A 57671-nucleotide genomic window follows, 5' to 3' on the forward strand; every position below is an offset into this window, starting at 1 on the left:
ACCTTGTATTTTTTGAGCTGACCGGAGAAGTTCTCCATCTGCGGAAACCATTTTTTCAGCAGGGAGAGGGCTTCCTCTTTTTTCTTTCCGGCGTTGAACGGGGTAATATCGCCCAGCGTGGCTTCAATGGCTCTTGCCTGTTTGGAGAGATTGACCGCCTGCTTGAACAGACGGGTGGGGATATGCTTCCTGCCTGTCTTGCTGGCACTTTCCCCACGCTCCAAGTCGGGATATTTCTCCACCATATAAGCGTGAAAATCGTCCTGCCATTTTGTCAGGTTTGCCCGGTTGCCGATAATCTCCTTTGCACACAAGCGGTTGTCCTCTGTCAGAGGGACAAAGACCAAATGCAGGTGGGGTGTTTTCTCGTCCATGTGTACCACGGCCGACACGATATTTTCCCTGCCTACCCGCCCGATGAGGAAGTCTGCCGCCCTCTGGAAAAACGCTTGTATCTCCTTTGGCGACTTCTTCTTGAAAAACTCTGGGCTGGCGGTAATGAGCGTATCGACAAACCGGGTGCTGTCTTTCCTTGTACGGCAACCGGCCTGTTCGATACGGTTTTGAATAAAATGATAGTACCTGCCCTCCGGCTTGACGATATGGAAGTTGTATTTGCTCCGGCTGGTGTCAATGTCGGGGTTGCTGGCGTATTGCTCTTTCTGCCGTTCGTGATGGGCTTCCAGCGGCCTTGCCGGGTTGCCCTTGTGTTTCTCAAACCGCAAAATTGCGTGTTGTGCCATTCTGCTCCTTTCCCCATTCCGTTCCTTTCCGGGACTTTTCCACAGGAAAATCCCGCAGAAAATATCTCAGATAGGATAGGAATGGATAAGATATAAATAAAATCGTTTTAATCTCTGTATTTCTATATACCGTCCGGTTTTCGTACTCCAAGAGGGTTGATTTTCGTACTTGTCAAGTGCGGTTTTCAGTCCTCCGGCGTTCCATAACCGGATTTCTTGAAGTCGGTGTTTGGAACCGCTTCGTAGGATTTTGGGTAAATGCAGTTGGGTTTTCCACAGCCCTGCTTCTGGATCTCCACCAGTCCAGCATATTGCAGTTCCCGCAGAGTGTTGACTGCTTTCTGCCGCCCGCAGTGGAGCAGCTCCACCACCTCATTGATGGGATAGTAGAGGTAAATGCGCCCATATTCGTCCGCCCAGCCGTTTTTCCGGGACAGGTCTGTCCGGCGCAGGATAAAGGCATACAGTACCTTTGCTTCGTTGGACAGTGGCGTGAATGTGGGGGCTTCAAAAAGGAAATTGGGAAGCCGGGTAAAGCTGACCGCCTTTTCCGGCTGATGGATATAAATAGTGTTTGTCATATCGTGTTTTGTGGACGGTTAGAAGCCCGTTTCCGGGGGCAGACGGTAGTTTCTATTGCCTGCCCCTGTTCTGTGCTTGCGAAGCCTTGTAAATCAAGGACTTTTCAGCCCCTAACTGTCCACACAAGACCTCCTTTTCCGTTCACTTTCTGTTTTCTGCCGCCTGTGAACTCTGGCGGCACAGCCGGGGCAGTATTTTGCCCGGTTGGATTTAGGGACGAACACACCGCCGCAGACCGCACAGCGTTTCAAGTCCTTATCCCGGAAAATCTCCGCTTCCAGCGTCCCGTCCAGCGGCAAGACCGCCCAGCGGAACCACTTACAGCAGACCGAGAAAGAAACCGTCTGCGGACAGGTGCAGGTGTCCCCATCGTCAAGGAACATACAGTTCCCGTCCTCATAACAGCAGCACTCCCGGCGTATCAGGCTGTTTGCCTGTTTCCGCTGCGCCGGCGTCATACGGTAGAGGGAGCCGTCCGGTTTGCGCTCTATGGGCGGCAGTCGTTTATATGGGTTCTCTCTCATGTGTTCCCTCCATTTTTCTGTTGCCGTTCTCCCCAAAAAGGCTTCCTGCCCCATTCCTGCGGCGTGTTCCCAACAGGGGCCCCCACAAAGTCGTTGGACTTTGTGGGGAGAGGAGCCACAGCGGAGCGAGTGAGCTTTCGCCATTTGGCGGAAGCGAATGATACGCAGCTTGTGGCGACGAGGCACGCTCCCCGGACTTCGGGACATTTTGTCCCGAAGTGGCTCGTAGCGGTGCTTCCCCTGCCGGGGTATTCCTTTTCGGACGGTCATTCATTTTTCAAGGTGCGGCTCATCGATGAACTAAGATAAGTCTACACCTAAATGACCGCCCGCCCCGTATATCCATAAAGTCGGAAATCAGCCCGGAAAACTTTCTATTTCCACGCTCTCGGAATTGTGGTAGAATAGAAATAATGAGTGATAAATAGGAGATAGGAAAGCCTTTATAAATGGATATTTGAAAAGATATATTCATTTTCACGATGGAAAAATGGAGGAGGCACAATGAACTTTAACGAAGCAATGCAAATACTTGGAAACAAGTTGCAAGGAAAGTACGGACATTTAGGCTTTAAGTATAAAAAATCTGACAAAACACTTACGAGGCACAGTAAAAATTTCACCTATATGATTGCGTTTTCCTCATTCGGCGGGAACACAAAGGATAGCATAAGTATAGAGGTTTGCTATATAATCAACACTCGTCCATACGACCCTTATGGTTATGCCAAACCAGACCTCAACACACAACCGCTGTTTTACAGTTTAAGAGACAATGAAATATATCTTGACATAGGAAATGAAGAAAAAATTGATAATACCTTTGAGATTGTTTGTCAGTGGATGGATAAATTACTGATTCCAAAAATGAATGAGCTTTGTGCTACCGAGTAAAATGAGCAGTTGACAATATCAGTGAATTATCTGCGAGAAAATTAGAAATATTTTTGACTATCAAGCAGACAAGGAGGGGGAGCATGGAACTATCCATACAAGAACGATTGAAAGACCTGCGTGTGGAGCGTGGGCTGACGCTGGAGCAGCTTGAGGAACAGGTAAATCTCTCCAAGTCTGCACTGGGCAGTTATGAAGCAAAGGACTTCAAGGACATCAGCCACTATGCCATTATCAAGCTGGCGAAGTTTTACGGCGTGACTGCCGATTATCTGCTGGGGCTGTCCCAAACAAGAAATCACCCAAACGCCGATCTTGCAGACCTGCGCTTGAGTGATGATATGATTGAACTATTGAAAAGTGGGCGGGTGGATACTTCCCTCTTGTGTGAGCTGGCGGTACACCCGGATTTCCCCCGGCTAATGGCTGACCTTGAAATCTATGTGAACGGAACGGCAGTCAAGCAGGTACAGAGCGCAAATGCCATTGTGGATATTATGAGCGCAACCATTATGAAGCAGCACAATCCCGGCTTGTCCGACCCGCAGTTAAGGCAGCTTGTCGCCGCCCATATTGACGATGACAGCTTTTGCCGCTATGTGATACAGCAAGACATAAACAAGATAGCCCTTGACCTGCGGGAAGCCCATAAGGACGATTTTTTCAGCGTTCCGGAGGACAATCCGCTGGAGGATTTCTTGCAGACCGCCGAGGAAACTGCCAGTCCAGACAGCGACCCGGAGCAAGCGGCTTTGGCGTTTATCTGTAAGCGGCTCAAGCTGAATTTGAAAAAGCTGTCCGAGGAAGAAAAGAAGTGGCTGAAAAAGATTGCACAGAAGTCGGACTTGCTGAAAAATCCGAACCCACAGCGGGGGAGAAAATAGAGAACGAGAAATTGGAGGGAGTAAAGGTGCAGGAGGCAATTATAAAATTGAAACTTCTCGGTCAAATGCCAGACGCAGTGAAAGATGACCCTACAGTAGAAACCATCAACATGTATGACGAATTGCTCTCCAATGTAAAAACGCCATTGACAAGAGAAGAAGTAGGCGTATTGATTGACATTTTCCCCGAAGGTGGAATGTATGGAGTAGAGTGGGATTTGCTAAAATTGGTAGAGTCTTATTTGATAGAAGCGCCATCAAGTGAAGAGTATCGAAAATTGATTACTGCTTGTCCAAGTGAAGAATGGCGAGAAACTATGCAAGCCCGTTTAGATAATTGGAAAAACAACAAACAATAACTTGTTGGGGAGATAGCAAAGCCAGTCGAGCCAGTCAACGGTCAAGATGAACGGCGCATTTCATGCGCCGCCGTTGACAGCCCCGCCCGTCTTTGCTAATGGGCAATCAAGGCGGGAAAGCCCTAAAATGGCTTCCCGCCCATTTCTAAGAACTGATAAGTCAGATTTGCTGAAAAATCCAAATCCACAGCGGGGACGGAAGTAGAGAACAATAAATAAGAATTTACAGGAGGAAAATCAATGGAGAACTTGATTAAGTTTTTAGAAGATAAGATAACGGATAAAATGTCTGTGGAAGAAATAGTTGATGTTTTTGAGCAGATGTGCAGCACACCGCTTGAAGAAGATATGGTTTTATTTGAAACCGGAACATTTACTGCTTTTTCAAAAGAACCATTTTTTCAAATTTCATTAGTTCGACAGTTTTCAAATGATGATGAAGAGTTTTATCAAATCCATGTAGTCATCTTGTATAAGCCAACCGCTGAAAATAAAATTTTCAGCGAAACAACATGGGACGAAGATTTAGACGAAAATATATTTGACTATATCAGAAAATCAGCGTCGTTTGCTTATGCAAGAAATCATGAATACATCGAGATAAAAATATATATGGACGAAACTTAACTTCTCATTTATCAGGGAGATAGCAAAGCCCTAAAATGGCTTCCCCGCCCATTCCAATTTTGAGAGAAAAATCTGTTTGCTTTTTGTGAGTGTGTCCACAAGTTCGGGACATTTTGTCCCGAAGTCCGGCGTGGGACGAGGAACGGGGGCTTTCATATACGCCCTGTCTGCTGACGAAACCAGCCCTGCGCTTGCGGCTCCACGACACGCAATCACAGCCCTGTTTTCCTGCTGCTTCAAATGCCCTTGCCCGACCCGGCGGCAACCTCATTTTCGCAGCAACGCCGACAGAGCGTATAACACACTACACTTTGCAAGCAAAGTCGTGTGCCAAGGGGTAAGCCCCTTTGGAAACCCCAGACAACAAAACAGGCTGAATGTCTCGCACTTCCCCGGTGCTTGATATTCAGCCTTTATTTGTTGTCAGCAGCCCCCGTTTCGTGGTCTGCGTGTAGTTCCTTGTAAACTGACCTAACAGATTTTGTAAATAACTTCCATATGTTTTTCTGCTAAATTGTCGCAAATTTCGTCACAATTGCGACCTTTCTGCCATCTAAAACCGCAGCAGATTCTTATTCATCCCGGCAGGATCGTCCGCGGCTTCCACCGCCGTCTCCGGCATAATGATCCCCTTCCCCGCAAGCTCCATCAGCGAGTGGTCCATGGTCACGGATCCATCCTTCGCTCCCGAGAGCAGGAACGATGACATCTGCGGGGTCTTGCCGTCACGGATCAGGTTTTTGATCGGCGGAGTGATCATCATCAGTTCGCAGGCCGCTACCCGCCCATGCCCGTTCGCACAGGGAACAAGCTGCTGGGACAGCACCGCCTTTAATGTCATGGATAACTGCATCCTGATCTGGGGCTGTTTGTTCTCCGGAAAGACACCAACGATGCGGTCAATGCTGTCCACCGCGGAATTTGTATGGATCGTGGAAAAAACGAGATGACCTGTCTCTGCAGCCGCCAACGCCGTCTCGATCGTCTCCGGGGTACGCATCTCACCGATCAGGATCACATCCGGATCTTCCCGGAGCGCCGCGTAGAGTCCCTTCTCATAATCCTCCACATCGGTGCCGACCTCCCGCTGGTTGATGATCGCGCGCTTCGGCGTGTAGACATATTCGATGGGATCCTCCAGCGTAATAATATGAAGCGGCCGCTTCCGGTTGATCTCCTCCAGGATCGCTGCCAGCGTCGTGGATTTTCCGCTTCCGGTCTCCCCGGTCACAAGAACGATCCCTTTATTCCACCTTGAAAACTGCCGCACCGCCGGCGGAAGTCCCAGATCATCGAGCTGTGGGATGCTGCTGCTCAAAAGCCGGAGTGCCGCCGACAATGAGCCCTGCTGGCGGAACAGGTTGATACGGATCCGGCGTCCCGCGATGGCAGCACTGAGATCCAGCTGCCCTCTATGAAGGATCTCCGATACATCTTCCCCCGCCAGCTGGCGCCCGTATTCCTCACAGTCCTCATGGGTCAGAGTCTCCTCCGTCAGATTCGTGATAAGACCGTCGATCCTGCATTTCGGCGGAAGTCCCGCGATCAGGTGGACATCCGAAGCACCCTTCTCCGAGGCGATGGTGATCAGTTCCTCTATTCTGTACATATCGTTTCCTTTCATAATGCCTTTACAGCGTCATCAGCGTCCGGATCACCTCATCCACGGTGGTGATACCCTTATCCACCAGCTTCCTGGCATGTTCTGCCATAGTCACATAACCACTCGCCTCTCTCGCGGCTTCCATAAACCGTTTCCGGTCCGCCCCGTCAAGAATGCATCTGCGGAGTTCTTCCTGAACCATCATAACCTCGAATACACCGATCCTTCCACGGTATCCGGAACGGAAGCACTGGTCACAGCCGGCGCCGTGCCAGTAGATCTTTCCCGGGACATCCGGAACTCCGGCAAGCTCCAGGGACTTCTCCGACGGCACGGTCTCCTGCTTGCAGCTCGGGCAGATTCTTCTGAGAAGCCGCTGGGAGATCACACCGCGGAGTCCTGCCGCGATCAGATACGGAGGAACTCCCATATCTCTCAGGCGGTCAATGGCGGAGATCGCGTCCTCCGTGTGGACCGTGGTAATCACAAGATGTCCTGTCATCGCCGCGCGCATGGCGATCTCCGCAGTCTCACCGTCACGGATCTCACCGACGCAGATGATATCCGGGTCCTGACGCAGGATCGAGCGGAGTCCCGACGCAAAAGTCAGACCTACCTTCTCATTGATCTGCACCTGGGTCGCCCCGTCAATGTGATACTCCACCGGATCTTCCAGTGTGATCAGGTTCGTGCGGTCGGAAAGGAGTTCCCGGATCAGAGTGTACATTGTGGAAGATTTACCGGATCCGGTCGGTCCCACGATCATGATCACTCCGGAGGTCAGACCGAGAAGCTTATCGATCTTCGCGTCCTCCGATGCCGGAATCCCAATTCCACGCCGGTTTAATGTCTCCTCATTTCTTCTCAGGATTCGGATCACGACCTTTTCGCCGTGGATCGTCGGAAGCGTGGAGGTACGCATGTCCAACTCTGTCCCCTTCATCGGAAGGACCGCCCGGCCATCCTGTGGGATCCTTTTCTCCACAATATCCAGCTTCGCCATGATCTTCAGGCGGGAAACCACGGAATCCTTTAATTCCTGCGGGATCGTCATGATCCGGTGCAGCTGCCCGTCGATACGCATGCGGATCACCATATTGTCCTCCGTCGGCTCGAAATGGATATCTGAGGCATTCTCCGAAACCGCGCGCTCAATAATGGAATTTACGAGCCGGATCATCGGCGTTTTATTTTCCTGGATCTCCTGCTGCCTCTGAGGCTCAGTCTCCCGGGTCGCCGCCGTCTCCGCCCGGATATCCTCCATGGCGCGGGCAGCGCCCTCATTTCCGTATAAAACATTGATGGCACGTCTCACCGCCGGTTCCGACGCGATCATCGGCACGATCCTCTTTTTTGAGGTGCGCTTTGCCTCCTCGATCGCCATGAAGTTCAATGGATCCGCCATCGCCAGAAAGAGCTGATCCCTGGAAACACGGACCGGAACCACATTCATCTTTTTCGCCAGGTTCTTTGGTACATATCTGGACATTTCCGGCGTGATATCCACCTTCGAGAGATCGATATATTCGATGCCAAGCTGGATCCGCAGTGTATCGATCAGCTGTTTTTCCGTTATATAGTTATGTTTGACCAGAGTCGTTCCCAGTCGTTCTTTTTCCTGTGCCTGATATTTTAATGCCTCGCCGAGCTGCTCCTCCGTGATCAGCCCAGCCTCAAGAAGCATATCCCCTAAACGTTTTGTATGCATAATTTGTCACCTCTGCAAGGATTCGGTCATATCTGACTGCCAATTTTCTGAACAGACATGTTCTTTTGTATTGTACCATAGGGAAACGTTCTTTTGTAATTTTTCTGGCGAACGTCTGATTTTTATCTTCCAGCCTTTTTGTTTAAGCGAAAAAAGCAGTCATCCGGTGCAGGTTCATGCCTGCATCAGATGACCGTTTTTTCAAACATTTGATCAATATTCCATTGATCCTACCGGATATCAGCTCCAAGACGGAACTTCAGGTTTCCGAGGATCTTCTTTACGAATCTCTCGATATCCTTCGGATCAAGTGCCTTGTCCTCCGGGACAAAGGTGATCTTAAATGCCATACTCTTCTTACCCTTTCCGAGCTGCTCGCCGCGGTAGATATCGAAGAGCTCTGCGTCACCGACCTGCTTGCATGCCTTCTTGATCTCATTGATCAGGCTGCCGCAGCTTACATCCTCGTCAACGACCATAGCCAGGTCACGGGTAACCGTGTCATACTCGGAGATCGGTTTGTAGCGCAGACCTTCCGGCATATGGGAAGCAAGTGCCGCGAAGTCGATCTCACCGAGATAGATCTGGTTGTTTGCCTTGCTGTCTTTCGGGAGCTTTAACTCACCCGCAACGCTGTTTGCAAGCTTACCGAAGGAACCGACACGCTCGCCATCACAGAGAATGTATGCGGAGATTCCCGGATGAAGATACGGAACATCCTCTGCCCTCTCGTAGTCGAAGCTTACGCCGAAGGAAGCTGCAAGCTCTTCCATGGTTCCTTTGACGGTAAAGAAGTCTTCTTCCTCACCGAATGCCGCGAATCCCACATGCGGAATCTCATTCGGAAGTTCTGTAAGCGGAAGTGCCTTCGGATAGTACACGTTCGCGTACTCAAAGAAACGTCCTGCCGTGTTGCCCTTCTTCACATTCTCAACAACGGTATTCAGCATGGACGGAGCCAGGGTTGTTCTCATGATGGAAAGGTTTGTGGTGATCGGGTTTAACAGGCGGATCACGTTGCGCTCCTTCGCGTCCTCAGCGATATGAAGCGCGTCAAGGTCAGCGTCAGAGTAGAATGCCAGAGTGGATACCTCGAAATAGCCCTGGGATACCATCACCTGTTTTAATTTTGTTCTTCTCTTCTGTGCCGGGTTTAATCCACCGTTTGTAACTGCGGAATCCTTTAAGAAGGTCGGAACGATGTGCTCGTAACCGTATTCACGGATCACTTCCTCCGCGAGATCCGGCTCACCAACCTCGATATCCTCACGGTAGCGCGGTGCTGTCACAGTAAGAACATCACCGTCGCGCTCTACCTCGAAGCAGAGTCTGCGGAGAATGTCAAGAACATTCTCTGCCGGAACCTCGATGCCGAGGATCTTGTTGATGCCACTCAATGTCGCGGTAAATTTCTTACCTTCTCTCGGTGCGCCTGCGCTCACATCGAATGCGCTGGCTGTGATCTCGCCGCAACCGAGTTCTTCGATCAGGTGAAGGGCACGTGCCATACCGATCTCTACGGTATACTCAGCGATACCTTTCTCGTAGTGGCTGGACGCATCGGTGTTCTGTCCGAGGCTTCTCGCTGTCTTACGGATGTTGTCACGCATGAATTTTGCCGACTCAAAGAGAAGCTGCGTGGTGTTCTCTGTGATCTCACTGTTCATGCCGCCCATGATACCCGCAAGGGCTACCGGTTTGCTGCCGTCGCAGATCACGAGATTGTTCTCGTTTAACTTGAACTCTTTTCCGTCCAGAGTCTGGATCATCTCGCCGTTCTCCGCGCGGCGGACGATGATCTGGCTGCTCTCTAAGGTGCTCATATCGAAAGCATGCATCGGCTGTCCGATCTCAAGCATCACGTAGTTTGTGATATCGACCACATTGCTGATGCTCCTTAAGCCGCAGAGTGCTAACTGGCGGCGCATCCATCTCGGGGACTGGCCCGGAGTGATGTTTCTGACACCATGACCTAAGTAGCGCGGGCAGAGATCCTGTGCCTCTACTTTGATGTCAAGGTTTTCATATTTATAATCGCTCTCTTTGTAGTCGAGAGCCGGCATTTTAAGCGGTTTGTCTAAGACTGCGGCAACCTCTCTCGCGATTCCTAAAACAGACTGGCAGTCCGCACGGTTCGCTGTTACAGAGATGTCGAAGATATAGTCGTCTAAGCCAACGACTTTCGCGATATCTGTTCCCGGGACGGTGTCCTTCGGAAGGTCTAAGAGACCGTAGACCTCAGAACCTGGATACAGGTCCTCGTTTAAGCCCAGCTCTTCACCGGAGCAGAGCATACCGTTGGACTCGATGCCACGCATCGGTTTTGCCTTGATCCTGATGCCGCCCGGAAGTGTGGAATTGTCGAGGGCTGCCGGTGTGTGCATTCCTGCATACACATTCGGGGCGCCTGTGACGATCTGGATATCGTTTCCATACTCGCCGCAGTCTACTTTACATGTGCAAAGATGCGTTCCCTCCACCGGGGTACATTCTTTTACAACACCGACAACGACACGGTCGATCTCAGCGGAGAGATCGATCAGTTCCTCTACCTCGAATCCGCAGCCGAAAAGCTTATCCTCTAACTCCTGGGCTGTCACGTCAATGTCAACATATTCTTTCAGCCAACTAAATGGTACTTTCATGATCTTCTCCCTCCCCTATTAGCCTTTGAACTGCTTCAGGAAACGAAGATCATTCTCATAAAGCAGGTTGATGTTGTTGATACCGTATTTTAACATGGCGATACGCTCGATACCGATACCGAAGGCGAGACCGGAATACTCATTCGGGTCGATGCCGCAGTTTTCAAGCACCTTGTGGTGTACGATACCGCCGCCGAGGACCTCGATCCAGCCGGTGTGTTTGCAGAGCGGGCAGCCTTTTCCTCCGCACTCGAAGCAGCTTACATCGACCTCAACGCTCGGCTCCGTGAACGGGAAATAGCTCGGACGGAGACGTGTCTTAACTTCGCTTCCGAAGATCGCCTGTACGAACTTGTCCAGCATACCCTGAAGGTCGCAGAGTGTGATCTTCTTATCCACAACAAGACCTTCCATCTGATGGAACATCGGGGAGTGGGTCGCGTCGCTGTCGGAACGGAATACACGTCCCGGTGCCAGCATCTTGATCGGCGGCTTCTTCGCGTCCATGACACGGATCTGTCCCGGGCTTGTGTGGGTACGGAGCAAGATATCTTCCGCTACATAGAAGGTATCCTGCATATCTCTTGCCGGATGGTTCTTTGCAACGTTTAATCTTGTAAAGTTATGGTCGTCATCCTCGATCTCCGGGCCGTCGTAGATCTCGAAGCCCATTCCGGCGAAGACATCGATCATCTCGTTCTCTGTGACGGTGAGAGGATGAAGTCCTCCTGCCGGGCGCATCTTTGCCGGCATGGTGATGTCGACCTGCTCGCTCTTGTTGCGGGCTGCAAGCTCCAGCTCATCCATCTTATTTTTCATTTCCTGGTAGCGTGCTTCTACCTGATTCTTAAATTCGTTGATCGTCTTACCAACGTTCGGGCGCTCCTCCTTCGGAACGCTTCCAAGACCTTTCATCAGGTCCGCAATGCTGCCTTTCTTTCCAAGGAAGTTCTGCCAGAACTCACCAAGCTGTTCCTTGGACTCTACACTGCCGAGAGCGGCTTCCATCTGCTCTTTCAGTGCCTTGATCTTCTCTTCCATAGTCCACCTCATTCTTTCGGTATGGTTTGGTTATCTATCAGTGCGGCGGTCAGGCTTTTCTGCATGGCCATATCTTCTTGTTTTCGCTTTCACGAAAACAAGAAGCACGGGGCGTTCCCCGTATGATGATTTTTCCTGAAAAAGGCTTATGCAAGCGAGCTTGCAACACCTTTCTCAGGAAAAATCATCGCATGGCTGAGTTGTTAACATGAAAAAAGCCCCGTCCCGCGCTATGGGACGAAGCTGACTCTCCGTGGTACCACCCAGATTCCGCATGATTTATATGCGGCACTCTAACGTCTGTAACGGGACTTCCCGTCCTGCACTACTGGAATTTCTTTCGCACAGGCTGCTCAAGAGTGAATTTACAAAAGTTTCCTTCGGAAGGTCTTTCAGCCGGTGAACCTTCTCTCTGTCATACCGGAATTTCCTTGTACTGTCTCTGTCATTGCGTTTTACACATTGACGATGGTAGCACAATCCGTAATATTTGTCAAGTGGCGGGCAGTCTGTCGGGATGGATCCATGTTTTAACCGTTACTGTTTACGCCTTGCGCAAACAGTAACTGATTTTGCCGATGCTTCGCATTCCAAATCGGCAAAATCCACTACCACCACTGTACTGTACGGAATTTTCAGTTCAGAAAATTCCTACCCGTGTACAGTAACTTTTAACCTTCCTTATTAATTTTCCGTTTATATCTGTGAATTTATTTCGAAACATTGCCCGCATTTCTTGACACAATTCCCGTTTTATGGCATTATCACCTTGTGGCAGCAAATTATCTGCATATTATCTTTTATTTCATCCATTCGCATTCGCAATATGCAGGTCTTTTCGAGACAACACCTGTCAAAAAGGAGGAATTTCTATGGATTTTCTGACACTGACCATCGGTAAACAGAAAAACATCGCTCTGATCGCCCATGACAGTAAGAAGCATGAGATGATCGAATGGTGCGAGGCAAATAAAGAGATCTTAAAGGGACATTTCCTGTGCGGCACAGGAACTACCGCGAGAATGATCACCGAAGCCACCGGTCTCCCGGTAAAGGGCTATAACAGCGGTCCTCTCGGCGGTGACCAGCAGATCGGCGCGAAGATCGTGGAGGGGCGCATCGACTTCGTTGTTTTCTTCTCCGATCCCCTGACTGCCCAGCCCCACGATCCGGACGTGAAGGCGCTTCTTCGTATCGCCCAGGTCTACGACATCCCGATCGCAAACAATAAGGCAACGGCAGATTTCATGATCTCCTCCCCGCTTGTGAACGAGACATATGACCACCGGGTCATTAATTTCCATGAGGCGATCGCGGACAGGGCGAAGACGCTGTAAGATTATTGATTTCAACCAGGCGGCACAGATATCAGAAAAAGCAGAAAAACATTCAATGTGGATGTTCTTCTGCTTTTCTTGCTTGCCAGTATTTAAATATACACAGATCTAAGAAATAATTCTATATTTGTAACTGTTCAGTACCTTCACAGTTACATGCAAAAATCCATTCCAAATCGGCTACGCCGATGGGATTTTTGCCTTTTAGCCTAGGTTTTCTTACGGTCAGCGCAGCAAGTGCGCAGACCTACTGAACAGTTACCTATATTTTTCTTATTTTTAAACCTCTAAACCATCAAGTGAGCTCTCCGCTGTTGATCACTGCTTCCAGTTCTTTCAGCCGGCTCTCCCCGTACACTTTCAGTCCATACCCGGCAAGCAGGGCCGCAGTCTTTCCCATTCCCTCGCGGAGTTTATGGGAAAAGGTTCCGTCATAGATGCCGTTTGAGCCGCATGACGGGCTTCTTTCTTTTAAAATCGCGATGGTGCAGTCATATTTTTTCGCCTCCCGGAGCGCGAAGTCGGCGCCGAGGAGGAATTCTGCCGTGACGTCCTCGCCTTCCGTGTTCATGACCGCCTCGTCCGGCATATGGATCTCGGAGGCTGCCCGCGGGGTCGGAAGTCCGCCCGCCTGTTCCGGGCAGACCAGATGGAACTTTGCCTTTCCTTCCATTTTTTTCATAAAATCGAGCACATCCTGATTGCGGTTGTTCGAGCCGTCCCACTTGCAGTTTTCGCCGATGAGACAGGCACTGATCAATATCTGAAGCATAATTCTCCCTCTTTCAATGCACGCCGGACAGAGTTCCAGGCTCCTGCATCAACACATTCTGTTGCTCAAATGGCAGGAATCATCACACAGGTTTCTTATTTCTCTCAATCCGGCTGTATGATAAAAGCAGGATCGTCCCACACTTTTTCATGCGGAAGCGGTCCTGCTTTCTTTCTATCTTTTCATAAGATCACGCTGCGTCTTCGTGATCCTATCTTCGTAGGTTTCCGCGCAGATGGTGATCAATGATTACATCTGGCTCTTCTTGCTGATCATTGCTCTCTTTCTGAGGGTCGGATCAAGGATCTTCTTTCTGATACGAAGGCTTGTCGGTGTGATCTCAAGAAGCTCGTCCGTATCGATGAAATCCAGACACTGCTCCAGGCTCATAATCTTCGGCGGAACAAGCTTTAATGCCTCGTCGGCGCTGGAGGAACGTGTATTTGTTAACTTCTTTGTCTTGCAGACGTTGATCTCGATATCCTCCGCCTTCGGGCTCTGTCCGACGATCATACCGGAGTAAACCTTTACGCCCGGTCCGATGAACAGGGTACCTCTCTCCTGGGCGTTGAACAGACCATAGGTGATGGACTCACCGGCCTCGAACGCGATCAGGGAGCCTGTCTTTCTGTAGCTTAACTCACCCTTGAACGGAGCGTATCCGTCAAAGCTTGTGTTCAGGATACCGTTACCCTTTGTATCTGTCATGAACTCACCGCGGTAACCGATGAGACCTCTGGACGGGATGGAGAACTCAAGTCTTGTGTAACCGCCGTTTGTCGGACTCATCCCCTGAAGTTCACCCTTTCTGCTTGTAAGCTTCTGGATGACAGCTCCGGTAAACTCATCCGGAACATCAACGTAAGCGAGCTCCATCGGCTCTAACTTTCTGTTTCTCTCGTCGTATTTGTAGATAACCTCTGCCTTGCTGACAGCGAACTCAAAGCCCTCACGGCGCATGTTCTCGATCAGGACGGACAGATGAAGCTCACCACGGCCGGATACCTTGAAGCAGTCTGCGGACTCTGTCTCTTCTACACGAAGGCTGACATCCGTGTTTAACTCACGGAACAGACGGTCGCGGAGGTGACGGGAAGTAATGAACTTACCTTCCTGACCTGCCAGCGGACTGTCATTTACCATGAAGTTCATGGAGATCGTCGGCTCGGAGATCTTCTGGAACGGAATCGCCTCCGGCTTCTCCGGGGAGCAGAGGGTATCACCGATATGGATATCCGGGATACCGGAGATCGCTACGATCTCACCGATGGTCGCGTTCTGTACTTCGACTCTCTTTAAGCCATCGAATACATAGAGCTTACCGATCTTAACCTTCTTCATCTTATCCGGATCATGATGGTTTACGATCACGCAGTCCTGATTTAACTTTAAGGAACCGCTGTCGATCTTACCGATACCGATACGGCCTACGAACTCGTTGTAGTCGATGGTGCTGATAAGGACCTGGGTCTCAGCCTCCGGATCACCTTCCGGCTCCGGGATATAGTTGATAATGGTCTCGAATAACGGGCTCATATCCACTTCAGGATCATCTAATTCTTTCTTTGCGAAGCCTGCACGGGCAGACGCGTAAACGAACGGGCAGTCAAGCTGCTCATCAGATGCGTCGAGATCCATGAATAATTCAAGAGTCTCGTCGATCACTGCTTCCGGTCTTGCCTCCGGGCGGTCGATCTTATTGATGCAGACGATAACTCTTAAGTCAAGGTCAAGTGCTTTCTGGAGAACGAACTTCGTCTGCGGCATCGGTCCCTCGAATGCGTCGACAACAAGGACAACACCGTCTACCATCTTAAGGACACGCTCAACCTCGCCGCCAAAGTCCGCATGACCTGGGGTGTCGATGATGTTGATCTTCACACCCTTGTAGAATACGGCTGTATTCTTGGAGAGGATGGTGATTCCTCTTTCTCTCTCGATGTCATTGGAGTCCATGACACGCTCTTCTACTTCCTGGTTTGCACGGAATACGCCGCTCTGCTTTAATAACTGGTCTACCAGGGTCGTTTTACCATGGTCAACGTGGGCGATGATCGCAATATTTCTGATATCTTCGCGTTTGATCTTCATAATCAATCCTCTTTCTTCATCTATAACTGTCCTCTCACCGATCATTTCCCGACCCGTTTTGCACAGTCATCTTACATTGTATACACTACATTTCCTAATTTTTGCATTACCGACTCAAAATTATAGCATTCATGAAATCAAAATGCAATATATAATCTTTCAAAATTCGGGGCAGATCTGCCTTTTCTGTGTGTTTTTTTCTGTCCAATCGGCAGTTAGTTTTCTCTCACCCATTCGAAATGTCAGAACCCCCGTTTATACTGGCTTGCTGCGGCATTCAAGGATCAGCCTGATATCCCCTTCAAGACATAACTTCTGTATGTGCAGACTGATGCCCCGGCCGGCAGTTAAAACAGAATCACTTCCTTATTAAGTGTGCCGTACCACACCTCATCGCCCTTCCCGATCTTCGCGCCGCCGCTGGTCCCCTCGGTGATCTTCTTTTCCAGGCCATCGTACTCTGCCACCGGGACGAGAACGGAAAACTCCACCTTATCCGTGTACACGCTGTCTAACACCGTCATGTTTTCCTGTCCCAAAATGTACTGGATCTTTCCGACACCTGTGTAGTCCGTCACGATCTTCATCTCAAAGGCGCGCTTCTTCTCGACGATCTCGGAAGCCGCAAGTCCCTCCTTCACAGCGCCGGAATAAGCCCGCACAAGACCGCCTGTTCCAAGCAGGGTCCCGCCGAAATATCTCGTCACGACGACACAGACGTTGTGGACATCCTCGCCTAAAAGCACGTCAAGCATCGGCCGTCCCGCCGTCTGGGCCGGTTCCCCGTCATCGCTGCATCTTGTGAGCTCGTGGTTCATGCCGATGGTAAAGGCCTGGCAGTTGTGGCGGGCGTCCCAGTATTTCTTTTTGATCTCGGCGATAAACGCCGCTGCCTCCTCCTCGGACTCCACCGATTTCAGGTTCGCGATAAAGCGGGATTTCTTCACTTCGATCTCCGCTGTGCCGCCTTTGTATAAAATTTTCACGCTGTCAAGAGCCATATCTTCTCTCCTTCATATCCCGTCCAAACCTGCTGTCCGTCCCGTATATTTTTCCGTTATTTCCGGTTTCCGGGCAGAACCGGACAGGCAACCCTCATAATTCCGCATTGCGGAAAGATATCCCTGTCATTCATATTTTTGTCATGTCTTTGACGATTCCGACCACAAAATGTAATTTTTCCTTCATATTTTCCCACTTTGCGGTCAAAAATATCATAATACAAACCAAACTTTTCCACAATAACTATTTATAAATGAATGAAACTTTGCTATAATTAGGGAATGATAAAGGAGGCATCCTGAATGAATTATGGAAAAAACGAGGTGGAAAAGACACTCCGCAAGACAAATTCCAGATCACAGAAGATCACCTCACATCTGGTGCTTCTTCTCACAAAGATCATCCTGATCCTGGTTCTGTTTGCAGCGGTGCTTGGAATCAGCTTCGGCTACGGAATCTTCAAGGGCGTTATCGACGCGGCCCCGGAGATCGATGTAGCGAGCATCGAGCCAAGCGGTTATGCCACCATGGTCTATGACAGTAAGGGAAACCTCACGGAAACGCTCGTAAAATCAGGAGCAAACCGTCTTGAGGCATCCTACGAGGAACTTCCCCAGTGCCTGATCGACGCCTTCGTCGCGATCGAGGATTCCAGGTTCTGGTCCCACAAAGGCGTTGATGTCCGTTCCATGGTCCGTGCGGCCGTCGGAATCATTACCGGTGACTCCAGTGCCGGCGGCGGAAGTACCCTGACCCAGCAGCTCATTAAAAACAATATCTTTGAAGGCGGCAATGAGGATACCTTCGGGGAGAAGCTTGAGCGAAAGATCCAGGAGCAGTATCTGGCGATCCAGTTAGAGAAGATCATGGATAAAAAAATCATCCTCAAAAACTACTTAAACACCATCAACCTCGGAAACAACACTCTGGGCGTAAAGGCGGCGGCTCTCCGTTACTTTGATAAGGATGTTTCGGACCTTACACTCTCCGAAGTGACCGTCATCGCCGGAATCACCCAGAACCCGTCGAGATTCAACCCGCTCTCCGAGAACGGAAGAAAACGCAACGAAGAAAAGCGCCGCGTGATCCTCCAGTACATGTACGAGCAGGGAAAGATCACGAAGGAAGAGCAGGAGGAGGCTCTTGCCGATGACGTTTACTCCCGGATCAAAAATGTGGATATCGTCACAAAAGAGACCCAGACGCCGTACTCCTACTTTACCGACGAGCTGATCGATCAGGTATTAAAAGCCCTGCAGGACAAGAAAGGCTACACGGAGACGCAGGCCTACAATCTCCTCTTCTCCGGCGGTCTTGAGATCCACACCACCCAGGATCCGGATATCCAGTCCGTGGTGGATGAAGAGATCAGCAGACCGGAAAACTACGACGTTGTCTACTACTCGATCGACTACCGTCTGTCGATCCAGCATGCCGACCAGACAACGACGAACTATTCCGATGAAACATTAAAAACATATTTCCGCAAGGAACTCGGTGAGACAAACTTCGACGGTCTCTTCTCCTCAAAGGAGAAGGCGGATGAGGCCATCGCGAAATACAAGGCTGCAGTGACAAAAGACGGGGATACGGTTCTCGGCGAATCTGTCCACTATGTACTTCAGCCTCAGGCGTCCTTCGTCCTCATCGACCAGTCCAGCGGCTATGTGAAGGCGCTCAGCGGCGGCCGCGGCCAGAAAGAGGTCAGCCGTTCCTTAAACCGTGCCACAAACACCCTGCGCCAGCCTGGTTCCACCTTCAAGGTCATCACATCCTTCGCCCCGGCGATCGATACCTGCGGCGCTACCCTGGGAAGTGTCTACTACGACGGCCCGTACACCATGGGCACAAAGACGTTCCGGAACTGGTACAGCAGCAAGGGCTACATGGGCTACAGCACGATCCGTGACGGTATCGTCTACTCCATGAACATTGTTGCCGTCCGCTGCATGATCGAGACTGTGACACCGCAGCTCGGCGTGGAATACGCGAGAAACTTAGGGATCACTTCCTTAACAGATACGGACTACAACGCTTCCACCGCTCTCGGCGGTATCACAAAGGGCGTTTCAAACCTGGAGCTCACCAATGCCTTTGCGGCCATCGCAAACGGCGGTATCTACACGAAACCGGTGTTCTTCACCCAGATCCTGGACCACAACGGAAAAGTGCTTCTGGAAAATGCGCCGGAGACAAAGCGTGTACTTAAGGACTCCACCGCATTCCTTCTCACGGACGCGATGTCCCAGTCCATGGAAAGCAGCCGCATGTTCGCGTCCTCCGGAGTCAGCTTGAACTCCACAAGTGCCGTGGCAAATATTCCGGGAATGTCCAACGCCGGTAAGTCCGGTACCACAACAAACAATAACGATATCTGGTTTGTCGGATTTACCCCGTACTACACGGCGGGAATCTGGTCCGGATGTGACGATAACCAGAAGATCTCAGCCATCGGAAGCAGTACTTCCTACCACAAGAAGATCTGGAAAGCGATCATGACAAAGATCCATGAGGGGCTTGCGGACACCGGTTTCCCGGTTCCGTCCTCCGTCACAACTGCCCAGATCTGCCGGAAATCCGGAAAGCTTGCGATCCCCGGTGTCTGCGAGAATGATCCAAGAGGAAACGCCGTTTACACCGAGTACTTCGCAAAGGGAACTGTTCCAACAGAGGTCTGCGACCATCATGTACAGCTGACCGTGTGCAGCGAGTCCGGCGGACTTGCAACGGAATACTGCCCGGAGAAGAATACAAGGACCTTCATGGTGATTCCGGACGGCGAATCCGGCGGAACAGATGATTCTAAGTACCGTTCTCCGGGAACCTGCACGATCCACAGCTCGACCTCCGTTGTTCTTCCGAGCGAAGAAGACACTGAGAACTTGGGTTCCACAAAGGACGAGACTGTTCCGGAAACCGTTCCGGAGACCACAAAAGCAGCGCCGAAATCGCCGCTTGACCAGGTATATATTCCTGTGGGACCTGGATATAACTAATCCTAAGTAAAGCAATACGCCGGATAGATTGAGTTCTATCTGGCGTATTGTTATAGAATTTTAGTAACTGTTCAGTAGGTCTGCGCACTTGCTGCGCTGACCGTAAGAAAACCTAGGCTAAAAGGCAAAAATCCCATCGGCGTAGCCGATTTGGAATGGATTTTTGCATGTAACTGTGAAGGTACTGAACAGTTACGAATTTTATAAGATTCCGGACACTGCCTGCGGCGAATTTATAGTCGATAAAATTCTCTGTTGATTCGCAAATAGTAATAAGCTGCAAAGCACCGCTCAGAAAGTTATACTGCTGAAAAATCCCCCAGCTTTAATACCGGGGGACTCTCTCTATTTACATCATGGCTTTTGTAAATACGACCTTTATTCCGCTTTTCTTTTCTTCATCTCTTCGATCATCACCGGAAGGATCTTTGTGACATCCCCGACGATTCCCGCATCTGCCACATCAAAGATGGACGCATCCTCATCCTTGTTGATGGCTACGATATAACCGGAACCGATCATGCCGGATACATGCTGGGTGGCACCGGAGATTCCGCATGCGATGTAGAGCTTCGGAGCGACGATCTTGCCGGACTGCCCGACCTGGTGGGCTCTGGATACCCAGCCTTCCTCGATTGCGGGTCTGGTGGCTCCCACAACGCCTCCCATGACCTCCGCGAGCTCTTCCACAAGGGCAAAGTTCTCCTTGCTGCCCATTCCTCTTCCGCCGGATACGATGATCTGTGCTTCCTCGAGGTTTACGGTCTCTGCGATCTCTTTTACTGTCTCAACGACCTTTGTGCGGACTGTGTCTGCGGAGGCGTCCTCAGCGATGACTTCGCCGGTTCTGCTCTCGTCTAAATTTTTTGCGAAGGAACCGGAACGTACGGTCGCAACATGCGGAAGGTTCTCTCCCATCTTCATGTCATTCAGTACATTTCCGTTGTAAGAAAGGGATGTGTAAACGCCGTCTGCAGTGATCCCTGTCACATCTGTCACACAGCCGGACTCAAAGACTGCGGAGACTGCCGGGGCGATCATCTTTCCCTCCGGGGTTCCTGCCATATAGACTGCCTTCGGCTGATATTTCTCCGCAAGTTTTACGAGGATCTGTGCCTTCTCCTCAGCCGGAAGTCCTTCCTCACCTGCCACGAGGACCTTGGAAGCTCCTGCTGTGATCACGGTCTTTGTATCAGTGTCCTTTCCAAATACAACAGCGATCACTTCCTCGCCGTTTGCCTTTGCAAGCTCTGCGGCCTTGCTGACTGTCTCAAGTGCTGCACCGACCGGTGCACCGTCTGCGCTCTGGGCGTAGACCATGATATTCTTTCCATCTGTATATTTCATCGTCTCAATTTCCTTCCATGCTTAATTCCGGCTGACATTCACGTTTTGTGCGGGCCAAAGCCGGTTCTGCCGATCCAGCATTCATCAGATTGCTTTTGCTTCGCTCATCATGGCGAGCGCCTGGCTTACCGCCTCCGCCGGATCTTCTGCCTTGATCTTCACACCTGCGGCTCTCTTTGCCGGTGCGTAGACCCTGAGGACCTCGACCTGTGCAGCTCCTGCCTCTTCTGCGGCGAGCTCCTCGATCGGTTTCTTTCTCGCTGCCATCTTGCTCTTGATCGTCGGATAGCGCGGGTCATACTCCGGCTTATTGACAGCCACAACGCACGGAAGCCCTGACTCGATCATGCAGTAACCTTCCTCCGTCTCCTGCTTTACTGTCACTTTTCCCTCTCCTGCTGTGATATCAACGACATCTGCTGTTACCGGAGCGGAAAGCTCCTTCGCCAGGATCGTTCCCACCTGTCCGGAAGCGAAATCTGTGGTCTCTTTGCCGCAGAACACGATGTCAAATTTCTTTCCTGTCCTCTCCTCGATGGCTTCCTTCGCAGCCTTCAGTTCCTTTGCGATGATCTCCGGATCAGCGCTCTGGTAAGCGTCATTTGCCGCAAGGTACGCGTAGTCAGCGCCCACTGCCAGGCAGTTCTTTAAGGAGTTCTTAACGCTCTCATCGCCGATGGAAAGAACGGTCACCTCTCCTCCTGCCGCCTCTTTTAAGCGGACTGCCATCTCCAGCGCATATGTATCAAATGCGTTTACTACCGGTGTCACACCGTCAAGAGCCGGTGCCCCTGTCTTCGGATCCAGGGAGATCTCAACGGAATCGTCCGGAACCTGTTTTACACATACTAAAATTTCCATGTCTTCCTCCAAAATTCGTCCGGTTCCGGCAGAACCAGTTCTTCACGGATACTGCCGGACCGGTGTAATATCTCGAAATTTTGCGGCTTTCACAGCCGTTTCTCCGCCATTCATTTGCCTTTACGCGCAAATTGCTTTTACTTTCCTATCACGTTGTTTGCCACAACAATTCTCTGTACCTCATTGGTTCCCTCAAAGATCTGGAAGATCTTCGCATCTCTAAGAAGCTTCTCGACCGGGTACTCTCTGCTGTAGCCGTAACCGCCGAACATCTGGATCGCCTCAGAAGCAACCTCCATTGCGATATCGGACGCATAGCATTTCGCGATAGCGGATTCCTTCGTGTACGGAAGTCCCATATCCATCTTTGTTAAAGCATGGGCAACCATCTGACGGGCCGTCTCTGTCTTGATCTCCATGTCGGCTACCTTGAACTGTAATGCCTGGTTCTTGATGATCGGTTTGCCGAACTGGATCCTCTCCTTGCCGTATGCGACTGCCTCGTTGATGCCTCTCTGGGCGATACCTGTGGCAACGCAGCCCATCCATGCGCGGGCCTGGTCGAGAGTCTTCATGGCGATTCCGAAGCCCTTTCCTTCCTCTCCGATGAGGTTCGCTGCCGGAATTCTGCAGTCCTCGAATACAACGTCACAGGTATTGGAGGTACGGATACCCATCTTGTTCTCCTCATGTCCTGTGGAGAGACCCGGAGTTCCGGCATCTACCAGGAACATGGAGATTCCCTTTACCCCTTTGGATTTATCGGTCATGGCTGTCACGCAGTAGAAGGAAGCAACACCGCCGTTCGTGATGAAGCATTTTCTGCCGTTTAATACATACTCATCTCCGTCTTTCACCGCTGTGGTCTTGCCTGCGCTGGCATCGGAGCCTGCGCCCGGCTCTGTCAGACAGAATGCACCGAAGCCTCCGTCGAGGATCAGATCGCAGACATGCTGCTTCTGCTCGTCGCTGCCCGCGATGAGAACCGGCTTCATGCCGAGACCGCTGGCGGAGATCGTTGTGGCGAAGCCTGCGTCCGCGATTGCCATCTGCTCGATAAGGGCAGCTACATCCACACGGGAAAGGCCCGGGCCGCCGAACTCTTCCGGAACCTCGAGAGCCTGATAGCCCTGCTCGACCGCTTTATCATAAATTGCCTTCGGCCATTCGCCGGAAACATCGTATTCCTTGCACTGCTCTGCAACTTCTTTGTCACAGAAATTTTTAACGTCCTGCAGGAGATCCTGCGCCTCTTCAGAAATTAAGTATGCCATAATGAAATTCCTTTGCTGCTATGTCTTCTGCGGCCGCCCTGGAAAATATGCGGGCTTGCCGGACAGCAGCTTTCCTTTCTTTTTTATTTGCGCCGGCCGGTTCACGGGGGAGATTGCCGGCCGGCAGACAGTGTCAATAAATATATTGGTGTACGGCAGCCGTCTCACGGGGAGGAAAAGGACTGCTGCCGGGGCTAAACAGAATACTTTACGCCTCTTCCTTCGGATCATAGCAGATCTTGCCCGGGTTTAAGATCATCTTCGGGTCGAAGGTCTCCTTGATGCCGCGCATCAGGCGCATGTTCACCGGACCTGCGAACTCTGCAAGATAGCCTTTCTTTCCAAAGCCGATTCCGTGCTCACCGGAGATCAGACCGCCCAGCTCTGCTGCCTTCCTGTAGATGTCTGCCATGAACTCGGAAACCTGTTTCTTGAATGTCTCCTCATCCATGTCGTTCGCGCATGTATAGATATGTAAGTTTCCATCGCCTGCATGTCCGAAGCTCTTGACCTCGAAGTCATATTTCTCGGACGCTCCCTTGACGTATGTCAGATATTTCGCGATCTGGTTGACCGGAACGACGACGTCGCACTCATCGAGAAGCTTTGTCTCCGCCTCGATGGCCTCAAGGAAGGAGCTTCTCGCTGCCCATGCGTCTTTCTTCTTCGCCGGGGTATCAGCAACGAGAACATCCACAGCGCCCGCGTCGAGAACAACCTCAGCCGCCTGCTCTGTGAGTTCCTCCAGCTGTTCCATGTTGTCGCCGTCGAATGTCACAAGAAGGTAAGCGCCGATGTCAACACCCTCGACCTGCTTCGGGAATACGCTCTTTCCAAGGTAGCGCTCGGAAGCGAGAACGATCTCTTTCTCCATGAATTCCAGTGCCTGCGGCTGGAAGTGGTTCATGAAGAATTTCGGAACCGTCGCAATACAGTCTTCCAGGTTCTCATACGGGATGATCAGGCTGATGGTCTCTTTCGGTGCCGGGATGAGCTTTAAGGTGAGCTCTGTGATGATACCTAAGGTTCCCTCGGAACCGATCATTAAGTTTAACAGGCTGTAGCCGGTGCTTGTTTTTGAGACGGTAGCGCCCAGCTTTACGATCTCACCGGTCGGAAGGACAACGGTCATGGCGCGCACATAATCTCTTGTGCATCCATATTTGACGGCGCGCATGCCGCCTGCGTTCGTGGAAACATTTCCGCCGAGAGTCGCAAACTTTTCACCCGGATCCGGCGGATATAAGAGACCCTGCTTCTGTGCATCCTCAGCGAGGTCATTTAACAGAACGCCCGGCTCCACGCGGACTACGAAGTTCTCGAGATCATAGCCAAGGATCTTATTCATCTTGCTCATGTCGATCATGACCCCGCCATCTACAGCTACTGCCGCGCCGGTAAGACCGGTTCCTGCTCCTCTCGGGATCACCGGGAGGGAGTTCTCATAACAGACCTTCACGATAGCCGCGATGTCCTCTGTGGTTGTCGCCTCGATCACGACCTCCGGCGCGCCCTTTCCGTAGATCGGCATCTCGTCGTGGAAATAGTCACTGTTGATCTCTTCGCCTGCGTATACTTTTCCCGGAACGATCGCTTTGAACTGTTCCAGGATCTCAGGCGTTACCTCATTATACTTCTTTGCCATGTTTGCTTTCTCCTCTTCTCATATATTGCCGCCACCCATATGACACATGTGCGGTTTTGTGTAATGCAATTGATTCTCTTTTATATTGGTAGTACCAATTATGATATATTTTAAACACCATGCACATTTGTTTGTTTATTGCGCACAATGTTGATTGTTTTCTCTTTATTGGTAGAACCAATTCGTTCTAAAAAATAACTGCTATCAATAAGCAGTGTATTTTTTCCAATACAAGGATATCGCTGTCCCGGATTTTTGTCAAGACTTTTTGTTTTTCTTTGCGCAAATTTCGCACAGATTGTCTGATTTTTGTCAGGATTGTTAGAATTATATCATAGTCATGGTTCCCGCTCTTTTCCCTGACTCTCAAAGCACTGGCTTATCGGAATAATCAGTCGGAACTCTGCCATAATTTTTATAAGTACTGGTAAATATAGTGGAAATGCAGCTTCAGTCCCTCTCTCGCCTTCTCGATATTTCCCTCCGCGAAACCTTCTGCCAGTGTCCTGTGGGCGCGGCTTAAGAACTGCTCGCTGTGCATGCCCTCGATGATCTTTCCACGCATCTTCGGGATATACTCGTCCATGATCTTGTTGAGGGCCTTATAGTTTGCCAGCATACAGAAGTTTCCGGATGCCTCGATGAGAAGGTAGTGGATCGCCTTATCCCAGCGGACACGCTCCTCCTCCGTCTCCGCCCGCTCTAAATTGTCGAGATAGGACATCATCTTCTGGCGCTGCTCCTCCGTCGCCTGTTTCACCCCTGTCTCAATGGCCCCCCACTCCAGGGTAGAACGGAATTCCGTGATCTTATCCACGTCGATCTTCTTTAAAATATACATGAACGACAACATCTCCGCCAGAATCTCGTCAAAATTTCCGGAGACATAGTTTCCCGCACCTTGCTGGCTCTCCAGAACTCCCATGTTTTCCAGGATCCGGAGTCCCTCTCTCGCGGAATTCCGGCTGATCTCCAGCTTCTGGGCAAGTTCCCGCTCCGGGAGAAGCTTCTCACCCGCCTGGATCTCCCCGCTTCCGATTCCATGTTTTACATATTCAATGACTTTCTCGTAGGATTTCTCCATTTTTGATTCAGCAGTCCTTTCTTTTAACCAGAACTCCTGTACTTTCTACCCTGTTAGACTAATACACCGTTCAAACAGATCCAGCATCTCTCAGCAGACCGTACATTCATTCAAATAGAAAAGCACAGCCGCTGCCCCTTGAAACAGAGCTGACGTTCCATCTCCGCATCCATAACAAACTGCAGTCCGGCTGTGTTCTTAAATGTCTTTTTTGTGCGGAATCTTTTCCATAAGATTCCTGCTATTCTTCCATCGCCTTTTTGATCGCCTCAAAGAGCTCATCATACGTCTCGAACGCTGTGATTTCCGGATGATCTTTCTTGATCTGCTCCGTGCTGCGGAACAGGAATCCCGCCTTGCTCGCCTCTATCATTCCGAGATCATTGTAGCTGTCCCCGCTGGCGATCGTCTCAAAGCCGATGGACTGAAGTGCCTTCACCGTCGTATACTTGGACTTCTCGATCCGCATCTTAAATCCCGTGATCTCCCCGTCCGGAGCGACCTTCAGGGAATTGCAGAAGATCGTCGGCCAGCCAAGCTTCTTCATCAGGGGCTTCGCAAACTGCGTAAACGTATCACTGATAATGATGACCTGTCCAAGCTCACGAAGCTTATCCAGGAACTCCTTCGCGCCCGGAAGCGGATCGATCTTCTCGATGGTCTCCTGAATCTCCTTCAGCCCCAGTCCATGTTCCTTCAGGATCCCGATTCTCCAGCGCATCAGCTTATCATAATCCGGCTCGTCCCTCGTCGTCCTCTTAAGCTCCGGGATCCCGCTGGCCTCCGCAAACGCGATCCAGATCTCCGGCACTAAAACTCCCTCTAAGTCAAGGCATGTGATATACATAGCTGTTTTCTCCTCATTCCCGTGCTTTATTGTCATAATGAAAATATTATAACATTATCATCTAGAAAAATCTATAACCGCTTTACCCGCCCATAAAAATATGCTGCCCGCTGAATCTCCCAGCCAGACAGCATATCATTAAATTTATAGTCTTTTCAAAAAAATATTCCCGCCGATTATTTCGCCGTCTCTCCCTTTAAATACTCATACATCACCCGCGCCCCATCACAGATACTCGTAATCTCCGCATGCTCCGACGGATTGTGTGACACACCGCCCCGGCACGGAATAAATACCATACCGGAATCACAAATCTCCGCAAAAGACATGGCATCATGACCCGCACCGCTCGGCATTCTCCGGCTGGAGATTCCAAGCCGCTTCGCCGCCTGCTCCAGACCGTCTTCCACTGACTCACTCATACTGATCGGAGGAATGCTGTTGATTTTCTCCGCCACATACTCAACGCCGCGCTTCTTGCAGCTCTCCCGCACCGCGGCCTTAAACGCCCGCTCCATACGGTCCAGACTGTCCTGATCAATGCCACGCATGTCCACACCAAGCTCCACCCGTCCCGGGATGACATTCAGAACATTCGGATGGTTCTGAACCACGCCCACCGTCGCCACCGACTCGTACGCAGATTCCCACTTTCCGATCTTCTCCATCTCCAGAATGATCTCCGCAGCCGCACAGAGCGCGTCACTCCTCATATCCATCGGCGTAGCGCCAGAATGCTCCGCCATACCACGAAGATACACCCGATACCTCACTGGTCCCGCGATCGTCCCGACAATACCGACCTGCGTCTTACATTCCTCAAGCACCTTTCCCTGCTCAATATGTAACTCCAGATATCTCCGAAGTCCCGATATCTTCTTCGGATGAAGCGTCAACCCCCGGTGCTCAAAAATACTCTCCAAAGACTCCCCGTCCTTCGACATCAGATGTCCGATATCCTGCTTATAGACCTCATGTGTAATCAGTCCACTACCGATCGTACAGCACCCAAAATTACTGGACTCCTCACACCGGAACGCCCCGACCCGAAGCGGGATCCTGATTCCATCCTCCTTCGCCCAGCGCATCACCATAAGCCCGGCCATCACGCCAGCCACACCATCATACCGTCCACCCTCGATCACAGAATCCAGATGCGACCCGATCAGCGTATACCCGTCCTCGTCTGTATTCGTCACATAAGTATTCCCAACCTCGTCCGTAATCACAGAAGCCCCGAGCTCCCTTCCAAGCCCCTTAAAGACCTCATGCATCGCGTCCTCCGTTTCCGAATACCCCAGCCGCGTCACGCCGCCCTGCGACGTACTTCCGATATCATAAAAACTCTGAAATAACCTTTCACAATACTGAACATCCTCGATCCGACGCTCCATAACAAGTACCTCCTGAGTTCCCCTAAGTATTTTCTGATCTATCTCATCTTCATTGCATATTTACTTTATCTCTATTTCGCAACAAGAAATAATTCTGACAATACCATTATAATCCATAAGAACTCAGAATTATATGTTCTCCCAGCCAAAGTGAAACGCGCCTTTTTGTACGTACGGACAAAAACATTCTCCCTGGCATGCCAGTACACAGCGGGGGTGAGGCTTCGGGCACGGATGCGCCTGAAGCCTCACCCCCGCGTACCCCTCGTCACTCCTTCATCCGCCAAGCCAAAACTCCCATATACAACTTAAAACCATCCTCCGGCCTTTTAATATCCAACCCCGTAACCGCCTGAATCCTCCCCAGCCGATACTTCACCGTATTCCTATGCGTATGCAGCACCCCAGCCGTCTCATCCAGACTCCCCGAACACATAAAATACGTCCACAGAGTCTCTAAAAACTCCCGACTCTCCACCGGTGCCAAAATCCTCTCAAATACATCCCTTTTCCCCGCTGAAAAAAGATCCTGCAACACACAGTACATCTCAACCTTTTCATATACGCAGACACAATTCTCAGGCTGAAGCTTTCTCATGACCCTAATTGCCTTAAACGCATCACTGTATGTATCGCGAATCCCGGCGAGTCCAGTCCGGACCGGACCGATAGAACAGACAAACTTATCCGTTCCCGCATTCCACAGAGAACATATTCTCTCCTCTTCAAAAAAATCCACAAGCGTCTCCCGAAGCCTGCACTCATCCTCTCCCTCAGTCAGAATCAGATACCCCTTCTCCAACGGAACCATCACACACTCCCTGATCCCAGCAGTCTCTCTCATCCTCTCCAACAAAGTCCGCCCCAGAAACCTGATCCCCTTCCAATCCTGCTCATCCGGCACATACCGCTTTCTGAAATTGATCACCACCGCCGAAAACCAGTCATGCTCCACGTCCATCCCAAAAAGCCGTCCCCGTTCCTCCATCAGGATCTCATCACTGTAATTCTCGTAAAGAATATCCTTCACATACTTCTCCAGAATCTCCGAGTTTCCCTCCTCCTCAAAGATCAGATTCATCACATTCACAATAATATCAATATAAGCCAGCTCCCCCGGAATCTCCAAAACCGGCAGTCCCACCTCATCCGCCGCTCTCTTCACACTCTCCGCGACAGTCTTCACATACTGCCCCGTCTTCACCGCAATACAACAGCACGTATCCGCCAGATCCCGGATCAAGGCACACTGATCCTCCTCACTCTTCCGCACCGAATAAAAACTCGTGATCAGAAAATCATTTCCCTTGAGCCACCTCTTGATCTCCGGGACCTCCATCACCGTCACATGCTCCACTTTCCTAAAAAGTCCCTCTTCCCCCGCCACCACGCGGACACCCCGCATAACCGAGAGCTTCAGGACATCACTTACCTTTGCCACAAAAGTCCCTATCTCCTTTACAAATCATTACACTTTTCCATTCAAGGAACAATTGTTAATTACGTTATCTCCTAAGCGGAAATCATAACTTACGTTATAGACCCTAATACACATAACTATTTTACCACATTCTACGATTATTCTCAATCTATCCTTGCCTTAATGCCACTCCACAAGCCCCGTCATACTGTCTATCTCGTTGCCTCTCGTCTTCCTGTTCCATCACCTTACAAATAATCGTATCAATCTGCACCGAATCAGCATGTTTTTTTTACACCCTTCAAATTTAATCATCCCTATTTTTCAAATAATGTTTTTACATATAAATTCTCACCATAACAATGCCGTTTAAAAAATTCCAAATATTTTTTACTCTTCCACAAACTCCCGCGCCTTTTTGTCCCTCCGGGACAAAAACAGCCAACCCAGGCATGCCAGTGCACAGCGGGGGTGAGGCTTCGGGCACGGTCGCGCCTGATTTTGGGGGCTGGCTTCCTCTTGGCGCGCGGGAGAAACCGCCCCAAAAATCCCCCAAGCTTCCGCGCCCGAAGCCTCACCCCCGCGTACTCCTGTCACTCCTTCATCCCCGGCCTGAAGATAATCGCACCCAGATATCCAAACACCAACGCCCCACTGATCCCCACAGCACTGGCTGTAAATCCCCCTTTAAAGATTCCAAGCACTCCATCCTCTGCCATCGCCTTCACAACCCCTTTCCAAAGTGTATTTCCAAATCCAAGCAGCGGCACAGTCGCTCCTGCCCCGGCCCACTCGGCAAACGGCTCATACACTCCCAAAAATCCAAGGACACTCCCGCTGACCACTAACAGCACCATGATCCTCCCCGGCATCATCTTTGTCTTATCCATCAGGATCTGCACCAGCATGCAGATCAGACCACCCACAAGAAAAGCTCTGATATATTCCATAGCCACACTCACTCCACTTCTCATTCCTAAGATTTATATTTTCACACTCTGTATGATCCACGTCCGTCTTCCCTTAACATTTTTCCAACAGATTGTTCCTCCTTCGAAAATCCCCGGCTAAGTTCTTACAGAAAATCCGGCGTCTCCAGCACCACCCCATGCGCGATCCCCGGCACACTCTTCCCCTCATTAAAGCTCACCGTAGAAAGCAGAGCCCCCGTCGGCAGAAACAGCACCCTTTTCCACTCCCCATTCCTGATCTTCGGCAAAACAAACCCGCAAAGCACCGCCGCTGAACACCCACATCCGCTTCCCCCGGCATGGGTATCCTGCTCCTCCGGCGAAAACATCTCGATCCCGCAGTCCATATATCGGCTCTCGATCCGGTATCCTGCCTTCATAAGATAATCCAGCAGAAGTCTCCGTCCCACTGTCCCCAGATCCCCGGTGATGATCTTATCATAATGTGTCTCGTCCACCCCGAGATCCCTGAAATTTTGCAGGATCGTATCAAGCGCCGCCATCGCCATCGCAGCCCCCATATTCATGGAGTCATGAAAATCCATATCCACAATTTTTCCCGTCGTCACCGCCGTGATCTTCGCAAGCGGCGCTTCCTTCCCCCGGCAATCCCCGGAGGACACGATCACCGCTCCGCACCCAGTCACCGTCCATGTAGCCGAATACGGCCTCTGATTCCCATATTCCAACGGAAAACGGAACTGCTTCTCCGCCGAAGCGAAATGGCTGGAAGCGCCTACAAGAACATGATCCGCAAATCCACCCTCCACGCACATGGCGCCCAGCCCCAGACCTTCCCCCATGGTGGAGCATGCTCCGTAAAGCCCGAACATTGGGATCTCCAGATTTATATTTCCAAAAGAAGTGGCGATGAGCTGTGCCAGAAGATCCCCCGCAAACGAATACCTGATTTCTTCCTTCGAAAGCCCGCTCTTCTCGATCACAAGACCTGCAGTCCTGCTCTGAAGCTCACTCTCCGCCTCCTCCCAGCTTTTCTTTCCCAGCATGGGATCCAGCTCCACCCGGTCAAAAAAAACGCCAAGAGGCCCGTCTCCTTCCTTCTTTCCCACCGTCGACGCAGCCGCCATGATCAGCGGCGGATTTTCAAACACCACACTGGCACGCCCGCGCTGCTTTCTTAACGTTCCTGTTTTCTCATCCATTTTTCTATCCACTCCCATCTTTATTTTGGTCTCAATTCACCTATCAGTTACATCCATACATATCGTACTTTTTGAACAAAAACGACTCCAATCGTACTAAATAAATATACCTTAACACTCCAGTACCCGCGCAGTCATTCGCAACAGACTTCATCCTCACATAGGTACACCAAAATAAGGTCTCCATGCAAATAGAATCCCCAAAATAAACAAAAAGATGCAGGAATCCGAAGTCCACCTCGAATTTCCGCATCTTTTCCCACGACACACATTCTATAAATTTTTCACTCACATCGCCTGAAGCAGCCCCAAAATCACCGAGTACACCGCCTCATTCTTTTTCACCACAAATGCCAGCTCCTCCTTTGCCTGGTTCAGCCTGTGAAACAGCCGCCTTACACTCCGGTTCCCAGACCGCAGATATCCCGTCTCATCATAAAAATATCTCTCATCCAGCAAAACGACAAGCCGCTCCACATCCTCGCTGCTCCCGGCATTCTCCTCAAAATACCGATATCCCAGCGCCAGATACCCTTTTAAAAGCTTCTCTGCTTCCTCCTCATCATTCCCGTACCCAGCCGAGACATGGGGATACATCCGTCTCCCCTTTCCTCTGGTCAGGCGCATCATATTCTGGATAAAAACAGACAGCTCTGCGTTCGTCCGGATCCGGTTCGTCATCCGGAATGTCTGCACACCCGGCACAGATTTCCACACCATCTCAGCGCTCTCCCCCAGCTCATCCGGCGAGATCACATCCTCGCAGTCCCCGGAAAAGATCACCGGCCGCCGGCTACTGATCCCAGCCAGCAGCTCCCTCGCCCCAGGCTCAAGAAGATGTGCCTCATCCACCAGAACCGCGGAACACTCTTCCAGACCGCACTCCGCCCCAATTTCGGAATCTGGCAGATACTCCACCCGCCGGAGTCTCTCATGAAGCCGCTTCCAGTCCTTCTTGCTCTCCCCGCAGTGGATCATGCAGACCCTCTGCTTCCCGGAAAGCTTCATAGCGATATCGTAGAGCAGCAGCGTCTTTCCCGTCCCCGGAAGTCCCGTAAACCAGTACGCCCCGGTCCGCTCCGCCCGGATTTTCTTTAAGATCTGGCGTTCAATATCCCGCTGCTGGGCAGTCAGGAAATATTCCTTGTTCAGGAATCGCTCCGGCTCTGTGAGAGGCGAGATCAGATACAGTTCCGCCTGAAACAGCTCCTCCACATCGCCCTCATAGTCCTTTCCGCCATCCCTCAGATCCGCGCAAAGCTGTTCCCAGTCCGCGTCCACGATCCGGTCGTGGTTCGTAAGGCGGACAAGCCGGTTCTGGCTGCTGATATATGTATAGGACCGGATCGTCTTTCCCTGCACCGCGAGATAATATCGGTTCTGTATCAACTGTTTCCGCAGTGCCTCATCGGAGACTGCTCCGCTCTTCAGCTCCACATTCACGATCTGGTCCTCCCTGATCTGCAGAAGGTCAAACTCCTTTCCCAGTCTCGGAATCTGAAACGAGTAAAAGAACCAAAGCGCATACACCTCGTCCATATGCGTCTCCAATTCCCTCACAAAGGCCTTCATGCTGTCAAGCTCCCACTCCCGCATCTTCAAAAAGTACCCACGCCCCGACATCTGTCTCTCCAGCTTCTGGACGCAGGAAATATTCTGATTTCTTGTGAGCGTATAGATCGATACTGATTTCACGTTTTCCTCCGCTTATTCCATGCTGACGCTGTTCATATGCTACACAGCCGCCGCATCTTCTCTCTCCATTATACGTTCCTGCCGGTTCGTTTACAAGTATCTCCAGAAATACTTCACCATCCCCAGCACCCAGCTCGCAAGGATCCCGTAGAGGATCACCGGTCCCGCGATCGTAAAGATCTTGCAGCCGATCCCGAAGACATGGCCCTCCGCCTTGTACTCGATTGCCGGGGACACCACGGAATTCGCAAATCCTGTGATGGGAACCAGGGCTCCGGCTCCACCGAATTTTACGATCTTCTGGTACACATGAAACCCCGTCAGGATCACGCTGAGGCCGATGAGACTCAATGTCGTCCACGCCGCCGCGCTCTCTTTCTCGATCCCGAAGGACATGTAGACGGATGTGAATACCTGTCCCAGCATGCAGATCAGTCCGCCAACGAGAAACGCCCGCCAGAGGTTCTTCCAGGTGTTGTGAACCGGTGTCACCTGCTTCACATATTTTCCGTACTCTTTCTTATCGATCTCCATAAATTCCTCCATGTATACTTTCAAATTGAACGTTCGTGAGACTTGGCGCGTGATTCTGGTCAGCGAAGCTGACAGATTCCTATCAGAATCACTGCGCATCCTCGCGAAGCGTTTATCTCAGTCGGAGATCAGACTCCCACTGAGATAAATCATCCGAATCCCCGCAGAAAATACACTGCCGATCCAAATGCCTTTCCCGCAGCCACCGCCAGGATCACATACTGCAGCCCCACCGCCAGCCCGATCCGGCGGTTCAGGATCGGCAGTGCCTTTAGCGTTTCCGCCAAAGACATCACAAGGCATCCCACGAAAATTCCGACAGCCGTCCCACACACTGCGAGCACAAACTTTCCAGGGAACGGAAATGCCACGCTGTAGAAGTCCGCCAGATTCCCCCATGTTCCCCCGAGGATCAGAAGCGTCTCGTAGAGGATCACATGCCCCGCTGTGTGGGTCACGCCGATGAGTCTCGGGAACACGCCGATGATGGCGAGGAAGGCAAAGATCCCGGCAGCGATCACTGCCCCGGCACCGAGGCCTGCAAAGGCCAGAATCCCAAGCTTAAGATACATCGACCCCTGACTCCTTTCTCCCGCCATTTTTGATCAACGTCTTATTTAAGTTCTCCTCGTAGAGCCGCATCTCCACCTCTATGGGCGTAGGGTCCACCGTGATCTTCCAGGAGGCGAAATGGTTGAAGAACAATAAAATCCCCAGGGCCAGTCCCACGGAGTAGGACGCCTCCAGGATCGTCGGTCCGTCCGCCCGGGTCCCGATGATCATCTCATAGAGCTTCGCGAACACATCCGTCACGTTGGCGTCGTTGTTGAATGTCATGATGGCAAACGCCGCCCCGAAAAACGCCACTGCGGACACCATGGCCGTCTTCATCCACTCCCATACCAGACTTTTCTTCTTCCCTGCCCGGTATGTGACCACGAAATCCGATTCCCCGAGATTGTCCACCTGGATATTCTGGCCGGTCTTCTCGATCTTTTCCACGAGTTCCATGACATTTCCAACAAACACTGCCTCTTTTCCCTTCCCGGAAAATGAGGTGATTTTCACGGCTTTCGCCTTCGCCTCCGCAGCCCTGTCGCTGCTGTGGACATCGGCGATCATTCCGAGGTACACTTCCGGCTCATAAACTTCCTTCACCTGGGGAAGCTTTAAGTAGATCGTCGTGCTGCTCATGCGCTCCACGGCTTTCTGTCCATATCCCCAATGGTCTTTAAAACCCCTGTGACAGTGCCTCGGCAGACTTCCATTTCCGTCCCCGGCACCATCACGAATGTCCCCGACTGCTCCGCTTTCTTTGCCGGGACCGCCACGAGAAAATACCAGAACACAAACACCAGTCCTGCCAGCGCCAGCACCGCAAAAATGATCTCCACGTAGTCCTTTAACGGTTTCATAATATTCCACCTTCTCATCCTGTTTATCGCATTGCTTTACGCAAATAGGATGTTCCGAATCAATGGACATTATACATAACCATGGGCAGAATCATTTTCATCTTTTATGAAGTCAGTCTCTCCCTCATCTCCCTCAAGATCTTCTTCTCCAGCCGCGACACCTGCACCTGGGAGATTCCAAGCCGCCCTGCGATCACGGTCTGGGTCATATTTTCAAAATACCGCATTTTTATGATCTGCTGTTCCTTCTCCCCGAGACCGGATAAAAGCTCCGCCAGCACGATCCGGTCCAGGACCCTGTCATTCTCCGATGTCTTTTCCGCGATCTTATCCGCCAGGCAGCCTCCGGATTCATCCCCGGCATCGAAGGGCTCGTAGATGGATCCGACTCTCGCCCCAGCTTCCATGGATGCCGCAACCTCCTCACGGCTGGCTCCCACCGACCTTGCAAGCTCCTCCACTGTCGGCTCCCGCCCGAGGTCCGCCTCCAGCTTTTCTCTCGCCGCCCCGACTTTTCCCGCCAGTTCCTTTAGCGGCCTGCTGACCTTGATCATCCCGTCATCCCGGAGAAATCTCCTGATCTCCCCGGTGATCATGGGAACGGCATAGGTGGAAAACCGGACGCCCAGTTCTGTGTCGAAATGGTCGATGGCCTTTATAAGGCCGATGTTCCCGATCTGGAACAGGTCATCCGGTTCCGGTCCTCTCCCGATAAATCTCCGGACGATACTCCAGACAAGGCCCGCGTTCTCCATGACGAGGCGGTCCCTCGCCTCTTTATCCCCTGCGTGTGAACGTTTTAAGAGTTCCGCAGTGTCCGCCATCCCGTCACCTGCCGATCTTCTTTTTCATGGTGACGGAGGTTCCCTTTCCCGGTGCGGAGACCACCTCCACCCGGTCCATGAAGGCCTCCATGAAGGAGAATCCCATGCCGGACCTCCCGTCCTCCGGACATGTGGTGAACATGGGTTCCATGGCCTGCTCCACGTCACGGATCCCGACTCCCTCATCCCGCACCGTCACAGAAAACAGCCGCTCCTTTTCCCATGCCGTCGCCGAAAGATAGATCTTCCCTTCCTGTCCCCGGTATCCGTGGATCACCGCGTTCGTCACTGCCTCTGAGACGGCGGTCTTGATATCGTCCAGTTCCTCCAGCGTCGGGTCCAGACGGCTCGCGAAAACGGCTGCCACGACTCTCGCGAACTCCTCGTTCTCTGACCGGCTCTCCATAATGAGTTCCATAGTCTCACACTCCGGCATTCCTACATTTTTCCCGTTCTCTCCAGTCTGCTCTGCCTGTACTTTCTGCGTTTCCTGTACGGTCTGTCCTGTCTCTTCCATCCCTATACCTCCCTGCTGTAGATTGCTTCTTCTTTCGACTCATACTGATGCATCAGCCCCAGAATTCCCGCAACCTTTAAGACCCGCATCACCTGCGGGCAGGCACCGTAAAAACTGGTATGGCCTGCTTTCATCTGCTTGTAGCGGTTTAAGAGGACGCCGATGCCGGAGCTGTCCATGAACCGGGTACGCGTAAAATCGAAAATGATTCTGGAGACATAATTTTCCGCCATCAGAAGGTCCGTCTCATATCTCAGATTCCGGCAGTTGTGATGGTCGAACTCCTTCGGCAGGTGAATGATGAGTGTGGGGCCTTTTGCCTCGTATACGAATGAATCTTCCATAAATTTTTCCTCCCATTTCAAAATTTTGCAGCCAAATTCAGCCCACAGCCTGTATCCCAATGCGAGGCTGATTTTCACAAATTTTTCTTACCTCAAAACAGCTTTCTAAATCCATTCTCCTGTAGTTTTCTAGTCTGAAACAACAAAAAAGAGACCTCACAGTATTTTCTTCTGTAAAGTCTCTTTTAAGTTTTTTCTAGGTAAGGTTTATCAACGAACCTCTATACACTCTCTGTGAAACAGAAACCAGAATTGCTCCTTAGTATCCTCTCTCTTCCTTCGCCTTCTCCGCAAACTCCGAATCTGCAAAGTTCATGATGACCTGTCCGAACATCTGGTTCGCGTTGTCGGTATCGCCCTTTGCCTTGTATACCATTCCCATGTTGTAGATGACTTCCGGGTTCTTGTCGTTGAATTTCATGTATCTCTCATAATAGCGGAGCGCTGAGTCGTAGTCCCCGACAGAGTTTGACTGGGCTGCTGCCGCCATAAGGACTGTCGGGGCGTTGGCATCCATGTCCGCCTTGATTTCATTTAAGATCGCCACAGAGCTGTTATCCGTGATCTTCGACTGATCCATATCCACATAAGTCAGAACCGCCGTGTTCGTATCACCTTTGCGGTACGCGTCCAGGATCTTTGCGAGCGCCGCGTACTGGTTCACCGTGCTTCCGGAATCGCCCTTTAAGTCATTTAACTGGCCTTCCGCGTCCTCCTTCTGCTTCTGGTAATCCTCAACCTGGAGCTTCAACTTGTCCGTCTCCTGGTTCGCGAGATTTAACTTATCCGTGTAGGACTGCATCTCCTGATTATGTTCATAGTTTAACGTTCGCTCCCTCGCCGGCATGATGAGGAACACGACCATGACCGCCCCCAGGACAAGACCGATACCGATGTTGATGATGGACTGCCAGCCCGTGTTCTCCTTGTAGGTCGGAGGCAGAATAACGTCATCGTCCTGCATCTCCCTGTGGGAAAACGCGTTCTTCATCTTCCGTTTCTCGACCTCCGCCTTGCCGGTCCGGCTCTTTACGTATTCCATGTACCGGGTGGCTTTCTCGTTATTGTTATCGATCTGAAGTACCTTGAACAGGGATTTTCCGGCTTTCGTGTAGTCCCCGTGCTCCATGTAGAGAAGCGCCAGAAGCAGATGCGCTTTCACGAAATTCGGCTTCTCGTCGACAATCCTCTTAAGCTGCAGGACCGCCAGATCATCACTGTCATTCTGGGCATAGAATAATGCCTGATTGAACTTCTTTACCATCTGGCTCGCGATCTCAAGCTGTCCCGGCTTTCTCTGGACCTCATCGAGGTAATAGTCTGCCCGGTTTCCGTCCGGCTGGAGATTGATGCTGATGACCCACTGGATCAGCGCATCTGACGTCTCACCCATCTCGTAAAAGATCAGTCCAAGAAGGTTTCTGGCATCTGTGTGGTATTTATTAAACTGCAGGGCGCGTTTTAAGAATCTCGCCGCCCCGGAAAGGTTTCTCTCCTTTGCCATTTCCAGACCGCGGTTGTAGTAGCTGTTGGCCGCGTACTGGATCTTCTGCATCTCATCCATATATTACTTTTCCTTTTTGATATCCTTCATGATGTCCATCATAATATCTGCCATATCTGTGAGGTCACTCTTTACGATGGCGTCGCTGACCGCCTCCACCTCAAGACTCGGCTTGAAGCGCTCGATCTCTTCCTCAAAGTTGATCATTTTTCTTCCTCCTTTGGTGTCCCGGCAGCCGCATACCGGAACGGTCTGCTTAACTTGTGCTTTGGCTGATCTGTTCCTTTACTTCCCCTGCAAGATACAGTGACCCAGCGATAAACGAGAGATCCCGTTCTCCATGCAGGTCAAGTAATTCCTTCACGGCGTGTTTCACATTCTGGCTCACCCGGTACTCCGTCTCTTCTCCACATTCCGCCCGCAGCTTTTCTGCCGCCGCTTCCAGATCCTCCACGGAGAGGGTCCGGTGTGACTCCATTTTCGATAAGATCCACAGATCCGGTTTCAGCCGCTCTGCAATCTCACGCAGCATCCGTTGATGATCCTTGTCCGTGGAGACCGCAAACAAGATCCGCACATGATCCGGCTTCCGAAGTTCCTTTAATCTGCAGGCCGCGTCGAGAAATGCCCGGATCCCGTCCGCATTGTGGGCCCCGTCGAGGTAGACACCAGTGCTGATCTCCTCCATTCTTGCAGGCCATTTTGCCTTTTTTACTCCCTCTGCCGCCTGTTCAGGCGCCACCGGAAGTCCGGAAACCTCCAATGCCCGGATCGCCAGAGCTGCGTTCATGAGCTGGTAGGGAGCCGCAAATGGGATCTCAAATAAAGTCTCCCCGCCGCGGTAGGAAAAACTCATATTCTGGAATCCCGCCGCGCCCGGATCCGGAGATTTTACGAGACGGGTTCGGATCCCGTGACGGACTTCATCCGGCGTCACGGGAAATCCTTCAGATTTCATTTCCTTTGCTTTCGCAAAGATCACCGCCGATGCTTCCGGTGAACTGTCATCATACACCACAGGACGCCGGGACTTTATGATCCCCGCCTTATGCGCCGCGATCTCCGGGATCGTGGATCCTAAAAACGCTGTATGGTCGATGCTGATGGACGTGATGACGGAGACGAGAGGTTCCTCCACAACATTCGTCACATCGTTTGTTCCACCCATTCCGGTCTCTAAGACCAAAATCCTTATCCCGGCATTCCGGAATATGCAGAGTCCCATGTAAAATAAAAATTCAAAATAGGTGGGATGGGGCTCTCCTCTCTTTTCCCATATCCCGCAGGCATGCTGTACCTCCAGAAATGCCCTGATAAAATCCGGCTCCGGGACTATCTCCCCGTTTATAAGGAACCGCTCCCGGATATCCACAAGATGAGGGGACACGAATGTCCCGCAGGGAATTTTTGCTTCCCGGATCATGGAGGTGAGGAATGCACAGACGGAACCCTTTCCGTTGGTTCCCGCCACATGGATCACATGAAATTCCCGGTCCGGTTCTCCAAGAAGACCAAGAAATTCCCGTACTTTTAAAAGACTGCTCTTTTTTCTCGCATATCCCGGGATCGCCTCGATCTGATCCCAGACTTCCTGCATCGTTATGTACTCCAAGAAATCGCCTCCTGTTGTGACCTGCAATCGGAACGCTGTCTGGCGTTATTCCCGGTACAGAAAATATATGCCGTAAACGGCAGCGTTTCTTTCACTTATGATACCTGTTTATGGTATTTTTTGCAACCAGAACATGTCGGAAAGATTCGACAGGATTGCTGTATCCTACGGTATTTTGTGAACGAAAAAATGCTGTATGATACAGTGGCGGCAGCAGTCTGCTCCTCCCATAAAATGAACAGCCACAGGCCATAAAACCTGCGGCTGCCCTGACAGCAGGTCATGTTCCACCCACTGTCCTTTCCTGCTGAAACCATTCAGCACTTTCATGCCATGGTCATATTTTCATCGATTACTTACCAAGCTGAGCCAGACGAGTCTTTACCTGCTCCATCATCTCGGTGTACTTCTGAAGTTTTGCCTTCTCCTCATCGATCTTCGCCTGCGGTGCCTTGCTTACGAACTTTTCGTTTGCAAGCATTCCGTTTACGCGGGCAAGCTCTTTTGTGAGGCGCTCTTCTTCCTTCTTTAAGCGCTCGGTCTCCTTCTCGATGTCGACAAGCTCAGCGAACGGCATATAGATCGCTGCCTTCGGGATCACTGCGGATACAGCGTCCTCACCGATTCCTGTCTTATCCTTCTGGATCACTACCTCACTGGCGGAAGCAAGGGTACTGAAGAATACACGGCTGTTCTCGAAGATATCCGTGAGATCGGCATCCTCAGTCACAACAAATACTTTTGCCTTTCTGCTCGGCGGAACGTTCATGGATGTGCGCACATTACGGATCGCGCGGACAGCCTCTTTGATGACCTCAACCGCGTGCTCGTCTGCCGCGAAGTTCCACTCTTCCTTATATACCGGCCAGGAGGAGATCATGATGGACGGCTCCTCATCCTGTAAATTGCAGAAGATCTCCTCTGTGATAAACGGCATGAACGGATGTAAGAGCTTTAAGGAATTGATCAGAACCGTCTTTAAGGTCCAGATCGCAGCCGCCTTCGTCCGGTCCTCATCGTTCCAGAGACGCGGTTTTACCATCTCGATATACCAGTCACAGAATTCCTCCCATACGAAGTCGTAGACCTTCTGGAGAGCGATTCCGAGCTCGTACTTGTCCATGTTTTCCGTTACTTCCTTCGCAAGGTCGTTGACCTTGGAGAGGATCCATTTATCTGCTGCCGTGAGGTCTGTAAGCTTTGCCTCGCCTGCCGGCGCTTTCTCGATATTCATCATGATGAAACGGCTCGCGTTCCATACCTTGTTTGCGAAGTTTCTGCTGGCCTCGACTCTCTCCCAGTAGAAACGCATATCGTTGCCCGGTGCATTTCCTGTCATAAGTGTCATACGGAGAGCATCCGCGCCGTACTTGTCGATCACCTCTAACGGATCAATACCGTTTCCTAAGGACTTACTCATCTTGCGTCCCTGAGAATCGCGGACAAGACCATGGATCAGGACAGTGTTGAACGGGCACTCGCCTGTCTGCTCAAGTCCCGAGAATACCATACGGATAACCCAGAAGAAGATGATATCGTATCCGGTAACGAGAACGTCGGTCGGATAGAAGTACTTCATCTCATCTGTATCCTTCGGCCAGCCCAGTGTGGAGAACGGCCATAACGCGGAGGAGAACCAGGTATCAAGGGTGTCCTCATCCTGCTTTAAATGTGTGCAGCCGCACTTCGGACACTTCTCCGGCATCATCTTCGCAACCGTCATCTCGCCGCACTCTTCACAGTAGTAAGCCGGGATCCTGTGTCCCCACCAGAGCTGTCTGGAGATACACCAGTCGCGGATCCCCTCAAGCCAGTGGAGATATGTCTTACCGAAGCTCTCCGGAACGAATCTTAATTTGCCGCTCTTTAATGCCTCGATGGCCGGTTTTGCCATCTCATCCATCTTTACAAACCACTGCGGTTTTACCATCGGCTCTACAGTTGTGCCGCAGCGGTCGTGGGTACCAACGTTGTGGCTGTGCGGAACGATTTTTACGAGAAGGCCCATTTCCTTTAAGTCCTCGACCATGGCTTTTCTCGCCTCGTAGCGGTCCATGCCGAAGTACTTGCCCGGAACATTGATGGTCGCGTCATCGTTCATGATGCAGATATCTTCCAGGTTGTGGCGTTTTCCGACCTCGAAGTCGTTCGGGTCGTGGGCCGGTGTGATCTTTACGCAGCCGGTTCCGAATTCCTTGTCAACATACTCGTCAGCGATCACCGGGATCTCGCGGTCTGTGAGCGGAAGCTTTAACATCTTTCCGATGATGTCTTTGTAGCGCTCGTCCTCCGGGTTTACAGCAACGGCGGTATCGCCGAGCAGTGTCTCCGGTCTCGTTGTGGCGATCTCGACGAATCTTCCCTCTTCGCCCACGATCGGGTAGTTGATGTGCCAGAAGAAGCCGTCCTGCTCCTTGTGCTCTACCTCAGCATCGGAGATGGATGTCTTGCAGACCGGACACCAGTTGATGATCCTGGATCCCTTGTAGATATATCCTTTTTCATAAAGGCGTGTAAATACTTCTAAAACAGCCTCAGAACAGCCTGCGTCCATGGTGAAACGCTCTCTGTCCCAGTCAGCGGAGGAGCCGAGCTTGTGGAGCTGTTTGATGATCCGTGTGCCGTACTCATCTTTCCATTTCCAGGCCTCTTTTAAGAATCCCTCACGTCCAAGGTCATTCTTGTTGATGCCCTCTTTTTTTAACTTGTCGATGACCTTGACCTCGGTAGCGATCGCCGCATGGTCTGTTCCCGGCTGCCAGAGTGCCTCATAACCCTGCATTCTCTTGTAACGGATCAGGATATCCTGCATCGTATTGTCGAGGGCATGTCCCATATGGAGCTGTCCTGTAATATTCGGCGGCGGCATTACGATCGTGAACGGCTTTTTGCCCTCGCGTCTTCCTCTCTCCGCGTCAGCGTGGAAATATTTGTTGTCCAGCCATTTCTGGTACAGACGGTCCTCAATGTCCGCCGGATTGTAGGTCTTTTCCAGTTCTTTCATGGTCTTCTCCTTAAAACTTTATCAACATGTTTCTTTTTTGTAACTGCAAAAATGTGGAGCAGTTACTGCTTTTCAATTTACTTTTTTATTATCAGCGCAAAATGCGCAGACTCACAAAATCATCTCGTTTACATCTGTTTTCTTACAACAGCATACTCGTCATCTGACTGGTAGAAGCCGCAGGAAAAATCACTTCCGCGGAGGAACGCGGACATCTCGTCCTCGTCGAGATCTGCCTCACAGACATAATATCCATACTCGTCATCATATGTGTAAAAGGCGCAGGTCTCGCAGTTCGTGATCCGTACTTTTTTCTGTTTTGCATCTTTTTTTACCATCATGTACTCCTCTCGAAAGGCAGCTGCTGTGCGCCTGCCGCGCACTCCCTCAGCTGCTGCCAACATTCGTAATCCGGGCTATCGCCCTGCTTACTCATATAAGAAAAGCCCTCTGCACTCTCATGCAAAGGGCGAATCACCGCGTTACCACCTTTATTTACTGTCCAGATCCAGGACGATCGTCCAAACAGCATCTCTTCGTTCTTAACGAGGTCTCTCCCCGGGAACAGCTACTTTTTATTTCACCATTCCGGCTCCGAAGCTACCTTCCATTTTTGCATTCCCGGACCGACTTCCAGCCTGTGATCAATCCTCTCTGAAGGTGCAGAAAATGTACTCCTCTTCTTCCCAGCCTTTCTTATATTCCATGGAGCAGGTCTCTTTATCAGCCACCTGTTCCATATCACGGTCATTTGATTTTTCCGGCCGCTCTTACATAATATAGTAGAATCCTGATAAAATGTCAAGGGAAACTACAGCATTCTCCTGTATTCCATCTTCCACTGATTCAGGATATCCCCCGCCGCTGCGATCCGGCCAGCCGGGTCTTTCTCGAATACGGCGGCAAGCTTCAGCGTCTCCGGCGCCTTCTCTGACTCTTCTCTCGCCGCTTCCACTTCTTTATTCCAGACTTCCTTATCGTCCTCCCCGATCATCTCCAGGAATTTATCCTTAAGCGAAAGCTCCGGATTCAGTATCGTGAGGAAGTACATGCGTTTCACATAATCCGCCTCCGGCTTCGCATTCCAGGCATTCTCGTAGGCGTGCATAGCTTTCTGGTAACAGAAGAGTTTCGCGTAGCAGGCCGCGATATTGTTCCAGACTTTTCCCCGGAAATCCCCGGAGAGATGGCGTCCGGCCCCATCTAAGATCTGCTCGTAGATCGTGACCGCTTTTCCGAAAAGATCCAGACCATAGAAATAATCTGCGCGGCGCTTCTCGTACTCTTCCTCTGAGAGTTTTTTCAGTCCGTTCACGGTCTGCCGGTAAGCCGCCTGCTCCTTCGGGGTATAATAATTGCATTCCTTGAGGATCAGGTACAGGATCTCCTCCGTTGCCCCGTGGCTGTCCATCCATTTTTCCACCCGTTCCGCAAGAAACGGCATCCGAAGCTCGCTTCTTAAAAACTCAGTCAGGCGTTTATCAATAAATCCCTCCAGCACCAGCAGCGGATTGTTGTAGATCACATAGCAGAGCTCCTGGGAGGAGTAGAGATGGATCCCAAGATCCTCGATATAAAGCGGAACCGTTACCGGTTCCTGTCTGCAGAGAATCAGGCTCATAATGTCACCTCCTGACGGACCACCGCGTCCGTTTTCGGGAACAGTTCCCCAAATCCCTGGTCCGTGAGCTTGACCACCATAGTCTTCTCATCTAAGAATCCCACAGCCACCCGGATCTTCGTCGTTTTGTTCGGGCGGTCCGGGAATCCCTCCAGGGGGATCTTCACGGTCCGTTTTTTCTTCGGCTCCTGCTGCGGTGTGATCGTAAAGCAGATCTCCTTCTCCCCGTCCGGGATCACTTCCACCACACTTCTCGCCTCGTACCAGCTCTCACCGGCGGATGCCAGACTGATCTCCGTCTTTGTATCCCGCTTCATAACCTCCAGAGAGACTGTGGACTTTAATTTTCCCTCGCAGAGACATACAAAGGATCCGGAACCGCTCTCGTTTAAGTAATCCTCAGCCTTCATGGCCGCACCTTTTGCGAAGATAGCTGTCTCCACGAAGACTCTTCTCCGGTTGCAGATCTGCTTCATAAATTCCGGCGCCCAGTCGGTTCTCGCGAAACCTTTTCCCGTCAGGAAGATCGAGGAAAAGATCTTTTTCTGTAAAAACCGCTCTCCGCAGGCGCACAGGATCTTATCTGCCATCTTTGCCCCGGAGCCTGTATCGAGAACGCTGAGGCTGAAGCCCTCTTCCAGCTCCTCATGCTCCGCGATGGCTGTCATCCGGCGCGGTCCTCTCGTGACCTTCAGTTCATAGTAACGCAGGTCCTCATCGGATAAGGAAAACATGCCAACCTGACCGCCCCAGACATCTCTTCTCTGGTTCAGCACATAGTAGACGAAGCATTCCGTGTGGCTTGCGATATGGACATTTCCTCTTGGGATCCCAAGAGCTTCCACGCTGGCCGTAAGTCCCTCCAAAAGCTTCATCTCCAAATTTTTGAGGCTGATGACCAGCTCATCGATCCTCTGTCCGGCATACTCCGCACGCACCATGGCGAGGATACTGCCTAAAAATCTCTGCAGCAGTTCCATTCCACCGTACTTTACGCCTCCGATGGTGGATGTTCCTTCTTTTGCCGCCAGGCTTAAGAGCTTATCAACGATGACGCCCTCGCCCACCAGCGTATATTTATATGCATCTTCCCCCACATACCACTCTTCCGCGGATTTTTTTCTGCAGATGACGGTCGGGAGCATCCACGCCTCCTCACGGCCCAGAACAGCCGCCTGAGTATAGGTATCACAGAGGTCGATGCCAACGATCAGTTTCTCCATTTATTTGTCCTCATTATGCCAAACGGAACAGCTTTTTCGCGATCTGACTGTCCGTCACGTATTCTGTCATGCTTTCTTTTAATTTCCGGTCATCCTTCATTCCGAGATAGAGGTTCATGGCATTTAAAGCCGTGAAGCGGTTTCCTTTATCCCCCGTTGCCGGTTCGCTGCAGGTCACTTCGCCCTCCGCCTTTTTCACCAGTTTTCCGTCCTCATTCTCCCAGATCTCGTACTCCATGATCTCACCATCAAACAGGAGTTTCTGGCGCACATAGATCCCTTTATAGACCATGTTCATCTCTTCCTCATGGAACTCTTCCTCGTCCGGCAGGATCCGGATCTTTAAGATCGGTCTTCCGTCCGGTCGTCCATGGTACTCGATGATCTCCTTATCCATGACCTCGCCCGGCATATCCACATATTTTGCAAGATCCTTGTACCACGCGAATACCATACCTCTGGCGGAAAGGATATCCATCATCCGGGATAGCAGGGCCTTCTGCTCCTCAGTGATCTGTGCCAGAGTCGAATAAAATTTCGCCAGCGCCAGAAGATAGATCTCCGGCACCTTCCGAAGCTCCATACCGTGGATCGCGCCTTCCAGATACGCGAATACCTTATCCCCCGGGACTGTGTCACGCAGGAAGTATTCCGTACACTTCACTGTAAAGTACGCCTTCACGATCACATCACTGGTCTCTTTTCTCGACGCGTAAAGGTCAAATACCGTGTCCATATGCTTCTCACAGCCGGAGAAAAGGCACTGGGCCAGCAGGCGCTCCTCAAGGTCGTATGTCTCCACATGGGTCTTCACTGCTTCCGCAAGGATCCTGAACATAGATTCCCCGCTGCCGTTATAATGCTCGCAGAGATAATCCAGGATCACGCTGTCCCCGTGTCCGTCCGAAAATACACGCCCCGCAAGGTGGAGGAGCAGGTCATCCTCCTCGAACATCCGGTCTAAGATCAGCTGGGATACCAGAGCCGCGAGACGTTTCACACGGATCTGCTCCTCGCCGAACTCCTTTATCATCTCGTATGCCTGAACCATGTAATTCTGGACGATCAGTGTCTCGCAGACATCCACACGTTCCGGTCTGGAGAGTGTCCTCTTGTCAAGTTTTAAGAGGTACGCTCCACCCTCCGCATCCATGGCCTCATCGTCCCCCAGAAGCGCCGCACGGTAGTAAGAAATGATCCTCGTCAGCATTTTCTGCTGGTAGGCCGGCTTCACCGGGAGTGTATCCAGAACAGTCTCAATCCCGGTCACATCTTCCTTCTCAAGGTCCTTTTTCTCCATGATCTCCAGACACGCCTTCATCTTTAACATCGGGTGGTCCGGGTACATCTCAAAGCATTTTTCTTCCAGTTCCTTCTCATCGAGAACCGGCTCCTTCGTATATTCCACGTCCATGTACCTGTTTCCGAAGGTATCCTGGAACATGATCACGCTGTCCTCAAAGAACAACGGCACATAGGCGGTCTGATTCTGCAACGGGTAGGCATCCTCACCGGTCAGGATCTCGTTGGAAACGATCACATACTTCATCGCCGCATCCTTCACCTGGATCCGGTTTGCCTTTAAGATACCGGGCAGCACCCGGGCCACCTGATTATCGATCATATCGCGGTAGATGATATGTTTGTAGATCACCGCAAGTCTCCTGTTGATCCGGGACTCGAACAGCTGCTCCATGGCAAACTTTTCCATCTCCCGCTCGTACTTTTTATAGAGCGGATCGTCCTGCGGAATATAGGCCGCCACATTGGCATAGAGGGCTGCACGGCTCTTCTGGTCCAGATGGGCGCACTCATAGGAGAAGTACAGCAGTACCTGACGCGGCATCATCTTCTCATAATCATCCGGCAGAGCGTAGAGGAAATATTCGTAGATCCTCGTGAGGCTGATCTCCTCATTGATTCCCTTCTCATACCAGGAGAAGCTCTCTTTTCCGCGGACATTTCCCTTAATTAACAGACAGCACACCGCCGTCAGCATGTCCTTCGTCGGGTATTTCTCGCAGAGCTTTGCAAGCAGGCGGTAATACAGGCGGTGGAAGAACTTTGCTCCCGGCGCCAGCGCGCAGATCCGCTCCGCCAGCTCCTGCCCCACGAGGCCATTCATGACTCCGTAGTAGAGGGCATGGATCTCAAAGGCATCCATCGTCTTTAAGAGTTCCGGATTCTTCCCGAAGAGACGCACCGTCTCAATATAGAGGAACGGGCTGCGGCAGCCATTCTTATACTGCATCTTAAAGCTCTCCGCGAGGGCTTCCTCCTCCTCGTACATCTCCGGCAGCATCTTTAACTGCAAAAGCTGCAGATAGAACCGGCCGTTGACGTCCTCCAGCTTTTTCCTGAACAGGCGGACCACAGCGTCCTTCTTCTCCTCGTCCGGTTCCAGACGGTACTGCAGGTACTGGTAATAACAATAGAGTGTTCCGATCCGGTCTCTGAGGGCAGAAACGGTATCCCACGCATCGTCCAGACATAAAGCCGCCTGATCCGGTCTCTCCGCGTCCAGATAAGTCTCCGCCTGCAGGAGGGACAGGATCACAGAACCGCCGTTTGCGCCGCGAATGGCATCCAGCTCGTTCTGGATCTTTCCGAGGACAGCTTTTTTCTCGTAGAGACCGCTCTCGTAGGCCTCACGGAGTTTCATGTACCGGCAGACACCGGCTTTGCTGATCTCGCCCTCAGCGCGCTTTCGATCCGGCTCCTCTCCCATAGCCTCGATCCGGATCACGGTGTCACCGTGGACGGTAAGAAGGCGGATCGCACCGAGGTTCTTTCCCTTGTGCATCCTCTCCGGGTGGATCCTGAATCGCAGATCCAGACGGTCCTCTTCGAAATCCGCCTGAGTGATGACCTTCTTCGGGATCTCGATGAAATCGCCGTCAGCGCGGACTTCCATGTAGAGATAGCCCCAGGTATTTTTCCGCAGGACGACCTTGTCATTCACGATATCCTTCGGCTTGTCATAGATCTTCTTTGCCGTAGATAAGGTCAGCTCGATGGGTTCCTTCACTCCCGTCGCCAGAAAGAATTCCTCCAGGGCATTCTGGCGGTTTCCGTGTCCCCTTAAGCCTTCATAGATCGTGCGGATCCGCAGATCCTTAAACAGCGGCGCTTCCGTAAAATCCCGGTACTCCATGAGGCGCAGCGCCAGTTCCATATCCTTTTTCGCCAGCTCCACAAAATCATCCATAGATTTTAAAGTGGACAGGACACGGACAGACTCGATCATTTCCACACGAAAAAGAAAAGGAACCTCCAGTTCTCCGCTGTTTGTGACAAGCGTGAAGTTTCCCTTGATCAGGTCTCCGTTCTCGCACCAGGAGGTGTCGACTTCGTAGACAATATGGTTTCTTAAGCCTCCGAAGGCGTTCTTTAAGATCTTCACGCGGCTGTGGCTTGAGTAGGCAAGGCCTTTGATATATAAATTGTTCTCACTTGCTAAGTATAGCTCTCTTTTATAAACCGTATCGCTCCCCAGAGTCTCCTCGATCTTCACAGGATCCAGAAACAGCTTCGGCATCTCCGCGTCCACGATTCCTCTGGAAAGGCGCATGATCCGTTCTCTCATATATTTTTCACCTTATATTTATAATCCGATTATGTACGAAGGCTGCAGGTTCCGCCAACGCTTCCGATTCCGCATCGTCAGAACCAGCTGCCGGTCTGAACTTTCTTATGGTCATCGCAGGCATATGCTCAGACCTGCTGATTTATTACGTGGTATCATCATAGCACATTTCCTGATCAAATTCACTACAAATTTCGACCTTTTTCATACGATGGAGGAAAAAGGGCTTGAATACCGCTGTGGAAACCTGTAAAATAGATGTATTCGCAGTGATTAAAAGGAGCTTCCCGTGTTCTGCCTGTAAGACCGGTTCCGCCTGATCACTGGATTCCGTGTAACTGTATTTTTCACCGTTACCAACGATTTTTTGCCAAAGGAGCCCCTGCGTATGTTATCTGATCCGATCACGCTCTACAAATTAATGATCCTCTACATGCTGGACCACGTCAATTTTCCGCTGACAAACTCCCAGCTCACGGATTTCTTTCTGGATCACGAATATACGACATACTTTACGCTCCAGCAGGCGTTAAACGAACTGAAAGAAGCGGGGCTGATCCGGATGGAATCCACCCACAACTCCTCCCGCTATGAGATCACCAAAGAGGGCGATGACACTCTCTCCTTCTTCGGAAACAATATCTCCCCGGCGATCATCGAGGATATCGACAGCTACTTAAAGGAGAACAAATTCCGCTTAAGAAACGAGGTCGGCGTCATCTCCGATTTCTATAAATCCACAAATCAGGACTATATCGTCCACTGTGAAGTCCGGGAAGGCAAATCTGTCCTCATCGGCTTCGACCTCTCCGTCCCCGACAAGGATCAAGCTGAGACTATGGCCAGCCACTGGAAGGAGCGGAGTCAGGATATCTACGCTTATGTGATGAAGACCTTGATGAAAGGTTAAGATATGCGTTTTGAAGTCTGCCTCCGGCAAATTTTCTGAATTGTACGCGAAAACGGCACCTGCCGCAGGGAAATTTCTGCGGCGGATGCCGTTTTTCAGTACTTCTAAAATTTAAAGGTTCTGCTGCGCCTCTTTCGCCGCCTTCTTCGCCGCCCACTCCGCAGCTTTCTCTGCCTGGATCTCCTCCTCGGCGGTCAGAAGATCTTCTCCTGCTGCCATCTTGTCAATAAGATTCCAGATGTCCTCCCGGCCCTGTTTTGTCTCGGCGGAGAACGGGATCAGGATATCCTGTTTTTCCATGCCGAGACCGGTGCGGATGAGTTTTACCTGCTTCTGGATCTGGCTGCGCTTGATCTTGTCAAGCTTTGTGGCAATGATGACCGGACGGAATCCGTTGTAAACGACCCAGTCGTACATGGTCTTGTCGTTGGCGGACGGCTCGTGGCGGATGTCCACAAGAAGGAAGACGCATTTCAACATCTGGGACTTGTGGAGATAGTTCTCGATCATCTTGCCCCATTTTACCTTCTCAGACTGCGGAACCTTCGCGTAACCGTAGCCGGGGAGATCCACATAGTAGAGATCTCCGTTGATATTATAAAAGTTGATCGTCTGGGTCTTTCCCGGCTGGGAGGACGTTCTCGCCAGCGCCTTCCGGTTCATGAGCGCGTTGATCAGGGAAGATTTTCCCACGTTTGATTTTCCCGCGAAGGCGAACTCCGGTAGCGTGTTCTCAGGCAGTGTGCTCGTCACACCGCAGACGGTCTCAAGTTCCACATTTCTGATTACCATATATTTCTCCTTGTATGTAACACTTCAGCACTTTCCTTGTCACACGCAAAAATCCATTTCAGAATGACTTTGTCGCTGGGATTTCTGCCTGCCAAACTATACTTTCTTACAGTCGGCGCGGCACATGCGCAGACCCGCTGAACCGTTACCCTTGTTTTTACATACCAGAGTCAACAGTTCTCCAACAGGCAGGACCTGTCAGAAAGCCGCCAACCTTTGTAGCCTGGCATTACACGAACACCTCGCGTACTACGTCATCCATAGTCTTCACAAACACGATCTCCATGCCTTTCGTGATCTCCTTCGAGATCTCTGCCATATCCGGACGGTTCTTATCCGGTACGAGAACCTTCTTCATATGTGCCATTCTTGCTGCCAATGTCTTTTCCTTTAAACCGCCGATCGGCAGTACCCGGCCTCTCAATGTGATCTCACCGGTCATGGCAACGCTTGCGCAAACCTTCTTTCCGGTCACCGCGGAGAGCATGGCTGTTGCCATCGTAATGCCCGCAGACGGACCATCTTTCGGCACGGCACCCTCCGGGATATGTAAATGCAGGTCATGTTCCTTAAAATACCTGCTCTCCACACCGTACCGGTCTGCCACGGAACGAACGTAAGTCAGCGCGATCTGCGCGGATTCCTTCATGACATCACCCATCTGTCCTGTCATCTGAAGCTTTCCATCACCCGGCATTACATTCACTTCGATCTGAAGTGTGTCGCCGCCGACGCTTGTCCACGCAAGACCTCTTACGATTCCGACCTCGTCCTCCTCATTGGCATTTTCGAAGGTGATCTTCTCTTTTCCGAGATACTTCTGAAGATTTCCCTCTGTGATATGCACAGTTTTTTTCTTCTTTTCCAGAAACTCCCTCGCCGCTTTTCTGCAGATCTCACCGATCCGGCGCTCCAGATTTCTCACACCGGCCTCTCTCGTATAGTTGTGGATGATCTTCTCCAATGCCTTATCGCTGAAGGAAAGCATCTCCTCCGTAAGGCCGTTTCTCTCTAACTGTTTCGGAATGAGATACTTCTTTGCGATATGGAACTTCTCGTTCTCTGTATAGCTGGATACCTCGATAACCTCCATACGGTCAAGGAGCGGTCTCGGGATTGTCGACGCATCATTTGCCGTCGCGATAAAGAGAACGCCTGAGAGATCCAGCGGGATCTCCAGATAGTGGTCGCGGAACTTCACGTTCTGCTCCCCATCAAGGACCTCCAAAAGTGCTGAGGAGACATCTCCCCGATAGTCGGCAGAGACCTTATCGATCTCATCTAAAAGCATTAACGGGTTTGACACGCCTGCCTGACGCATTGCATCGGCGATACGGCCCGGCATCGCTCCCACGTATGTCTTTCTGTGTCCGCGTATCTCCGCCTCGTCGTGAATGCCGCCAAGGCTGATCCGGACATACTTCTTTCCGAGGGCGCGGGCAACCGATCTCGCGATGGAGGTCTTACCTGTTCCGGGCGGTCCCACAAGGCAGAGGATCGGGCTTGTGCCTTTCTTTGTGAGGGCACGGACCGCAAGGAATTCCAGTACACGGTCCTTAACCTTCTCCAGACCATAATGGTCCTCCTCCAGGATCTCTTTCGCGTGAATGATATCCTGATTATCCCTTGAGACCTTCTTCCACGGCATCTCCAGCACCGTTTCTATATAAGTGCGGAGAACATTCGCCTCCTGACTTCCTCCCGGCATGCCCTTGAAACGCTGGATCTCTTTTTTGATCTTTTCCTTCGTTTCCTTGTCCGCGTTCAGCTTTTCCAGCTGTTCCATATATCCATCGGCATCTTCCGTCCCGCTGTCATCTCCCAGTTCCTCACGGATCACTTTTAATTCTTCCCTTAAAATATAATCCCTCTGGTTCTTATCGATGTGCTCCTTCACTTTTCCCTGATAATCCCGCTTGATCATAAGGATCTCGAGTTCCCGCATCAGGTAGTACACGATCCGGTCATACAGATGGCTCCAGTAATCACACTCCAGCATCTCCTGCTTCACAGCAAAATCCCACGGAAATTCATTTGCTGTCTGGGTCAGAAGCTGCTCCAGATCCGTGATCACAAGAAGACTTCCGATAAAATCTTTCACAGCCTTCGGATTCGCGTTTCCGAATTCCTCTAATTTTTCCTTAACGATCCGGCTCATGGCTTCCTTCACAGTGTCGGTAAGCTGTTCTTCCTGCATCGGCGCTTCCTCGACCTCAGCTTCCAGATACGGTCCCTCCTCAAACAGAGTGAGAAGCGCCGCTCTCTTTTCGCCTTCCACCATCACACGGATGATACCGCCCGGCATTTTCACGAGCTGTTTGATCTGGGAGATCGTTCCCATCTGGTACAGATCCGCGACCGCAGGTGTTTCCTGCTCCGGATGACGCTGGGTCACGAGATATACCTTCTGGTTTCCTATCATGGCTGTCTCAATGGCGCGGATCGATTTTTCCCGGCTGATGTCGAAATGCTGTACCATTCCCGGAAGGATCGTGAGTCCGCGGAGTGCCACCGCCGGCATCGTAATTTTCTTATCTTCCATTATTTCTCCTATGAACGCAACTGCCCGGCTTCTTTCCGATGCCTGTCAGCAGTTACGGGCAAATTTCTGTTGTGTAAAAAGGCTGCCGTGACATTTCTGTGCGCAGCAGCCCCTCTTATCTGCGGGATACGGGTCCTGCAGGTACAATTTTTCTCATACGGGAACGCCGTCCGTTACGCGATCTCCCCGTTACTCTCTTTTCTGGATCTTCCGGCCAATGCTTTTTTCGGCACCGTCACGTCGCGGTAAACGACTTCCGGCTTTTCCTTTCCGTCCACCGCGTCCTTCGTCACGGTGCAGATTCCCACATTGGAATCAGACGGAACCTCGTACATCGTATCCATCATGACGGATTCCATGATCGCGCGGAGTCCTCTGGCGCCTGTCTTTCTCTCTACTGCCATATGGGCAATCTCATGGACGGCATCCGGAGTGAACTCCAGCTTCACATCATCCAGCTCGAATAACTTCTGGTACTGCTTTACGAGGGCATTCTTCGGCTCTGTGAGGATCCGCACAAGGGCATCCTCATCCAGAAGGTCTAAGGATACCATAACCGGAACTCTTCCCACAAACTCCGGGATCAGGCCGAATTTCGTGAGATCCTGCGGCATCGCCTGCTTTAACAGCTTGCTGATATCCGTATTTTTCTTATCCACGATCTTCGCGCCGAAACCGATGGAACTTGTCTCCAGTCTGGATTCGATGATCCGCTCCAGACCGTCGAAAGCACCTCCGCAGATGAACAGGATGTTTGTCGTATCGATCTGGATCAGCTCCTGCTGCGGATGCTTTCTGCCGCCCTGAGGTGGAACGCTTGCAACAGTACCTTCCAGAATCTTTAACAGCGCCTGCTGGACGCCCTCGCCGGAAACATCACGGGTAATGGACACATTCTCGGATTTTTTTGTGATCTTATCGATCTCATCGATGTAAATAATACCGTACTCCGCACGGCTCACATCATTATCTGCTGCCTGGATCAATTTTAAGAGGATGTTCTCCACGTCCTCGCCGACATAACCGGCCTCAGTCAGCGTCGTTGCATCTGCGATTGCAAACGGAACACCTAAAAGCTTCGCAAGTGTCTGCGCAAGATAAGTCTTGCCGGAGCCGGTCGGACCGAGCATCAGGATGTTGCTCTTCTGAAGATCAACATCACTTTCCATCTTCGATGTGATTCTCTTATAATGATTGTAAACAGCCACGGAAAGAACTTTCTTCGCCTCATCCTGTCCGATCACATAGTCGTCCAGAAATTCTTTGATCTCCTTCGGTTTTAAGAGGTTGATTCCGGAGAAATCCGGTCTCTCCTCCTCCTCGTTTCCGAGTTCTTCCTCAAGGATCTCACTGCAGAGTTCGATACACTCATCACAGATATAGACGCCGTTGGTACCGGCGATCATTTTTCTGACCTGATCCTGATTCTTTCCGCAGAAGGAACATCTGATCTTTTCCTCTGGTCTTACTGGCATGTTCGCACCTCAATTCTAAATTCTTTATGTCTCGCTGCGCTCCGGCACTGTTTTCCGCCTTCGCGCCGTCCGGTCCTAGTGGCCGGAGATCACGCGGTCGATCAGACCGTATGCGGCAGCTTCCTCGGCTGTCATGTAGTTGTCTCTCTCTGTGTCGCGGGCAATCACGTCGAGCGGCTGTCCGGTGTTTGCAGCCAGGATCTTGTTGAGCTTCTCTTTTGTCTTTAAGATCTGCTCTGCAACGATCTTGATCTCTGTCGCCTGTCCCTGGGCTCCACCGGACGGCTGATGGATCATGACCTCAGCATTCGGAAGTGCGAAGCGTTTGCCCTTCGCGCCGCTGGAGAGAAGGAACGCGCCCATACTTGCAGCCATACCGATACAGGTGGTGCACACGTCACATTTAATGTAATTCATCGTATCATAGATCGCCATACCGGCCGTTACAGAACCACCCGGGCTGTTGATGTAAAGGTTGATGTCCTTATTCGGATCCTCGGACTCCAGGAAAAGAAGCTGTGCAACAACAAGGCTTGCTGTCACGTCGTTTACTTCCTCCCCGAGGAAAATGATACGGTCTTTTAATAATCTGGAATAGATATCGTAGGAACGCTCTCCTCTGCTTGTAGATTCAAGCACGTAAGGTACTAAGCTCATATTTTTTCCTCCATCTTTTCTTTTATATCTGTTACCAAAGTATTCCTTTTTATGCATTTTCCGGGTTACTGTACACGGGTAGGAATTTTCTGAACTGAAAATTCCGTACAATACAGTGGCGGTAGTGGATTTTGCCGATTCGGAATGCGAAGCATCGGCAAAATCAGTTACTGTTTGCGCAAGGCGTGAACAGTAACTTTTCCGGTGAATCTGTCGCCTGTGTCTGGGACCGGCCCGGCAGAAATCCACCTTTTTTCACATATTTTGGAACTATCCCTGTATAACCGATGAGGGATTGCCGCAGAAAAACTCTCCGCAGCAACCCCCTCTGTATGTGGTTTTTGGCCCTCTGTCGGACCATTCCCCACCATGTTTTCCGTGCAGATTAGTCGTAAAGTATGTTGCTTTACTTAGTCAACGAACTTAGCCTCAGCTACAAGGAAGTCGATTGCTTTCTGAACTGCAAGGTCTTCCTTTAACTGTGCCATCTGCTCTTCGCCGAACATACCCTTGATCTGTTCTTTATCCATCTTGAAGTCCTCAGCCATCTTGTCGAACTGCTCTTCAACCGCTGCGTCGTCAGCCTGGATGTTCTCAGCCTTTACAACTGCCTCAAGAACGAGTCTTGTCTGGATTCTCTTGATCGCCTGCGGCTTCATCTGCTCGCCGATCTTCTCAGCTGTCATGCCTGTGATCTCAACGTACTGCTTGAAGGAAATTCCCTGGCTCTCAAGTCTGCGCGCATAGTCGTTCACCATGCCGTTTACCTGCTCCTCAACCATCTGATCCGGAATCTCCATTGTTGCGTTCTCAATCACCTTAGCAACGACCTTGTCCTCGTCCGCTGTCTTAGCTGCTTCAATCTTCTCAGCCTGTAACTTCTCTGTAAGGTCCTTCTTGTACTCTTCCATTGTATCGAAATCAGATACCTCGCTTGCGAAATCATCGTTAGCTTCCGGAAGCTCTTTTCTCTGGATCTCTTTTACTTTTACTTTGAATACAGCCGGTTTGTTCTTTAACTCTTCTACATGGTACTCAGCTGGGAATGTTACGTTTACTTCGCACTCTTCGCCAGTTGTCTTACCAATTAACTGCTCCTCGAAGTTATCGATAAATGTGTGGGAACCGATCGTAAGCGGATAGTCCTCAGCCTTGCCACCCTCAAATCTCTTTCCGTCTACGGAACCGTCGAAATCGATCGTTACCTGATCTCCATCCTCGATACCTCTGTCCTCAACAGTGATAAGGCGGGAGTTTTTCTCTCTTGCGCGCTTGATCTCTGTCTCGATATCTTCCTCTGTAACCTCAGATTTTGTCTTCTGGACTTCTACGCCCTTGTACTCGCCAAGAGTAACTTCCGGCTTAACAGCTACAACTGCTGTGTAAACGAAAGCTTTGCCTTCCTCGATCTCCTCAATGGAAATAGACGGACGGGAAACGATCTCAAGACCGCTCTCTTTTGCAGCGTCCGGATAGCTTGCGTCGATCACTTCATCAACAGCATCCTCGTAGAATACGCCAACGCCGTACATTTTTTTGATCATGTTGAACGGAGCTTTTCCTTTTCTGAAGCCCGGGATATTGAATTTACCCTTATTCTTA

The 57671-nt window shown here is 51.0% G+C and carries 48 protein-coding genes and 2 other annotated features (1 of these 50 running past the window's edge); of the genes, 7 read left to right on the forward strand and 41 right to left on the reverse strand.

Translation table 11 applies throughout. From position 1 onward, the window contains the following. From mobV to DXA87_RS00020, 3 genes are all read right to left on the reverse strand, one after another. On the reverse strand, positions 1 to 743 hold a 743-nt coding region (gene mobV, locus DXA87_RS00005; RefSeq protein WP_117503066.1), incomplete at its 3' end, for a MobV family relaxase. Between the two features lie 185 nt (positions 744 to 928). Next, positions 929 to 1324, reverse strand: coding sequence for a replication initiator protein A (locus DXA87_RS00015; RefSeq protein ID WP_117502925.1), 396 nt, complete (start codon positions 1322 to 1324; stop codon positions 929 to 931). Positions 1325 to 1435: 111 nt separating this feature from the next. Then, a complete protein-coding gene (locus tag DXA87_RS00020; protein ID WP_117502926.1) occupies positions 1436 to 1849 on the reverse strand; it encodes a cysteine-rich VLP domain-containing protein in 414 nt (137 codons plus the stop codon). Between the two features lie 504 nt (positions 1850 to 2353). Between DXA87_RS00020 and DXA87_RS00025 the strand changes: the two genes are divergently transcribed. From DXA87_RS00025 to DXA87_RS00040, 4 genes are all read left to right on the forward strand, one after another. Beyond that, the gene (locus DXA87_RS00025; protein WP_117502927.1) at positions 2354 to 2743 is read left to right on the forward strand and encodes a hypothetical protein; all 390 of its coding nucleotides are present in this window, start codon (positions 2354 to 2356) and stop codon (positions 2741 to 2743) included. A gap of 83 nt (positions 2744 to 2826) precedes the next feature. Further along, positions 2827 to 3627 (forward strand): helix-turn-helix transcriptional regulator, encoded by an 801-nt coding sequence (locus DXA87_RS00030; RefSeq protein WP_117502928.1) that lies wholly within the window; start codon positions 2827 to 2829, stop codon positions 3625 to 3627. Beyond that, positions 3558 to 3986: a hypothetical protein gene (locus DXA87_RS00035; protein WP_223474528.1), complete on the forward strand. Its 429-nt coding sequence runs from the start codon at positions 3558 to 3560 to the stop codon at positions 3984 to 3986. The genes DXA87_RS00030 and DXA87_RS00035 overlap by 70 nt, the downstream gene beginning before the upstream one ends. A gap of 240 nt (positions 3987 to 4226) precedes the next feature. Next, on the forward strand, positions 4227 to 4613 hold the full coding sequence (locus DXA87_RS00040) for a hypothetical protein (protein WP_021750121.1): 387 nt from the start codon (positions 4227 to 4229) through the stop codon (positions 4611 to 4613). A 553-nt stretch (positions 4614 to 5166) separates the two neighbouring features. Here the strand turns inward: DXA87_RS00040 and DXA87_RS00050 are convergent. The 4 genes from DXA87_RS00050 to pheS all read right to left on the reverse strand — a co-directional run bounded on the left by DXA87_RS00050 (position 5167) and on the right by pheS (position 11610). After that, entirely contained in the window at positions 5167 to 6222 is a 1056-nt protein-coding gene (locus DXA87_RS00050; protein ID WP_117503068.1) for a type IV pilus twitching motility protein PilT, read from the reverse strand. A 22-nt stretch (positions 6223 to 6244) separates the two neighbouring features. Beyond that, positions 6245 to 7924, reverse strand: a complete 1680-nt coding sequence (locus tag DXA87_RS00055) for a GspE/PulE family protein (RefSeq protein WP_117502929.1) — start codon at positions 7922 to 7924, stop codon at positions 6245 to 6247. A gap of 230 nt (positions 7925 to 8154) precedes the next feature. Next, entirely contained in the window at positions 8155 to 10569 is a 2415-nt protein-coding gene (pheT, locus tag DXA87_RS00060; RefSeq protein WP_117502930.1) for a phenylalanine--tRNA ligase subunit beta, read from the reverse strand. 18 nt (positions 10570 to 10587) lie between these two features. After that, positions 10588 to 11610, reverse strand: a complete 1023-nt coding sequence (gene pheS / locus DXA87_RS00065) for a phenylalanine--tRNA ligase subunit alpha (protein ID WP_015554773.1) — start codon at positions 11608 to 11610, stop codon at positions 10588 to 10590. Between the two features lie 230 nt (positions 11611 to 11840). Then, positions 11841 to 12068: a binding site (T-box leader), on the reverse strand. A 414-nt stretch (positions 12069 to 12482) separates the two neighbouring features. Here pheS and DXA87_RS00070 point away from each other — a divergent pair. Then, the gene (locus DXA87_RS00070) at positions 12483 to 12947 is read left to right on the forward strand and encodes a methylglyoxal synthase (protein WP_117502931.1); all 465 of its coding nucleotides are present in this window, start codon (positions 12483 to 12485) and stop codon (positions 12945 to 12947) included. 295 nt (positions 12948 to 13242) lie between these two features. On the opposite strand, the gene DXA87_RS00075 is transcribed toward DXA87_RS00070, so the two are convergent. From DXA87_RS00075 to DXA87_RS00085, 3 genes are all read right to left on the reverse strand, one after another. Next, positions 13243 to 13719, reverse strand: coding sequence for a DUF523 domain-containing protein (locus DXA87_RS00075; protein WP_117484053.1), 477 nt, complete (start codon positions 13717 to 13719; stop codon positions 13243 to 13245). A gap of 249 nt (positions 13720 to 13968) precedes the next feature. After that, positions 13969 to 15810: a translational GTPase TypA gene (gene typA / locus DXA87_RS00080; RefSeq protein ID WP_117484052.1), complete on the reverse strand. Its 1842-nt coding sequence runs from the start codon at positions 15808 to 15810 to the stop codon at positions 13969 to 13971. A gap of 347 nt (positions 15811 to 16157) precedes the next feature. Further along, the gene (locus tag DXA87_RS00085) at positions 16158 to 16811 is read right to left on the reverse strand and encodes a YigZ family protein (protein ID WP_117484051.1); all 654 of its coding nucleotides are present in this window, start codon (positions 16809 to 16811) and stop codon (positions 16158 to 16160) included. A 303-nt stretch (positions 16812 to 17114) separates the two neighbouring features. Here DXA87_RS00085 and DXA87_RS00090 point away from each other — a divergent pair, with 303 nt between their 5' ends. Further along, the gene (locus tag DXA87_RS00090; RefSeq protein WP_117502932.1) at positions 17115 to 19808 is read left to right on the forward strand and encodes a transglycosylase domain-containing protein; all 2694 of its coding nucleotides are present in this window, start codon (positions 17115 to 17117) and stop codon (positions 19806 to 19808) included. Between the two features lie 378 nt (positions 19809 to 20186). On the opposite strand, the gene DXA87_RS00095 is transcribed toward DXA87_RS00090, so the two are convergent. From DXA87_RS00095 to DXA87_RS00220, 26 genes are all read right to left on the reverse strand, one after another. Then, positions 20187 to 21155, reverse strand: coding sequence for an electron transfer flavoprotein subunit alpha/FixB family protein (locus tag DXA87_RS00095; RefSeq protein ID WP_117502933.1), 969 nt, complete (start codon positions 21153 to 21155; stop codon positions 20187 to 20189). Positions 21156 to 21239: 84 nt separating this feature from the next. Then, positions 21240 to 22016, reverse strand: a complete 777-nt coding sequence (locus DXA87_RS00100) for an electron transfer flavoprotein subunit beta/FixA family protein (protein WP_117502934.1) — start codon at positions 22014 to 22016, stop codon at positions 21240 to 21242. Between the two features lie 137 nt (positions 22017 to 22153). Continuing rightward, a complete protein-coding gene (locus DXA87_RS00105; protein ID WP_015554780.1) occupies positions 22154 to 23290 on the reverse strand; it encodes an acyl-CoA dehydrogenase family protein in 1137 nt (378 codons plus the stop codon). A gap of 208 nt (positions 23291 to 23498) precedes the next feature. Then, positions 23499 to 24935 (reverse strand): FAD-binding oxidoreductase, encoded by a 1437-nt coding sequence (locus tag DXA87_RS00110; RefSeq protein ID WP_117484046.1) that lies wholly within the window; start codon positions 24933 to 24935, stop codon positions 23499 to 23501. Positions 24936 to 25350: 415 nt separating this feature from the next. Then, positions 25351 to 26019, reverse strand: coding sequence for a GntR family transcriptional regulator (locus tag DXA87_RS00115; protein WP_117484045.1), 669 nt, complete (start codon positions 26017 to 26019; stop codon positions 25351 to 25353). A gap of 241 nt (positions 26020 to 26260) precedes the next feature. Beyond that, positions 26261 to 26866, reverse strand: a complete 606-nt coding sequence (thrH, locus tag DXA87_RS00120; RefSeq protein ID WP_117484044.1) for a bifunctional phosphoserine phosphatase/homoserine phosphotransferase ThrH — start codon at positions 26864 to 26866, stop codon at positions 26261 to 26263. Between the two features lie 176 nt (positions 26867 to 27042). After that, positions 27043 to 28260: a hydantoinase/carbamoylase family amidase gene (locus tag DXA87_RS00125; RefSeq protein ID WP_117484043.1), complete on the reverse strand. Its 1218-nt coding sequence runs from the start codon at positions 28258 to 28260 to the stop codon at positions 27043 to 27045. Positions 28261 to 28528: 268 nt separating this feature from the next. Then, positions 28529 to 29701: a PucR family transcriptional regulator ligand-binding domain-containing protein gene (locus DXA87_RS00130; RefSeq protein WP_117502935.1), complete on the reverse strand. Its 1173-nt coding sequence runs from the start codon at positions 29699 to 29701 to the stop codon at positions 28529 to 28531. Between the two features lie 572 nt (positions 29702 to 30273). Further along, entirely contained in the window at positions 30274 to 30630 is a 357-nt protein-coding gene (locus DXA87_RS00135; RefSeq protein ID WP_015554806.1) for a SpoVA/SpoVAEb family sporulation membrane protein, read from the reverse strand. Positions 30631 to 30755: 125 nt separating this feature from the next. Continuing rightward, positions 30756 to 31814 carry a stage V sporulation protein AD gene (locus tag DXA87_RS00140; protein WP_117469819.1) on the reverse strand — a complete coding sequence of 353 codons (1059 nt, stop codon included), beginning with the start codon at positions 31812 to 31814 and terminating at the stop codon, positions 30756 to 30758. A gap of 288 nt (positions 31815 to 32102) precedes the next feature. Then, the gene (locus tag DXA87_RS00145) at positions 32103 to 33509 is read right to left on the reverse strand and encodes an ATP-binding protein (protein WP_117502936.1); all 1407 of its coding nucleotides are present in this window, start codon (positions 33507 to 33509) and stop codon (positions 32103 to 32105) included. 90 nt (positions 33510 to 33599) lie between these two features. Next, entirely contained in the window at positions 33600 to 34043 is a 444-nt protein-coding gene (locus DXA87_RS00150; RefSeq protein WP_015554808.1) for a SpoVA/SpoVAEb family sporulation membrane protein, read from the reverse strand. A 149-nt stretch (positions 34044 to 34192) separates the two neighbouring features. Further along, positions 34193 to 34615, reverse strand: a complete 423-nt coding sequence (locus DXA87_RS00155) for a stage V sporulation protein AB (RefSeq protein WP_117502937.1) — start codon at positions 34613 to 34615, stop codon at positions 34193 to 34195. Then, complete coding sequence (locus DXA87_RS00160) at positions 34605 to 35237, reverse strand: stage V sporulation protein AA (protein WP_117502938.1); 633 nt, start codon at positions 35235 to 35237, stop codon at positions 34605 to 34607. The genes DXA87_RS00155 and DXA87_RS00160 overlap by 11 nt, the downstream gene beginning before the upstream one ends. Further along, entirely contained in the window at positions 35234 to 35458 is a 225-nt protein-coding gene (locus DXA87_RS00165) for a hypothetical protein (RefSeq protein WP_117502939.1), read from the reverse strand. Before DXA87_RS00165 ends, DXA87_RS00160 begins: the two co-directional genes overlap by 4 nt. Before the next feature lie 104 nt (positions 35459 to 35562). Further along, positions 35563 to 36282, reverse strand: coding sequence for a SigB/SigF/SigG family RNA polymerase sigma factor (locus tag DXA87_RS00170; protein ID WP_117469822.1), 720 nt, complete (start codon positions 36280 to 36282; stop codon positions 35563 to 35565). Between the two features lie 4 nt (positions 36283 to 36286). Further along, entirely contained in the window at positions 36287 to 36799 is a 513-nt protein-coding gene (spoIIAB, locus tag DXA87_RS00175) for an anti-sigma F factor (RefSeq protein ID WP_343220988.1), read from the reverse strand. A gap of 2 nt (positions 36800 to 36801) precedes the next feature. Continuing rightward, positions 36802 to 37143, reverse strand: coding sequence for an anti-sigma factor antagonist (locus DXA87_RS00180; RefSeq protein WP_015554814.1), 342 nt, complete (start codon positions 37141 to 37143; stop codon positions 36802 to 36804). A gap of 259 nt (positions 37144 to 37402) precedes the next feature. Next, on the reverse strand, positions 37403 to 38707 hold the full coding sequence (locus DXA87_RS00185) for a tetratricopeptide repeat protein (RefSeq protein WP_117502940.1): 1305 nt from the start codon (positions 38705 to 38707) through the stop codon (positions 37403 to 37405). 3 nt (positions 38708 to 38710) lie between these two features. After that, positions 38711 to 38854 carry a hypothetical protein gene (locus DXA87_RS18080; protein ID WP_015554816.1) on the reverse strand — a complete coding sequence of 48 codons (144 nt, stop codon included), beginning with the start codon at positions 38852 to 38854 and terminating at the stop codon, positions 38711 to 38713. 49 nt (positions 38855 to 38903) lie between these two features. After that, the gene (locus DXA87_RS00190) at positions 38904 to 40259 is read right to left on the reverse strand and encodes a folylpolyglutamate synthase/dihydrofolate synthase family protein (RefSeq protein ID WP_147326501.1); all 1356 of its coding nucleotides are present in this window, start codon (positions 40257 to 40259) and stop codon (positions 38904 to 38906) included. A 352-nt stretch (positions 40260 to 40611) separates the two neighbouring features. Then, a complete protein-coding gene (locus DXA87_RS00195; protein ID WP_117502942.1) occupies positions 40612 to 43263 on the reverse strand; it encodes a valine--tRNA ligase in 2652 nt (883 codons plus the stop codon). A gap of 128 nt (positions 43264 to 43391) precedes the next feature. Beyond that, positions 43392 to 43604, reverse strand: a complete 213-nt coding sequence (locus DXA87_RS00200; protein ID WP_242997990.1) for a DUF6472 family protein — start codon at positions 43602 to 43604, stop codon at positions 43392 to 43394. 121 nt (positions 43605 to 43725) lie between these two features. Continuing rightward, positions 43726 to 43960, reverse strand: a binding site (T-box leader). Between the two features lie 114 nt (positions 43961 to 44074). Next, positions 44075 to 44884 carry a hypothetical protein gene (locus DXA87_RS00210; RefSeq protein WP_117502944.1) on the reverse strand — a complete coding sequence of 270 codons (810 nt, stop codon included), beginning with the start codon at positions 44882 to 44884 and terminating at the stop codon, positions 44075 to 44077. Next, the gene (locus DXA87_RS00215) at positions 44881 to 46107 is read right to left on the reverse strand and encodes a DUF5716 family protein (protein WP_117502945.1); all 1227 of its coding nucleotides are present in this window, start codon (positions 46105 to 46107) and stop codon (positions 44881 to 44883) included. Before DXA87_RS00215 ends, DXA87_RS00210 begins: the two co-directional genes overlap by 4 nt. Before the next feature lie 13 nt (positions 46108 to 46120). Next, positions 46121 to 49693, reverse strand: a complete 3573-nt coding sequence (locus DXA87_RS00220; protein WP_117502946.1) for a DUF5717 family protein — start codon at positions 49691 to 49693, stop codon at positions 46121 to 46123. 388 nt (positions 49694 to 50081) lie between these two features. Between DXA87_RS00220 and DXA87_RS00225 the strand changes: the two genes are divergently transcribed. Then, positions 50082 to 50603: a DUF4364 family protein gene (locus DXA87_RS00225; RefSeq protein ID WP_015554826.1), complete on the forward strand. Its 522-nt coding sequence runs from the start codon at positions 50082 to 50084 to the stop codon at positions 50601 to 50603. A 111-nt stretch (positions 50604 to 50714) separates the two neighbouring features. Here the strand turns inward: DXA87_RS00225 and yihA are convergent, their stop codons facing one another. From yihA to tig, 5 genes are all read right to left on the reverse strand, one after another. Continuing rightward, the gene (gene yihA / locus DXA87_RS00230; protein WP_117502947.1) at positions 50715 to 51395 is read right to left on the reverse strand and encodes a ribosome biogenesis GTP-binding protein YihA/YsxC; all 681 of its coding nucleotides are present in this window, start codon (positions 51393 to 51395) and stop codon (positions 50715 to 50717) included. A gap of 229 nt (positions 51396 to 51624) precedes the next feature. Continuing rightward, entirely contained in the window at positions 51625 to 53937 is a 2313-nt protein-coding gene (gene lon / locus DXA87_RS00235) for an endopeptidase La (RefSeq protein ID WP_117502948.1), read from the reverse strand. A gap of 173 nt (positions 53938 to 54110) precedes the next feature. Continuing rightward, a complete protein-coding gene (gene clpX, locus DXA87_RS00240; protein ID WP_117469831.1) occupies positions 54111 to 55412 on the reverse strand; it encodes an ATP-dependent Clp protease ATP-binding subunit ClpX in 1302 nt (433 codons plus the stop codon). 75 nt (positions 55413 to 55487) lie between these two features. Continuing rightward, entirely contained in the window at positions 55488 to 56069 is a 582-nt protein-coding gene (clpP, locus tag DXA87_RS00245; protein ID WP_015554830.1) for an ATP-dependent Clp endopeptidase proteolytic subunit ClpP, read from the reverse strand. Between the two features lie 410 nt (positions 56070 to 56479). Further along, positions 56480 to 57671: the 3' portion of a trigger factor gene (gene tig, locus DXA87_RS00250; RefSeq protein ID WP_117469832.1), read on the reverse strand. It continues 98 nt past the right edge of the window; the window shows 1192 of its 1290 coding nt (coding positions 99-1290); its start codon lies off the right edge, out of view — the gene reads right to left on this strand; its stop codon occupies positions 56480 to 56482.

Origin of the sequence: Desulfotomaculum sp. OF05-3, from assembly GCF_003435535.1 — a bacterium.
GTDB lineage: Bacteria > Bacillota > Clostridia > Lachnospirales > Lachnospiraceae > Pilosibacter > Pilosibacter fragilis.

Bases quoted from the DNA above. Each gene is read 5' to 3' on its own strand.
- yihA (WP_117502947.1), bottom strand. From the start codon at position 51,395: ATGGTAATCAGAAATGTGGAACTTGAGACCGTCTGCGGTGTGACGAGC.
- DXA87_RS00220 (WP_117502946.1), bottom strand. From the start codon at position 49,693: ATGAGAGAACGGATCATGCGCCTTTCCAGAGGAATCGTGGACGCGGAG.
- DXA87_RS00040 (WP_021750121.1), top strand. From the start codon at position 4,227: ATGGAGAACTTGATTAAGTTTTTAGAAGATAAGATAACGGATAAAATG.
- DXA87_RS00055 (WP_117502929.1), bottom strand. From the start codon at position 7,924: ATGCATACAAAACGTTTAGGGGATATGCTTCTTGAGGCTGGGCTGATC.
- thrH (WP_117484044.1), bottom strand. From the start codon at position 26,866: ATGTATATCACATGCCTTGACTTAGAGGGAGTTTTAGTGCCGGAGATC.
- DXA87_RS00115 (WP_117484045.1), bottom strand. From the start codon at position 26,019: ATGGAGAAATCCTACGAGAAAGTCATTGAATATGTAAAACATGGAATC.
- DXA87_RS00020 (WP_117502926.1), bottom strand. From the start codon at position 1,849: ATGAGAGAGAACCCATATAAACGACTGCCGCCCATAGAGCGCAAACCG.
- DXA87_RS00215 (WP_117502945.1), bottom strand. From the start codon at position 46,107: ATGGAGAAACTGATCGTTGGCATCGACCTCTGTGATACCTATACTCAG.
- DXA87_RS00170 (WP_117469822.1), bottom strand. From the start codon at position 36,282: ATGGCGGACACTGCGGAACTCTTAAAACGTTCACACGCAGGGGATAAA.
- DXA87_RS00070 (WP_117502931.1), top strand. From the start codon at position 12,483: ATGGATTTTCTGACACTGACCATCGGTAAACAGAAAAACATCGCTCTG.
- DXA87_RS18080 (WP_015554816.1), bottom strand. From the start codon at position 38,854: ATGATCAACTTTGAGGAAGAGATCGAGCGCTTCAAGCCGAGTCTTGAG.
- typA (WP_117484052.1), bottom strand. From the start codon at position 15,810: ATGAAGATCAAACGCGAAGATATCAGAAATATTGCGATCATCGCCCAC.
- DXA87_RS00150 (WP_015554808.1), bottom strand. From the start codon at position 34,043: ATGGAGATCGATAAGAAAGAGTACGGAAAATATGTGAAGCAGGTGACA.
- DXA87_RS00050 (WP_117503068.1), bottom strand. From the start codon at position 6,222: ATGTACAGAATAGAGGAACTGATCACCATCGCCTCGGAGAAGGGTGCT.
- DXA87_RS00025 (WP_117502927.1), top strand. From the start codon at position 2,354: ATGAACTTTAACGAAGCAATGCAAATACTTGGAAACAAGTTGCAAGGA.
- DXA87_RS00140 (WP_117469819.1), bottom strand. From the start codon at position 31,814: ATGGATGAGAAAACAGGAACGTTAAGAAAGCAGCGCGGGCGTGCCAGT.
- lon (WP_117502948.1), bottom strand. From the start codon at position 53,937: ATGGAAGATAAGAAAATTACGATGCCGGCGGTGGCACTCCGCGGACTC.
- spoIIAB (WP_343220988.1), bottom strand. From the start codon at position 36,799: ATGGAAGAGACAGGACAGACCGTACAGGAAACGCAGAAAGTACAGGCA.
- DXA87_RS00185 (WP_117502940.1), bottom strand. From the start codon at position 38,707: ATGGATGAGATGCAGAAGATCCAGTACGCGGCCAACAGCTACTACAAC.
- pheT (WP_117502930.1), bottom strand. From the start codon at position 10,569: ATGAAAGTACCATTTAGTTGGCTGAAAGAATATGTTGACATTGACGTG.
- DXA87_RS00135 (WP_015554806.1), bottom strand. From the start codon at position 30,630: ATGGAATATATCAGAGCTTTTCTTGTGGGTGGTCTGATCTGCATGCTG.
- pheS (WP_015554773.1), bottom strand. From the start codon at position 11,610: ATGGAAGAGAAGATCAAGGCACTGAAAGAGCAGATGGAAGCCGCTCTC.
- DXA87_RS00085 (WP_117484051.1), bottom strand. From the start codon at position 16,811: ATGGCTCTTGACAGCGTGAAAATTTTATACAAAGGCGGCACAGCGGAG.
- DXA87_RS00210 (WP_117502944.1), bottom strand. From the start codon at position 44,884: ATGAGCCTGATTCTCTGCAGACAGGAACCGGTAACGGTTCCGCTTTAT.
- DXA87_RS00030 (WP_117502928.1), top strand. From the start codon at position 2,827: ATGGAACTATCCATACAAGAACGATTGAAAGACCTGCGTGTGGAGCGT.
- DXA87_RS00015 (WP_117502925.1), bottom strand. From the start codon at position 1,324: ATGACAAACACTATTTATATCCATCAGCCGGAAAAGGCGGTCAGCTTT.
- DXA87_RS00110 (WP_117484046.1), bottom strand. From the start codon at position 24,935: ATGGCAAAGAAGTATAATGAGGTAACGCCTGAGATCCTGGAACAGTTC.
- DXA87_RS00155 (WP_117502937.1), bottom strand. From the start codon at position 34,615: ATGTATCTTAAGCTTGGGATTCTGGCCTTTGCAGGCCTCGGTGCCGGG.
- clpX (WP_117469831.1), bottom strand. From the start codon at position 55,412: ATGCCAGTAAGACCAGAGGAAAAGATCAGATGTTCCTTCTGCGGAAAG.
- DXA87_RS00160 (WP_117502938.1), bottom strand. From the start codon at position 35,237: ATGAGCAGCACGACGATCTACTTAAAGCTTCCCCAGGTGAAGGAAGTT.
- DXA87_RS00100 (WP_117502934.1), bottom strand. From the start codon at position 22,016: ATGGAAATTTTAGTATGTGTAAAACAGGTTCCGGACGATTCCGTTGAG.
- DXA87_RS00075 (WP_117484053.1), bottom strand. From the start codon at position 13,719: ATGCTTCAGATATTGATCAGTGCCTGTCTCATCGGCGAAAACTGCAAG.
- clpP (WP_015554830.1), bottom strand. From the start codon at position 56,069: ATGAGCTTAGTACCTTACGTGCTTGAATCTACAAGCAGAGGAGAGCGT.
- DXA87_RS00195 (WP_117502942.1), bottom strand. From the start codon at position 43,263: ATGAAAGAACTGGAAAAGACCTACAATCCGGCGGACATTGAGGACCGT.
- DXA87_RS00090 (WP_117502932.1), top strand. From the start codon at position 17,115: ATGAATTATGGAAAAAACGAGGTGGAAAAGACACTCCGCAAGACAAAT.
- DXA87_RS00225 (WP_015554826.1), top strand. From the start codon at position 50,082: ATGTTATCTGATCCGATCACGCTCTACAAATTAATGATCCTCTACATG.
- DXA87_RS00095 (WP_117502933.1), bottom strand. From the start codon at position 21,155: ATGAAATATACAGATGGAAAGAATATCATGGTCTACGCCCAGAGCGCA.
- DXA87_RS00125 (WP_117484043.1), bottom strand. From the start codon at position 28,260: ATGGAGCGTCGGATCGAGGATGTTCAGTATTGTGAAAGGTTATTTCAG.
- DXA87_RS00165 (WP_117502939.1), bottom strand. From the start codon at position 35,458: ATGAAACCGTTAAAGGACTACGTGGAGATCATTTTTGCGGTGCTGGCG.
- DXA87_RS00180 (WP_015554814.1), bottom strand. From the start codon at position 37,143: ATGGAAGATTCATTCGTATACGAGGCAAAAGGCCCCACACTCATCATT.
- DXA87_RS00105 (WP_015554780.1), bottom strand. From the start codon at position 23,290: ATGGCATACTTAATTTCTGAAGAGGCGCAGGATCTCCTGCAGGACGTT.
- DXA87_RS00200 (WP_242997990.1), bottom strand. From the start codon at position 43,604: ATGATGGTAAAAAAAGATGCAAAACAGAAAAAAGTACGGATCACGAAC.